Source organism: Microbacterium psychrotolerans (assembly GCF_031085295.1).
Classification (GTDB): Bacteria; Actinomycetota; Actinomycetes; order Actinomycetales; family Microbacteriaceae; genus Microbacterium; species Microbacterium psychrotolerans.
The window spans coordinates 839485-896485 of sequence record NZ_JAVFWO010000002.1; the positions used below are offsets into that span (position 1 = coordinate 839485).

At 69.3% G+C, this 57001-nt stretch carries 53 protein-coding genes and 1 pseudogene (2 of these 54 running past the window's edge); 17 read left to right on the forward strand and 37 right to left on the reverse strand.

Annotated elements, in window-relative coordinates; translation table 11 throughout:
• The 6 genes from Q9R08_RS08715 to Q9R08_RS08740 all read right to left on the reverse strand — a co-directional run.
• Nucleotides 1-923 carry the 5' portion of a UDP-N-acetylmuramoyl-tripeptide--D-alanyl-D-alanine ligase gene (locus tag Q9R08_RS08715; RefSeq protein WP_308867559.1) on the reverse strand. The gene continues 493 nt to the left of window position 1, outside the view, so only the first 923 of its 1416 coding nucleotides appear in the window; its start codon is at nt 921-923; the stop codon falls past the left edge of the window.
• Nucleotides 924-950: 27 nt separating this feature from the next.
• Complete coding sequence (locus Q9R08_RS08720) at nt 951-2738, reverse strand: peptidoglycan D,D-transpeptidase FtsI family protein (protein WP_308867561.1); 1788 nt, start codon at nt 2736-2738, stop codon at nt 951-953.
• A gap of 57 nt (nt 2739-2795) precedes the next feature.
• On the reverse strand, nt 2796-3422 hold the full coding sequence (gene ftsL, locus Q9R08_RS08725) for a cell division protein FtsL (protein ID WP_308867563.1): 627 nt from the start codon (nt 3420-3422) through the stop codon (nt 2796-2798).
• The gene (gene rsmH / locus Q9R08_RS08730; RefSeq protein ID WP_308867565.1) at nt 3419-4387 is read right to left on the reverse strand and encodes a 16S rRNA (cytosine(1402)-N(4))-methyltransferase RsmH; all 969 of its coding nucleotides are present in this window, start codon (nt 4385-4387) and stop codon (nt 3419-3421) included. Before rsmH ends, ftsL begins: the two co-directional genes overlap by 4 nt.
• A gap of 123 nt (nt 4388-4510) precedes the next feature.
• Nucleotides 4511-4942 carry a division/cell wall cluster transcriptional repressor MraZ gene (mraZ, locus tag Q9R08_RS08735; RefSeq protein ID WP_163620259.1) on the reverse strand — a complete coding sequence of 144 codons (432 nt, stop codon included), beginning with the start codon at nt 4940-4942 and terminating at the stop codon, nt 4511-4513.
• A 196-nt stretch (nt 4943-5138) separates the two neighbouring features.
• Nucleotides 5139-5504 carry a DUF3040 domain-containing protein gene (locus Q9R08_RS08740; RefSeq protein WP_308867568.1) on the reverse strand — a complete coding sequence of 122 codons (366 nt, stop codon included), beginning with the start codon at nt 5502-5504 and terminating at the stop codon, nt 5139-5141.
• Between the two features lie 63 nt (nt 5505-5567).
• On the opposite strand from Q9R08_RS08740, the gene Q9R08_RS08745 reads away from it, so the two are divergent.
• Nucleotides 5568-6662, forward strand: coding sequence for a polyprenyl synthetase family protein (locus Q9R08_RS08745; protein ID WP_308867570.1), 1095 nt, complete (start codon nt 5568-5570; stop codon nt 6660-6662).
• Between the two features lie 45 nt (nt 6663-6707).
• Here Q9R08_RS08745 and Q9R08_RS08750 read toward each other — a convergent pair whose 3' ends face one another.
• Nucleotides 6708-7094, reverse strand: coding sequence for an Rv2175c family DNA-binding protein (locus Q9R08_RS08750; protein ID WP_308867571.1), 387 nt, complete (start codon nt 7092-7094; stop codon nt 6708-6710).
• A gap of 243 nt (nt 7095-7337) precedes the next feature.
• On the opposite strand from Q9R08_RS08750, the gene Q9R08_RS08755 reads away from it, so the two are divergent.
• Nucleotides 7338-8498: a LysM peptidoglycan-binding domain-containing protein gene (locus Q9R08_RS08755; RefSeq protein ID WP_308867573.1), complete on the forward strand. Its 1161-nt coding sequence runs from the start codon at nt 7338-7340 to the stop codon at nt 8496-8498.
• A gap of 78 nt (nt 8499-8576) precedes the next feature.
• Nucleotides 8577-10529: a Stk1 family PASTA domain-containing Ser/Thr kinase gene (pknB, locus tag Q9R08_RS08760; protein WP_308867575.1), complete on the forward strand. Its 1953-nt coding sequence runs from the start codon at nt 8577-8579 to the stop codon at nt 10527-10529.
• A 58-nt stretch (nt 10530-10587) separates the two neighbouring features.
• Here the strand turns inward: pknB and Q9R08_RS08765 are convergent, their stop codons facing one another.
• The 3 genes from Q9R08_RS08765 to Q9R08_RS08775 all read right to left on the reverse strand — a co-directional run bounded on the left by Q9R08_RS08765 (nt 10588) and on the right by Q9R08_RS08775 (nt 13629).
• Nucleotides 10588-11937, reverse strand: coding sequence for a class II 3-deoxy-7-phosphoheptulonate synthase (locus Q9R08_RS08765; protein WP_308867577.1), 1350 nt, complete (start codon nt 11935-11937; stop codon nt 10588-10590).
• Between the two features lie 62 nt (nt 11938-11999).
• Complete coding sequence (locus tag Q9R08_RS08770) at nt 12000-12689, reverse strand: lysophospholipid acyltransferase family protein (RefSeq protein WP_308867579.1); 690 nt, start codon at nt 12687-12689, stop codon at nt 12000-12002.
• Nucleotides 12690-12693: 4 nt separating this feature from the next.
• Nucleotides 12694-13629, reverse strand: coding sequence for an ROK family protein (locus Q9R08_RS08775; protein ID WP_308867581.1), 936 nt, complete (start codon nt 13627-13629; stop codon nt 12694-12696).
• A 154-nt stretch (nt 13630-13783) separates the two neighbouring features.
• Here Q9R08_RS08775 and Q9R08_RS08780 point away from each other — a divergent pair, with 154 nt between their 5' ends.
• A complete protein-coding gene (locus tag Q9R08_RS08780) occupies nt 13784-15610 on the forward strand; it encodes an AMP-dependent synthetase/ligase (RefSeq protein WP_308867583.1) in 1827 nt (608 codons plus the stop codon).
• A gap of 65 nt (nt 15611-15675) precedes the next feature.
• Here the strand turns inward: Q9R08_RS08780 and Q9R08_RS08785 are convergent, their stop codons facing one another.
• From Q9R08_RS08785 to Q9R08_RS08795, 3 genes are all read right to left on the reverse strand, one after another.
• Nucleotides 15676-16167: a peptide deformylase gene (locus tag Q9R08_RS08785; protein ID WP_308867585.1), complete on the reverse strand. Its 492-nt coding sequence runs from the start codon at nt 16165-16167 to the stop codon at nt 15676-15678.
• A gap of 8 nt (nt 16168-16175) precedes the next feature.
• Nucleotides 16176-18218, reverse strand: coding sequence for a MinD/ParA family ATP-binding protein (locus tag Q9R08_RS08790; RefSeq protein WP_308867586.1), 2043 nt, complete (start codon nt 18216-18218; stop codon nt 16176-16178).
• A 74-nt stretch (nt 18219-18292) separates the two neighbouring features.
• Entirely contained in the window at nt 18293-21700 is a 3408-nt protein-coding gene (locus Q9R08_RS08795; RefSeq protein ID WP_308867588.1) for a pyruvate carboxylase, read from the reverse strand.
• A gap of 86 nt (nt 21701-21786) precedes the next feature.
• Here Q9R08_RS08795 and Q9R08_RS08800 point away from each other — a divergent pair, with 86 nt between their 5' ends.
• Together Q9R08_RS08800 and Q9R08_RS08805 are read left to right on the forward strand one after the other, a co-directional pair.
• Nucleotides 21787-22596, forward strand: a complete 810-nt coding sequence (locus Q9R08_RS08800) for a ParA family protein (protein WP_308867590.1) — start codon at nt 21787-21789, stop codon at nt 22594-22596.
• Nucleotides 22597-22730: 134 nt separating this feature from the next.
• Nucleotides 22731-23945, forward strand: a complete 1215-nt coding sequence (locus Q9R08_RS08805; protein WP_308867591.1) for a trans-sulfuration enzyme family protein — start codon at nt 22731-22733, stop codon at nt 23943-23945.
• A 1-nt stretch (nt 23946) separates the two neighbouring features.
• Here the strand turns inward: Q9R08_RS08805 and Q9R08_RS08810 are convergent, their stop codons facing one another.
• The 3 genes from Q9R08_RS08810 to Q9R08_RS08820 form a co-directional block, all read right to left on the reverse strand.
• On the reverse strand, nt 23947-24489 hold the full coding sequence (locus tag Q9R08_RS08810) for a MerR family transcriptional regulator (protein ID WP_308867592.1): 543 nt from the start codon (nt 24487-24489) through the stop codon (nt 23947-23949).
• Between the two features lie 166 nt (nt 24490-24655).
• Nucleotides 24656-25348, reverse strand: a complete 693-nt coding sequence (gene ftsR, locus Q9R08_RS08815) for a transcriptional regulator FtsR (protein ID WP_308867593.1) — start codon at nt 25346-25348, stop codon at nt 24656-24658.
• On the reverse strand, nt 25348-25851 hold the full coding sequence (locus Q9R08_RS08820) for an FHA domain-containing protein (protein WP_308867594.1): 504 nt from the start codon (nt 25849-25851) through the stop codon (nt 25348-25350). Before Q9R08_RS08820 ends, ftsR begins: the two co-directional genes overlap by 1 nt.
• Nucleotides 25852-26110: 259 nt before the next feature.
• On the opposite strand from Q9R08_RS08820, the gene Q9R08_RS08825 reads away from it, so the two are divergent.
• A complete protein-coding gene (locus tag Q9R08_RS08825; RefSeq protein WP_308867595.1) occupies nt 26111-26476 on the forward strand; it encodes a hypothetical protein in 366 nt (121 codons plus the stop codon).
• 63 nt (nt 26477-26539) lie between these two features.
• On the opposite strand, the gene Q9R08_RS08830 is transcribed toward Q9R08_RS08825, so the two are convergent.
• The gene (locus Q9R08_RS08830) at nt 26540-26941 is read right to left on the reverse strand and encodes a four-helix bundle copper-binding protein (protein WP_308867596.1); all 402 of its coding nucleotides are present in this window, start codon (nt 26939-26941) and stop codon (nt 26540-26542) included.
• A gap of 106 nt (nt 26942-27047) precedes the next feature.
• On the opposite strand from Q9R08_RS08830, the gene Q9R08_RS08835 reads away from it, so the two are divergent.
• Nucleotides 27048-27734, forward strand: a complete 687-nt coding sequence (locus tag Q9R08_RS08835) for a copper resistance protein CopC (RefSeq protein WP_308867597.1) — start codon at nt 27048-27050, stop codon at nt 27732-27734.
• A gap of 9 nt (nt 27735-27743) precedes the next feature.
• A complete protein-coding gene (lpdA, locus tag Q9R08_RS08840) occupies nt 27744-29141 on the forward strand; it encodes a dihydrolipoyl dehydrogenase (protein ID WP_308867598.1) in 1398 nt (465 codons plus the stop codon).
• An 83-nt stretch (nt 29142-29224) separates the two neighbouring features.
• Here lpdA and Q9R08_RS08845 read toward each other — a convergent pair whose 3' ends face one another.
• Both Q9R08_RS08845 and Q9R08_RS08850 read right to left on the reverse strand, forming a co-directional pair.
• A complete protein-coding gene (locus Q9R08_RS08845; protein ID WP_308867599.1) occupies nt 29225-29878 on the reverse strand; it encodes a CYTH domain-containing protein in 654 nt (217 codons plus the stop codon).
• The gene (locus Q9R08_RS08850; protein ID WP_308867600.1) at nt 29865-30098 is read right to left on the reverse strand and encodes a response regulator; all 234 of its coding nucleotides are present in this window, start codon (nt 30096-30098) and stop codon (nt 29865-29867) included. The genes Q9R08_RS08845 and Q9R08_RS08850 overlap by 14 nt, the downstream gene beginning before the upstream one ends.
• A 162-nt stretch (nt 30099-30260) precedes the next feature.
• Here Q9R08_RS08850 and glgP point away from each other — a divergent pair, with 162 nt between their 5' ends.
• Complete coding sequence (gene glgP, locus Q9R08_RS08855) at nt 30261-32819, forward strand: alpha-glucan family phosphorylase (protein ID WP_308867601.1); 2559 nt, start codon at nt 30261-30263, stop codon at nt 32817-32819.
• 343 nt (nt 32820-33162) lie between these two features.
• The gene (locus tag Q9R08_RS08860; protein WP_308867602.1) at nt 33163-35706 is read left to right on the forward strand and encodes a rhamnogalacturonan lyase; all 2544 of its coding nucleotides are present in this window, start codon (nt 33163-33165) and stop codon (nt 35704-35706) included.
• Nucleotides 35707-35871: 165 nt separating this feature from the next.
• Here Q9R08_RS08860 and Q9R08_RS08865 read toward each other — a convergent pair whose 3' ends face one another.
• Nucleotides 35872-36582: an endonuclease domain-containing protein gene (locus Q9R08_RS08865; protein ID WP_308867603.1), complete on the reverse strand. Its 711-nt coding sequence runs from the start codon at nt 36580-36582 to the stop codon at nt 35872-35874.
• A gap of 470 nt (nt 36583-37052) precedes the next feature.
• Between Q9R08_RS08865 and Q9R08_RS08870 the strand changes: the two genes are divergently transcribed.
• Together Q9R08_RS08870 and Q9R08_RS08875 are read left to right on the forward strand one after the other, a co-directional pair.
• On the forward strand, nt 37053-37784 hold the full coding sequence (locus Q9R08_RS08870; RefSeq protein WP_308867604.1) for a glutamine amidotransferase: 732 nt from the start codon (nt 37053-37055) through the stop codon (nt 37782-37784).
• A gap of 80 nt (nt 37785-37864) precedes the next feature.
• Nucleotides 37865-38317, forward strand: a complete 453-nt coding sequence (locus tag Q9R08_RS08875; protein ID WP_308867605.1) for a hypothetical protein — start codon at nt 37865-37867, stop codon at nt 38315-38317.
• A gap of 36 nt (nt 38318-38353) precedes the next feature.
• On the opposite strand, the gene Q9R08_RS08880 is transcribed toward Q9R08_RS08875, so the two are convergent.
• Both Q9R08_RS08880 and Q9R08_RS08885 read right to left on the reverse strand, forming a co-directional pair.
• Nucleotides 38354-39121 carry an NAD(P)H-hydrate epimerase gene (locus Q9R08_RS08880; RefSeq protein WP_308867606.1) on the reverse strand — a complete coding sequence of 256 codons (768 nt, stop codon included), beginning with the start codon at nt 39119-39121 and terminating at the stop codon, nt 38354-38356.
• Nucleotides 39118-40227, reverse strand: a complete 1110-nt coding sequence (locus tag Q9R08_RS08885) for a YihY/virulence factor BrkB family protein (RefSeq protein WP_308867607.1) — start codon at nt 40225-40227, stop codon at nt 39118-39120. The genes Q9R08_RS08880 and Q9R08_RS08885 overlap by 4 nt, the downstream gene beginning before the upstream one ends.
• A gap of 87 nt (nt 40228-40314) precedes the next feature.
• On the opposite strand from Q9R08_RS08885, the gene Q9R08_RS08890 reads away from it, so the two are divergent.
• Nucleotides 40315-41988, forward strand: a complete 1674-nt coding sequence (locus Q9R08_RS08890; protein ID WP_308867608.1) for a GspE/PulE family protein — start codon at nt 40315-40317, stop codon at nt 41986-41988.
• 90 nt (nt 41989-42078) lie between these two features.
• Here Q9R08_RS08890 and Q9R08_RS08895 read toward each other — a convergent pair whose 3' ends face one another.
• From Q9R08_RS08895 to Q9R08_RS08960, 14 genes and pseudogenes are all read right to left on the reverse strand, one after another.
• Complete coding sequence (locus Q9R08_RS08895; RefSeq protein WP_308867609.1) at nt 42079-43314, reverse strand: type II secretion system F family protein; 1236 nt, start codon at nt 43312-43314, stop codon at nt 42079-42081.
• 1 nt (nt 43315) lies between these two features.
• Entirely contained in the window at nt 43316-44644 is a 1329-nt protein-coding gene (locus Q9R08_RS08900; RefSeq protein WP_308867610.1) for a type IV pilus twitching motility protein PilT, read from the reverse strand.
• Between the two features lie 5 nt (nt 44645-44649).
• Nucleotides 44650-45330 carry a hypothetical protein gene (locus Q9R08_RS08905; protein ID WP_308867611.1) on the reverse strand — a complete coding sequence of 227 codons (681 nt, stop codon included), beginning with the start codon at nt 45328-45330 and terminating at the stop codon, nt 44650-44652.
• Nucleotides 45330-45977 (reverse strand): hypothetical protein, encoded by a 648-nt coding sequence (locus Q9R08_RS08910; RefSeq protein WP_308867612.1) that lies wholly within the window; start codon nt 45975-45977, stop codon nt 45330-45332. The genes Q9R08_RS08905 and Q9R08_RS08910 overlap by 1 nt, the downstream gene beginning before the upstream one ends.
• Nucleotides 45974-46990 (reverse strand): type IV pilus biogenesis protein PilM, encoded by a 1017-nt coding sequence (gene pilM / locus Q9R08_RS08915; protein WP_308867613.1) that lies wholly within the window; start codon nt 46988-46990, stop codon nt 45974-45976. Before pilM ends, Q9R08_RS08910 begins: the two co-directional genes overlap by 4 nt.
• 29 nt (nt 46991-47019) lie before the next feature.
• Nucleotides 47020-47904 (reverse strand): prepilin peptidase, encoded by an 885-nt coding sequence (locus Q9R08_RS08920; protein WP_308867614.1) that lies wholly within the window; start codon nt 47902-47904, stop codon nt 47020-47022.
• A gap of 3 nt (nt 47905-47907) precedes the next feature.
• Nucleotides 47908-49551: a hypothetical protein gene (locus Q9R08_RS08925; RefSeq protein ID WP_308867615.1), complete on the reverse strand. Its 1644-nt coding sequence runs from the start codon at nt 49549-49551 to the stop codon at nt 47908-47910.
• Nucleotides 49542-50072 carry a PilW family protein gene (locus Q9R08_RS08930; RefSeq protein ID WP_308867616.1) on the reverse strand — a complete coding sequence of 177 codons (531 nt, stop codon included), beginning with the start codon at nt 50070-50072 and terminating at the stop codon, nt 49542-49544. The genes Q9R08_RS08925 and Q9R08_RS08930 overlap by 10 nt, the downstream gene beginning before the upstream one ends.
• Nucleotides 50069-50449 carry a type IV pilus modification PilV family protein gene (locus Q9R08_RS08935; protein ID WP_308867617.1) on the reverse strand — a complete coding sequence of 127 codons (381 nt, stop codon included), beginning with the start codon at nt 50447-50449 and terminating at the stop codon, nt 50069-50071. Before Q9R08_RS08935 ends, Q9R08_RS08930 begins: the two co-directional genes overlap by 4 nt.
• Nucleotides 50450-50542: 93 nt before the next feature.
• On the reverse strand, nt 50543-50968 hold the full coding sequence (locus Q9R08_RS08940) for a type IV pilin protein (RefSeq protein WP_308867618.1): 426 nt from the start codon (nt 50966-50968) through the stop codon (nt 50543-50545).
• Between the two features lie 303 nt (nt 50969-51271).
• A complete protein-coding gene (locus Q9R08_RS08945; protein WP_308867702.1) occupies nt 51272-51997 on the reverse strand; it encodes a hypothetical protein in 726 nt (241 codons plus the stop codon).
• A 48-nt stretch (nt 51998-52045) separates the two neighbouring features.
• Nucleotides 52046-52165: pseudogene (locus Q9R08_RS08950) on the reverse strand (DUF2510 domain-containing protein); the annotation flags it as partial.
• 203 nt (nt 52166-52368) lie between these two features.
• Nucleotides 52369-52668, reverse strand: coding sequence for a DUF1905 domain-containing protein (locus Q9R08_RS08955; protein WP_308867619.1), 300 nt, complete (start codon nt 52666-52668; stop codon nt 52369-52371).
• 33 nt (nt 52669-52701) lie between these two features.
• Nucleotides 52702-53130, reverse strand: coding sequence for an SRPBCC family protein (locus Q9R08_RS08960; RefSeq protein WP_308867620.1), 429 nt, complete (start codon nt 53128-53130; stop codon nt 52702-52704).
• A 41-nt stretch (nt 53131-53171) separates the two neighbouring features.
• Between Q9R08_RS08960 and Q9R08_RS08965 the strand changes: the two genes are divergently transcribed.
• Entirely contained in the window at nt 53172-53603 is a 432-nt protein-coding gene (locus Q9R08_RS08965; protein WP_308867621.1) for a DUF1294 domain-containing protein, read from the forward strand.
• A 308-nt stretch (nt 53604-53911) separates the two neighbouring features.
• Here Q9R08_RS08965 and Q9R08_RS08970 read toward each other — a convergent pair whose 3' ends face one another.
• On the reverse strand, nt 53912-54709 hold the full coding sequence (locus tag Q9R08_RS08970) for a glycosyltransferase family 2 protein (protein ID WP_308867622.1): 798 nt from the start codon (nt 54707-54709) through the stop codon (nt 53912-53914).
• 50 nt (nt 54710-54759) lie between these two features.
• Here Q9R08_RS08970 and Q9R08_RS08975 point away from each other — a divergent pair, with 50 nt between their 5' ends.
• Together Q9R08_RS08975 and Q9R08_RS08980 are read left to right on the forward strand one after the other, a co-directional pair.
• Nucleotides 54760-55347, forward strand: a complete 588-nt coding sequence (locus Q9R08_RS08975; RefSeq protein ID WP_308867623.1) for a GNAT family N-acetyltransferase — start codon at nt 54760-54762, stop codon at nt 55345-55347.
• Between the two features lie 115 nt (nt 55348-55462).
• Nucleotides 55463-57001, forward strand: the 5' portion of a protein-coding gene (locus Q9R08_RS08980) for a glycosyl hydrolase family 28-related protein (protein WP_308867624.1). Its footprint extends 366 nt past the window's final position; only the first 1539 of its 1905 coding nucleotides appear in the window; the start codon lies at nt 55463-55465; the stop codon falls past the right edge of the window.

Consider the following 57001-nt stretch of genomic DNA (forward strand, 5'->3'; position numbering starts at 1 on the left):
AGAGTCGTCGCGGCGGCGATGGCGGCGAGGGCGTTCATCACGTGGTGCTCGCCCAGTACGCGCAGGCGCAGGGGCAGCGAAACGCCGTCGGTGGTCACCGTGAAGGAGGTTCCGGATGCCGTCACCACGACGTCGTCGGCCCGCACGTCCGTGGCAGCGGGGCCGCGGCCGAACCACCGCACGGACGCGCCCTGCTCGGCGGCGATCGGCGCCATCGCGGCGACGCGGGCGTCGTCGGCGTTGAGCACCGCCACTCCCCCGGCGCTCAGCGCCCGCACGAGCTCGGACTTGGCGTGGAAGGTGGCCTCGATGCCGCCGAAGCCGCCGGCGTGCGCCATGCCGACCATGAGGACCACGCCGACATCGGGATCCACCAGACCCGCGAGACGCGCGATCTCGCCGGGGGCGCTCGCGCCGAACTCGCTCACGAGGAACTCCGTGGTCTCGGTGACGCGCAGCATCGTGAGCGGCGCGCCCACCTCGTTGTTGAACGATGCCTTCGGCGAAACGGTCTCGCCTTCGCCTTCGAGGATGCGGGCGAGCAGGTTCTTCGTCGTGGTCTTGCCGTTCGAGCCGGTGATGCCCACCACGCGCAGAGCGCCGCCTTCGCGTACCCGCGAGACGACCTCGCGCGCGAGGTCGGCGAGGGCGGCGACGACGTCGGGCACGACGATCTGGCTGACGCCGGCGTCGACCCGGCGCTCGACGAGCGCGAGCGCCGCGCCGTTGCCGACGGCGGCGTCGACGAACAGGTGGCCGTCCGTCTCCTCGCCGGGCTTCGCGACGAAAACGCCTCCGGGAGCGATGAGTCGGGAATCGGTGTCGACAGCGCCTTCGATGAGGGTGTCGGGTGTGTCGCCGTCGGCGAGGTGCGTCTCGCCCGAGACGGCATGGGCGATCTGGGCGATGGTGAGCGCGATCATCAGGGAACTCTCCGTCGGGTGGGGAGACTACCCGAACTTGGGCAGCAGCTCCGGCGACGTCGTCGAGGGCATGACGCGGTAGGTCTTGAGCACCTGGGTCATGGCCTTCTGGAACGCGGTCGCGTTGGCCGCAGACGATGTTACCTTCGTCGGCTCGTCGAGAGTGACGACCACCACGTACTGCGGGTCGTCTGCGGGAGCGAAGCCGACCATCGTCGTGTAGTAGACCCCAGCCTTGTAACCGCCGTTGACCAGGTCGGCCTTCTCGCCGGTGCCCGTCTTGCCCCCGATGCGGTAGCCGGGAATCTCCACGGTCTTGGCGTAAGGAGCCTGCAGGAACACGTTCTCGAGCATCTCGCGCATCTGCGCCGAGGTGCTCTCGCTGATCACGCGCTCGGGCGCGGCGAGCTCCGGCTCCACGACGGTCCCATCCGGCTTGGTGCATGATTCGATGATCTGCAGCGGCATCTTCACGCCGCCGTTCACGATCGCCCCGTACGCGCGGGCGAGCTCGGGCATCGTGGTGGTCACGCCCTGCCCGAACGCGGTGTTGTACGCCGTCTGAGCGCCCCACTCCTCGACCGGATGGATCAGGCCGTTCGCCTCGAGCGGGTAGCCGGTCGCGGTGCCGTCACCGATCCCGAAGCGCTTGAAGTAGTCGTAGCGAGTCTTCTTGTCGACCTTCTCGCTGAACTTCGAGATGCCGGCATTCGACGAGTCGATGAGCACGCCGGTGAGCGTGTAGGTGTACGCCGGGTGCTGGAACGAGTCCCGCACTCGAGCGCCGTTCGGGAAGTTCTCGAGCCCCGACGCCACGACGGTCGAATCGGGCGTCTGCCCGCCGGCGTCGATGACGGTGGCGGCCGTCAGGCCCTTGAACGTCGAACCGGGCTCGAACGTGCCGCGCAGGATCTGGCTGGTGCGATCGTCGGCGGGGGTGGCGTCCACGTTGTTCGGGTCGACGGTCGGGTACTCGGCCGCCGCCCGCACCTTTCCGGTCTTCACCTCGTACACGAGGATCGAGCCGTGCTGCGCGGCCATGTTCTGGGTCTGCTCGGCGATCAGCTGCTGCAGGTACCAGTTCAGGTCGCGGTTGATGGTGAGCTGCAGTGTGCCGCCGTCGGCCGCCGGCACCTCGGTCTCGGTGCCGGGGATGACGACGCCGTCCTTGCCCCGCTCGTACAGCCGCTCGCCATCGGTCGCCGCGAGGCAGTCGTTCTGCGACAGCTCGAGGCCTTCCAGCGCCTCACCGTCCGTGCCCATGAACCCGACGAGGTTTCCTGCCACGGCGCCGTCGGGGTATGCGCGAGCCGGGTGGGAGACGCAGGTGATGTACGGCATCTTCAGGTCGGCCAGCGCGCGGAACTGCTCGGTCGAGACGCCGTTCTTGAGCTCGGCGTACTGGGTGTCCGGGTCATCCCCGAGCGCGGTGCCGACGATGGCGCGCACTTCCTCGGGCGTCTGCCCCGTGATCTCGGCGACGTCGTTCGACACGTCGGCCCACAGCCGCGACTTCGACTTCTTGTCCAACACGTCCGCGTCGGTCTGGGTGATGAGCAGCGGATCGAGCTGGCAGTCGTACCGCAGGATGCTGCCGGCCAGCGTCTGGCCCGTCTCGTCGACGATCGAGCCGCGGGTGCCGTACAGCGTCTGCTTGCCCGCGAACGCAGTGTCGAGTGAGTCCTTGATGTGGTCGTCGGCGTTCACGACCTGGATGTCGACGAGACGCACGATGAAACCGGCGAGGACGGCGAGGACGACGGCGAGGGCCACGACGGTGCGGCGGCGGGGACTTCTCGTGCTTCGTGTCGTCATCTGCGTCTCGTGCTCTGGTCTCGCGTTCTCGTGTCGACCGCCGGCGGTGCCGTCGGTTCAGTGTGTGCTCGGAGTGGGCAGTCCGTCGGTGAGCGGCGGCGGAGTGTTGCCGACTCCGCCGTCCGGCGTATCGGCGACCTCGACGGGCACTCCGTCGATCGTCGCGTCGGGGACGGTGACGAGGGGCGTGTCGGTGATGAGGGCGTTCGCCACCGCGCCGCGACCGATCGCATCCACCGACGACGACCCCATGGCCACCTCGGACGGACCGAGGATCGCGCCATCGCTCAGCCGCAGGTAGCTCGGCGCCTCGTTGATCACCATTCCGAGCGCGGCGGCGTTCGCCGCCAGATACTGCGGCGAGCTCAGCCCGGCGACATCGTCGTAGAGGATCTGCTTCTCGTAGGTCAGGTCTCGCTGCTCCTTCGACAGAGCGGCGAGCTCGTACGTGCTCTGCGTCGTCATGATCGACAGCGACATCTGCGCGGCGGCGATGAGGAACGCGCCCAGCACGGCGACGATCCCGTAGAAGAGCTTGGGGCGGCGCCGGCGAGACGGCGCGTCGACCACCTGCAGACGACGGCGGGGTGCGTCCGATCGATCCGGCGCGGCACTGCCGACCGGTCGGCGCGCGGCGGAGCCCGAGAGCCCGGCTGCTGTCATGGTGTTCGCGATCGTGCTCATGCGGCACCCTCCGCGTGCTCGGGCCTCACGCGCTCTGCGGCGCGGAGGCGCACCGGCGTCGCGCGCGGGTTGACCGCGCGCTCCTCGTCGGTGGCGAGCTCGGCACCTTTGACGAGCAGTCGGAATCTGGCGGCGTGCTCGGGCAGTTCGACGGGAAGACCCGCCGGCGCCGTGGACGCCGATGCCTCGGCGAAGGCGCGCTTGATCAGCCGGTCCTCGAGGGACTGGTACGACAGCACGACCATGCGCCCGCCGACGGGCAGGATGCCGAGGGCCGACGGAATGGCGCGCTCGAGCACCGACAGCTCGCGGTTCACCTCGATGCGCAGGGCCTGAAACACGCGCTTGGCGGGATGCCCCGTGCGCTGCACGGCCGCGGGTGTCGCCGCCTGCAGGATCTCCACCAGCCGGCCGGATCGCTCGATCGGCTCCTGCGCCCGGGCGGCGATGATCGCACGGGCATACCGGCCGGCGAGCTTCTCCTCGCCGTACCGCTCGAAGATGCGGCGGAGGTCCCCCTCGCCGTAGGTGGCGAGGATGTCGGCCGCCGTCGTTCCCGCCGACTGGTCCATGCGCATGTCCAGCGGGGCATCCTGCGCATATGCGAAGCCGCGATCGGCGACATCGAGCTGCAGCGACGAGACGCCGAGATCGAACAGGATGCCGTCGGCCGCGGCGAAGCCGCTCGAGGTGACGGCATCCGCGATCCCGTCGTAGACGGTGTGGACGAGCGTGACGCGATCACCGAAGCGCGCCAGCCGCTCCCCTGCGATGCGCAGTGCGTCGGTGTCGCGGTCGAGACCGACGAGGTGCAGGTTCGGGAAGCGCTCGAGGAATGCCTCGGAGTGGCCGCCCATGCCGAGCGTGGCATCGACGAAGACGGCGCCGTCGCGCTGGAGGGCGGGTGCGAGCAGCTCGATGCAGCGCTCGAGCATGACCGGGGTGTGGATGTCGCGCAGGTTCATGATCGTCGGGGCCTCTGCGGCTCCGCCCCCTGGATCCTGATCCCCATCCGCTCTGACCTGGCACCGGGGAAGTGGCGACAGGGCGGGAGCGGCTGGGAGTCGGGGTCCAGGCGACAGGGCGCGTCAGAACAGGCCCGGAATCACCTCCTGCTCCAGCTCGGCGTATGTCTCTTCGTTGGCCTCGGCATAGGTGTTCCATGCCGTGGCGTCCCAGATCTCGGCATGGGCGCCGACGCCGGTGACGACGAGGTCGCGCTCCAGGCCGGCGTAAGCGCGCAGCGGAGGGGGGATCGTGATGCGGTTCTGACTGTCGGGCTTCTCGGCACTCGCGCCCGAGAGGAACATGCGCAGGAAGTCGCGCGCCTGCTTGTTCGCGAGCGGCGCCTCACGGATGCGATCGTGCACCCGCTCGAACTCCTTCTCGCTGAACACGTACAGGCAGCGATCCTGTCCGCGCGTCACGACGACACCCCCACCAAGGTCGTCGCGGAACTTGGCCGGGAGGATGACGCGTCCTTTGTCATCGAGCTTGGGTGTGTGCGTGCCCAAAAGCATCGGTACATCACACCCCCTTCGTCCGGCCCCCCGGGTTGCTCGCCACTTTACTCCACTCTCCTCCACTTTGCTACCAATGGATTGCCGCGCACTCCCCCGCGCGCCCTCGCGGCACCCCTGGGGCGGCACCCGGGCAACAAAAAAGCACCGACCCGAAGGTCGGTGCTTCTCTTGCGGACTCAGCCGGCGGTGGCGCTCAGCGCTCTCCTTGCCGCTTGTCCCATCGGTCGTTCATGCGGTCCATGAACGAGGAGGCATTCTGTGGTTTGGCGGGCCGGTCGGGCTCGGCCGGTATCTTGGCGGGACCGCGACCCGGCGTGACGGCGAGGAGGACTCCACCCAGCATCACGACGAAGCCGATGACGCCGACGACGATCAATTGCTGCGAGACCCCGACGATCAGACCGCCGAGCCCCAGCAGCACGAGGATCGTGCCGTAGACGATGTTTCGATAGCTCAGAGTGCGTCCGTCGCGGGGCGCGCTGACGACATCCGCGTCGTTGCGCATGAGATGGCGTTCCATCTCGTCCAGCAGGCGCTGCTCCTGTTCGGAGAGTGGCATGCATCCCCCTCTGTACTTCGGTGGCTCGATTGTACGCGTGCCGTTCCTCACTAGGCTAGGCCCGTGTCCGCACCCGCAGAACCGATCGAAGCCATTTCCCAGCGAGTGGACATCTTCATCTCGGCCCAGCGGGAGGGTGTGACGGATGCCGGCACCGAGGCGGCGCGGTTCGTCTCGGCCGCAGCCGATGCGGCGACGGGCGGCAAACGGCTCCGCGGGCGCTTCTGCATCGCCGGGTGGAGGGCTGTGGAGGAGGCGTCGGTCCGCGCCGGCGAGGCTCCGGAGCCGGTGGTGGCAGCCGCGGCTGCACTCGAGGTGTTCCACGCTGCGGCCCTCGTGCACGACGACCTCATCGACAACTCCGACACGCGGCGCGGCCGCCCTGCGGCGCACCGCGCACTCGAGGCGGGGCACCGCGACTCCGGCTGGCGCGGCGATGCCGACGCTTTCGGCCGGTCGGCTGCGATCCTGCTCGGCGACCTCCTCGTCGCCTGGAGCGATGACCTCCTCGAAGAAGGGCTCGCCGAGACGTCGCCCGCCCGCGCGGCGGCCGCCCGCCGCGAGTACGCCTTGATGCGCCGCGAGGTGACGCTCGGCCAGTTCCTCGACATCGCCGAGGAGTCCGCCTTCGTCACGGAGCCCGATGACCGCCATGCCGAGCGGGCGCTGCGCGTGGCCTCTTTCAAGTCCGCCCGATACAGCGTGCAGCAGCCGCTCGCGATCGGCGCGGCGCTCGCGGGAGCGGACGCCGCACAGGCGGCCGCGCTCGCCGCGTTCGGGCATCCGCTCGGAATGGCGTTCCAGCTGCGCGACGACGTGCTGGGCGTGTTCGGCGACGAGGCCGCCACCGGCAAGCCTTCGGGCGACGATCTGCGTGAGGGCAAGCGCACCGTGCTCATCGCTTACGCGCGTGAGGCCCTGGCTCCCGGCGCGCGCCGCATCGTCGATGAGCTGATCGGCGATCCGGACCTGGATGCCGAGCAGATCGCGTCGCTGCAGCAGACGATCGTCGAGACCGGCGCACTCGACCGCATCGAGCGCCTCATCGCGGACTACGCGCACGAGGCCGACCGCGCCCTGTCCGGAGCACGGCTGGGCAACGCCGCCGTCGCCGAGCTGCGGGATCTGGCTCACGCGGCGACCGTCCGCACCACCTGAGCAGGACCGCCGAGGCCGGCCGGGCGGGGCTGCTGATGCCGCGGCTCAGACCACCGTGCGCGCGACCCGTCGGACCTCGCTCTTGCGACCGGCGAGCAGGGCCTCGATCGGCGACATGCCGATCGACTCCTCAGGGCTCAGCAGCCAGTCGATGACCTCGTCGTCCGAGAACCCCACGTCGTGGAGCACGAACACGGTGCCGCGCAGCGACGGCAGCGGGTGCCCGTCGACGATGAAGACGGCCGGGACCTTGAGAACGCCGTCGCGCTTGGATCCGACGAGGTGGAACTCGTCCAGCAGCCGGCGCACGCGGCCGAGAGGTTCGCCGAGCACCTCCACGAGGTCGGGAAGGGTGAGCCAATCGGTCTCGAAGCGGGGCGCGTCAGAGGTCACGAAAGCAACTATCTCAGATCGCAGCGCAGCCGAGTCCATCGCACTTCAGCCACTCCTGTCACATGCGCCCCTCCTTATAACAGGCGTTGACATCAAATGACTTCCGTGACACGGTTTTCGGAGTCGACTGAGGGGGGAAAACTCGTGCGACAGGTGCGGAGTACCAGGAAGAATGTCCATCGGAGCGCCGCCACGTCGCGGGCACTCCTCGCCGGGGTTCCGGCGGCGGTTGCAGGCTCGATCGCGCTGACGCTCTCGGCTGTTCCCGCGCATGCTGCGACGATGCATGCCGCCCCTCCGAGCGCCGACAACGTGTTGCGCGGCATCCGCTCCGCCGGCCCCGCGGTGCCGACCGTCTCCGCGCCCCGTACAGTCGTCGAGCCTGCGACTGTCGCCGGCGCGCCCGCGGCGGCGACGGCCGTTCCCGCCGTCGCCCTCGTGACGACCGAGGCCGCCCCGGCGACGTACACCGTTCAGCGCGGCGACACTGTGAGCCGCATCGCCGCCCGCTTCGGGCTGCGCACCGGCGACGTCCTGGCGCTCAACGGCCTGGGCTGGTCCTCGACCATCTATCCGGGGCAGGTGCTGAAGCTCGCCGCAGGCGCGATCGCGGCGCCCGCGCCGGCGACCCCGGCAGCGGCGCCCGCCGGCGCCTCGTACACCGTGCAGGGGGGCGATACGGTCAGCGCGATCGCGAAGCGCCACGGCGTCACCACCAACGCCATCCTGTCGGCCAACGGTCTCGGCTGGGCGTCGATCATCTACCCCGGCCAGACGCTCACGATTCCGGGCGCCGCGGCGCCCGCCGCATCCGCTCCCGCGCCGGCCCCGGCGCCCGCACCGGCCCCGGCTCCCGCTCCGAGCACGCCGGCCGCCGGCACTCACACGATCTCGGCGGGCGACACGATCACCGCGATCGCGAAGCGGTACGGCGTGACCATCGATGCCGTGCTGTCGGCCAACGGGCTCGACCGGTCCTCGATCATCTATCCCGGCCAGACCCTCAGGATCCCGGCATCCGCCTCGTCTGTTCCGGGCCTGACCTCGGAGCAGGTGGCGAACGCGCAGCTCATCGTCCGCATCGGCCGCGAGCTCGGGGTGTCCGACCACGGCATCGCGATCGCGCTCGGCACGGCGATGCAGGAGTCATCGCTGCGCAACGTCACGTGGGGCGATCGCGACTCGCTCGGCCTGTTCCAGCAGCGCCCGAGCTACGGATGGGGCACCGAGGCGGAGGTGCAGGATGCCGCGCGCGCGACCCGCGCCTTCTTCGGCGGCTCCGGCGACCCGAACGGGTCGCGCACGCGCGGACTCCTCGACATCGCCGGCTGGGAGGGCCTGACGTTCACTCAGGCGGCCCAGGCGGTGCAGATCTCGGCCTATCCCGACGCGTACGCGAAGTGGGAGGCCTCAGCGCACGCGTGGCTGGCGGCGCTGGGCTGATCCGGGAACCGTCACATTACGATCTCGCGGGGTGAGGCGCTCCGCTTCCTCGCAGGCCCGCGTCCGTAGACTCTCAGCGTGAGCACGAGTCAGCAGACGGACCCGCTGATCGGCCGTCTCGTCGACGGCCGGTACCGGGTGCGTGCTCGCATCGCCCGCGGCGGGATGGCGACCGTCTACGTCGCCACCGATCTGCGCCTCGAGCGTCGCGTCGCTCTGAAGGTGATGCACGGCCACCTCAGCGACGACACCGTGTTCCAGAGCCGGTTCATCCAGGAGGCCCGCGCGGCCGCCCGGCTGGCCGACCCGAACGTGGTGAACGTGTTCGACCAGGGCCAGGACGGCGACATGGCGTACCTCGTCATGGAGTATCTGCCGGGCATCACGCTGCGTGAGCTGCTGCGCGAGCAGCGGCGGCTGACCGTGCCGCAGGCGGTGTCGATCCTCGACGCCGTGCTGTCGGGGCTCGCCGCCGCGCACAAGGCCGGCATCGTGCACCGTGACGTCAAGCCCGAGAACGTGCTCCTCGCCGAGGACGGTCGCATCAAAATCGGCGACTTCGGCCTGGCGCGCGCCACGACGGCGAACACCGCCTCGGGCGCGCAGCTGCTCGGCACGATCGCCTACCTCGCTCCCGAACTCGTCACGCGCGGCACCGCCGACGCGCGCAGCGACATCTACGCCATCGGCATCATGCTCTACGAGATGCTCACCGGCGAGCAGCCCTACAAGGGCGAGCAGCCGATGCAGATCGCCTTCCAGCACGCGACCGACTCCGTGCCGCGGCCGAGCGTCAAGAATCCCGGGGTGCCCGAGCCGCTCGACGAACTGGTGCTGTGGGCGACCGAGAAGTCGCCCGACGAGCGCCCGCTCGACGCGCGCGAGATGCTGCAGCGTCTGCGCGACATCGAGCGCGAGCTCGGCATCTCCCCCGTAGTCGCGCGCACCGGTCCGATCGGCATCGTGCGCGACGACGCCACGGCAACGGGCGAGCTCACCGCCGTCCTGCCCGGCACGCCGACCGGGCCGACCACCGCGATGGAAGAGGTCGACAACGCCGGCCGTCTTCGCCGCGCCACGCAGCGGCGCCGCTCGCGGGGCGCCTGGCTCATCGTGCTCGTGCTGCTGCTGGCTGCCCTCGCGGGCGGCCTCGGATGGTGGTTCGGCTCCGGACCCGGATCCCTGGTCGCCGTCGCCGATGTCACCGGCATGACGTACGAAGAGGCATCAGCTCGCCTCGAGCAGGACTCCCTCGTCGCCGTGCAGCAGGGCGAGAACAGCCTGGAGGTCGCTGCGGGGCAGGTCATCCGCACGAATCCCCCGCAGGGCACACGCGTCGACAAGGACTCCGAGGTCAACGTCTTCGTCTCGCTCGGCCCCGCCGAGGCGACCTTCTCATCGTTGGCGGGCCTGTCGGAAGCCGATGCCCGATCCGCCTTCACGGCCCAGTCCGTCTCTGTCGCCGACGACAGCGCCACGTTCTTCACCGATGCCGCCGCCGGCACCGTCATCGGCGCCTTCGTCCGACCCGCCGGCGCACCCGACGACGGTTCGCAGGACGTCCCGTGCATCGACGGCTGCACCGTGCACCAGGGCGACAGCGCCCGGCTCCAGGTTTCCCTCGGTCCCCTGCCCGACGTCTCGGGCGAGAGCGAGGGCAAGGCCCGCAGTACCCTGGAGGGCCTCAACCTGGCCGTCGCGGACAGCCAGACCGAGGCGAGCGACTCCGTCGAGGAGGGTCGCGTCATCCGGGTCATCGGCAAAGAGGACGGCGGCTGGCTCGCCCCGGGCGACACCGTGACCCTGGTCGTGTCGACCGGTCCCCCGCTGTTCGCGGTGCCGGATCTCGTCGGCATGACGCTCGCCGAGGCCCGCAAGGCGGCCACCGATGCCGGCTTCACCATCGACTACGACGACCGTTGGGATGCGTTCCCTGACCCGTTCACGCAGGTCGAGTCGCAGAAGCCCGACGCCGAAGACCTGGAGCCCCGGGGCACCGTGATCTCGCTGCGCATCGCCGCCGCGCTCTGACCGCAGAACAAGAAGATCCCGGATGCCTCGGCCGAGGCATCCGGGATCTTGTTTCGTGTCAGGCGCGCGCGGTCAGCTTCTCGAGCTCTTCGGCGACGAGGAAGGCCAGCTCGAGCGACTGCATGTGGTTCAGACGCGGGTCGCAGAGCGACTCGTAGCGCGTGGCGAGGGTGGCCTCGTCGATGTGCTCGGAGCCGCCCAGGCACTCGGTGACGTCGTCGCCGGTGAGCTCGACGTGGATGCCGCCCGGGAAGGTGCCGACCGAGCGGTGCGCATCGAAGAAGCCGCGCACCTCGTCGACGACGTCGTCGAAGCGACGCGTCTTGTAGCCCGTGGGTGTGGTGATGCCGTTGCCGTGCATCGGGTCGGTGACCCACAGCGGGGTGGCGCCGGAGTCACGCACGGCCTCCAGCAGCGGGGGCAGCGCGTCCCGGATCTTGCCCGCACCCATGCGCGTGATGAACGTGAGGCGGCCGGGCTCGCGGTTCGGGTCGAGCTTGTCGATGAGCGCCAGCGCCGTCTCGGGGGTGGTCGTCGGTCCGAGCTTCACGCCGATGGGGTTGCGGATCTTCGAGAAGTAGTCGACGTGCGCGCCGTCGAGATCGCGGGTGCGCTCACCGATCCACAGGAAGTGCGCCGACGTGTTGTACGGCGTGTTGGTGCGCGAGTCGATCCGCGTCATGGGCCGCTCGTAATCCATGAGCAGTCCCTCGTGACCGGTGTAGAACTCGACGCGCTTGAGCTCGTCGAAGTCCGCACCCGCGGCTTCCATGAACTTGATCGCACGGTCGATCTCGGTCGCGAGACGCTCGTACTGCTGGTTCGCGGGGTTCTGTGCGAAGCCCTTGTTCCAGGAGTGCACCTCGCGGAGGTCGGCGAACCCGCCCTGCGTGAATGCGCGGATCAGATTGATGGTCGACGCGGCCGTGTGGTACCCCTTCAGCAGTCGCTGCGGGTCTGCCTGGCGCGAGCCTTCGGTGAAGTCGTAGCCGTTGACGATGTCGCCGCGGTAGGCCGGCAGCGTGACGTCGCCGCGCGTCTCGGTGTCGCTCGAACGCGGCTTGGCGAACTGACCCGCCATGCGGCCCATCTTCACGATCGGCATCGACGCGCCGTACGTGAGGACGACCGCCATCTGCAGCACCGTCTTGATGCGGTTGCGGATCTGCTCGGCGGTCGCCCCTGCGAAGGTCTCGGCGCAGTCGCCGCCCTGCAGCAGGAACGCCCGGCCGGACGCCGCACGGGCGAGGCGGTCGCGCAGGTTGTCGACCTCACCCGCGAACACCAGCGGGGGCAGTGTGGCGAGCTCTGCGGATGCCGCGACCGCGGCCTCGGCGTCATACCACTGGGGCTGCTGCTTGATGGGCAGGGTCCGCCAGTGGTCGAGTGCGTCGAGCTGCTGAAGCATCCCTCGAGTCTAGCCGTGGCGAGGTCGGCGCCGGCGCCGCGTGACGCCTGTCCGCCGGGCGGTCAGCGAGTCTTCTTCTTGAGCCGATCCTTGACCGTCGACGCGTAGACGTCCTCGTACTCCTGCTCGCCCAGCCGCTGCAGCGCCACCATGATCTCGTCGGTGATCGAGCGCAGGATGTAGCGGTCGCCCTCCATGCCGGCGAAGCGGGAGAAGTCGAGGGGCTCGCCGACCACGATTCCCACCCGCACGATCCGCGGGATCGTGGTGCCGATCGGCATCATCGTGTCGGTGTCGACCATCAGCACGGGCACCACCGGGACGTGCGCCTCGAGAGCCATGCGCGCGATGCCGGTGCGGCCGCGGTACAGCTTGCCGTCGGGGCTGCGCGTGCCCTCGGGGTAGATGCCGAGCAGATCACCGCGTCCCAGCACCTGCAGACCGGTGTTGAGGGACGCCTCCGAGGCCTTGCCTCCGGAGCGGTCGATGGGCAGCTGGCCGGTGCCCTTGAAGAACATGCGCGTCGCCCAGCCTTTGAGGCCCTTGCCCGTGAAGTAGTCGCTCTTGGCGAGGAACGACACCGGACGGTCGAGCATCAGCGGCAGGAAGATCGAGTCGACGAACGACAGGTGGTTGCTGGCGAGGATCGCGGCACCCTCGGCCGGCACGTTACGCCGGCCGACGATCCACGGGCGCCAGATCGCCTTGACGATCGGCCCGATCACCACGTACTTCATCAGCCAGTAGAACATCGCGCTACGCCTCGGTGCCCGCGAGGTCGGCGGCGCCGATCAGGCCGGCGTCGTTGACGAGCCTCGCGATGGCGAAGGTCGCGATCGGCCGGTCGCCGTAGCCGGGGAGCGACCGCTCGTACGCCATGCGCATCGGAGCGAGCAGTGCGTCGCCGAGCTGGGCGACGCCGCCGCCGATGACGAACAGCTCCGGGTCCAGCACCGCCTGGAAGCCGCCGCACGCCTCACCGAGCGCGGTCGCGACGCGGCGCAGGGCCTCCGCGGCGCCAGGGTCGCCGGCGAGCACGAGCCGCGAGACGGCCGGGCCGCTGATCGAGCCGTGCTCGGCGCGGTGGGCAGCCAGGGCGGCGCCGATCCCGCCCGCGTCGGCGATCTCGCCGGCCTCGCGCTGGAGTGCACGGCCGGAGGCGTACTGCTCGAGGCAGCCATGCTGCCCGCATCCGCAGAGCAGGCCGTCGCGGATGAAGCGCGTGTGGCCGAGTTCGGCGGCGATGCCGTGGCCGCCGCGGAAGAGCTTGCCGTCGAGGACGATGGCGCCGCCGACGCCGGTGCCCATCGTGAGCATGACCATGTGGTCGACGTCGCGTCCCGCGCCGAAGCGGAACTCGGCCCAGCCGGCGGCGTTCGCGTCGTTCTCGATCGTGACCGGCAGACCGATGCCGTCCTCGAGCGTCGCCTTCAGCGGCTCGTTGTGCCAGGCGATGTTCGGCGCGTGGATGACGGTGGCACGATCGCGGTCGATGAACCCCGCGGCGGCGACGCCGACGGCGGCGACCTGGTGGGTCGCGCGGAAGTACCGGGCCATGTCGACCACGGCCTGCGCCAGGGCGGCCGTGTCGGTCGGGGTGTCGACGCGGAGCTGTTCGACGATGCCGCCGTCGGAATCGACGACGCCTCCCGCGATCTTGGTTCCGCCGATGTCGATACCGACCTTGAGCACGATCTCCCTCTCCGGCCGCCGCACGTACGACAGCGCCTTGAAGTCTATCCAGGCGGTGTTCCTCCACACCCGCCACTGAACGCGGTGTGACGGCGGATTAGACTCGGATGAGATCCACCCGAGATTTCATTCGTCCGGTACCGAAGGAGCTGCCGTGGTCCAGTTCGAAGTCCCTGCCATCGTCCCCGCCGATCCGCAGGCAAACATCACCGACCTGCTGGTCGAACGCGTCAAGGAGACGCCCGACCGCGCGCTGTTCGCCGTGCCCGACGGCGAGGGCTGGCGCGACATCACCGCGGCCGACTTCCAGAAGCAGGTCGTCGCGCTCGCCAAGGGCTTCGTCGCCGGCGGCATCGAGCCCGGCGACAAGGTGGGCTTCATCGCCCGCACCACGTACGACTGGACTCTCGTCGACTTCGCGCTGTTCTATGCCGGTGCCGTGATGGTGCCGATCTACGAGACCAGCTCGACGGCGCAGATCGCCTGGAACCTGACCGACTCCGGCGCGGTCGCGCTCATCACGGAATCGCCGGAGCACACCGCCCGCTTCGCGGAGGCGCGCGACGAGCTGCCGCTGATCCGTTCGGCCTGGGAGATGCACAGCGGCGACCTCGACCGGCTCACCGCCGAAGGCGCATCGGTCACCGACGACGAGATAGAACGGCGGCGCAACCTCGCCAATGGCGCCGACATCGCGACGCTCATCTACACGTCGGGATCGACCGGCCGGCCGAAGGGCTGCGTCCTCACGCACAGCAACTTCGTCGAGCTCACCCGCAACGCGACGCTGTCGAACCAGGAGGTCTTCGCCACCCCGGGCTCGTCCACGCTGCTGTTCATCACGACGGCCCACGTGTTCGCGCGGTTCATCTCCATCCTCAACATCCACGCGGGGGTGAAGACCGGGCACCAGCCCGACACGAAGCAGCTGCTGCCAGCTCTCGGCTCCTTCAAGCCGACCTTCCTCCTCGCCGTGCCGCGCGTGTTCGAGAAGGTGTACAACTCCGCAGAGCAGAAGGCCGAGGCCGGCGGCAAGGGCAAGATCTTCCGCGCCGCCGCGCACACCGCCGTCGAGCACTCGCGCCTGAAGCAGGAGGGCAAGAAGGTCCCGCTGGGCACGAAGATCAAGTTCGCGCTGTTCGACCGACTCGTCTACAGCAAGCTCCGTACCGCCATGGGCGGGAACATCGCGTACGCGGTGTCCGGCTCGGCGCCCCTCGGGCCCCGCCTCGGACACTTCTTCCACAGCCTCGGCGTCACCATCCTCGAGGGCTACGGACTGACCGAGACCACCGCGCCCGCGACGGTGAACCAGGCTCGCAAGTCGAAGATCGGCACGGTCGGCCCCGTGATCCCCGGCGTCGCCATCCGCCTCGGCGACGACGGCGAGATCCAGGTCCGCGGCGTCAACGTCTTCAAGGAGTACTGGCGCAACCCCGAGGCGACCGCCGACGCGTTCGACGGCGACTGGTTCAAGACCGGCGACATCGGGGCGTTCGACGACGAGGGCTTCCTCACGATCACCGGTCGCAAGAAGGAGATCATCGTCACCGCGGGCGGCAAGAACGTCGCGCCCGCCGCTCTGGAAGACCCGATCCGGGCCAATCCGATCGTCGGCCAGGTCGTCGTCGTCGGCGACCAGAAGCCGTTCATCGCGGCGCTGGTGACGCTCGACCCCGAGATGCTGCCCACGTGGCTGGCGAACAACGGCCTGGCCGCCGACATGTCGCTCGCCGATGCCGCGAAGAACGATGCCGTGCGCGCCGAGGTGCAGCGTGCGATCGACCGGGCGAACACGTCGGTTTCGCGCGCGGAGTCGATCCGCAAGTTCACGATCCTCCCGAGCGAGTGGACCGAGGCGAGCGGTCACCTGACGCCCAAGATGAGCATCAAGCGCAACGTGATCCTCGCCGACTTCGCCGGCGACATCGAGGAGATCTACGCCGTGCCGGTGAACACCACGAACGTCTCGCTCTCGTAGCTCGGACGACGGATGCCGAAGCCCCGGGCCCTTGAGGGCCCGGGGCTTCTGTCATCCGGCGTGGGTCAGAACCAGTCGGACTCGCGGATCTCGCGCATCGCGATGCGGCGCTCCTCGGGCGTGAGACGCTTCAGGTAGAGCATGCCGTCGAGGTGGTCGGTCTCGTGCTGCAGGGCCTGGGCGAGCAGCCCCTCCCCCTCGAGCACGAGCTCGTTGCCGTCGAGGTCCATGCCGACGACCTTCGCCCACGGGTAGCGGACTGCATCGTGCCAGAGTCCCGGCACCGACAGGCAGCCCTCGCCGATGGCCTCGGGCTCCCCCGACACCTCCGCCAGCACGGGGTTCAGGATGTAGCCGATGTCGCCGTCGATGTTGTAGCTGAAGGCACGGAGGCCCACGCCGATCTGCGGGGCGGCCACGCCGGCGCGCCCGGGCAGCTCGACGGTGTCGAGCAGGTCGCGGACGAGGGCGCGCACGCCGTCGTCGATCTTCTCGATGGGCGCGCTGACGGCCGTGAGAACGGGGTCGCCGAAGACACGGATGGGACGAACAGCCATCGGATGCCTCAGGCCGCCGGAGCGAGCGAACGGAGGCCCTCGACCACGGTCGCCGCGAGGGCGCGTGCCGCATCCCGTGTCGCCGGCTGCAGCTCGCGGAACACGATCGCGCTGCCGGCGGCGATGTGGGCGTCGTAGGGCACGCGGACCACGGCGCGCACGCGGCTGCGGAAGTGCGACTCCAGCTCGTCGAGCTGCACGAGAGGCTGACCGGGGCGCGCGTTGTTGAGCACCACGACGGCGCTGCGCACCTTGTCCGCGTATCCGTTCGTCTCGAGCCAGGTGAGCGTCTCCGACGCGAGGCGCGCCTCGTCGACACTGAGACCGGCGACGATCACGAGCTGGTCGGCGAGATCGAGCGTGGCACCCATCACGGAGTGCACGATGCCGGTGCCGGTGTCGGTGAGCACGACCGAGTAGTAGTGGGCCGCAAGTGCCGCGACGTTCCGGTAGTCGGCGTCGTTGAACGCCTCCGATACGCGAGGGTCGGTGTCGGAGGCGACGACGTCGAGCCGCGTCTCGTCGCGCGCGACGATGTTCGACAGGTCGTTGAAGCCGACGACCTCGGGGCTGATGCGCACCAGGTCGCGGACGGTCTTGCCGCTGTCCCTCGAGATCCGCTCGGCGAGCGTCCCCCGGTCCGGGTTGGCGTCCACCGCGATCACGCGGTCGTCGCGGGCATCGGCCAGCGCCTGGCCCAGAAGGGCGGTGACGGTCGTCTTGCCGACGCCGCCCTTGCGGGACAGCACCGGCACGAAGCGCGCACCGCCGGTGAGCGGCGCCGCGATGCGGCGGTCGAGATCCTTGCGGGCCTTCGCACGCTTGCTGTCGCCGAGGTTGATGCGGCGACCCGAGATCGAGTAGACGAAATGCTGCCAGGCGCCTTCGGGCTCGGGCCGGACGACCTGGTGAGGGTCGAGCAGCCGGTCGGCGGTGAGCAGGTCGGCGGTCTCGCGGTCGGCTTCGAACTCGCCGAGGCGCTTCGACGACAGGGCGACGTCGGCGCGCGGGAACGCGGCGCGCTCGACGGCCGAGCGCTCGACGACGGGCTGCGCTCCGGTGTGGTTCGCCGCACGACGCGTCGCGGGCGTCGAGCCCGTGGCGGTCTTCGCGGCTGCGGCGGCGGCCGAGACCGACGGCGGTGCGGGCGACGTCTGGGGCGCGGATGCCGCGGCCGCGGCATCCGTCGTGCCGGCGTCCTCGCCGTTGTCGGCCGGGGTCTTCGCGCTCATGGGCTCCTCCGCGGTGTCGTCGGTCGCGATGACATCGTCTCCCGTCGCGGCGTTCTCCGCCAGAGCCGCTTCGACCTCTTCCTGGGCGAGGACGATGTCGAACTCGGCGGCATCGAACTCCTCGTCGAAGTCCGCGTCCTCGAACTCGACGGCGTCGAAGTCGACGACCGTGAACTCATCGCCTGCGGGTTCGCCGGCACCGGGCTCCGGGGTGACGTCGGCGAAGACGGCGTCGGCTGCGGCCGGCTGGTCGCCGGCGGGGTCGGACTCGTCGGACTCGGTGGCGGCGGCTCCGAAAGCGGGCTCGACGTTATCCGCTGCAACGCTCGGCTCGAGGCCGGCCGCGCCCTCGGCGGTCTCGTCGGCGATGACAGCTGCATCCGCCTGCTCGGCCGCCGGGTACTCCGCGGCGTGGGACGTCTCGTCGCCTTCGAGCACCTCGAGCACCTCGTCGGCGTCGGCGATGTCCTCCGCCGGGGGCGCGGCCGCGAAGCCCTCGCCTTCGATCGTCCACTCCTCGAGGTCGGCGTTCGTCTCGATGATCTCCGCCTCGGTCGTGTCGGCCGGGTACTCCGCGGCCGGCGCGGACGCGATGACGGGAAGGTCCGCGTCGGCGGGGATCTCGATGATGAACGGCACCTCGTCGTCGATGACGTCGTCATCGGCGAGGTCGTCATCGGACTCCGACGGCAGCTCGACGTTCACCTGCGCCGTTGCACCGCCCAGGATGCCGAGACCGGTCGTGTCGATGCTGCCGGTCTCGGAGAGCACCCCGTTCTCGGGCTCGTCGGGCATGTGTTCGGTGCGATCGGGCGTCACTGCGAAGTTCTCCTGGAAAGACGGCGGCTGTGATGGAGCCGCGGGGGCATATCGGGCGTATGCCGCCCTCCAGGCTACTGCGCGGGACGGATCACGACCAAAAGGTCGCCCGCATCGACCTGCGCGGTCGCGGCGATCGCGAGGCGTTCGACGACGCCGTCGACGGGTGCGGTGATCGCCGCCTCCATCTTCATGGCCTCGATCGACGCCACCGGCTGACCCGCTGTCACGGCATCGCCGACGGCCGCCTTGAGCGTCACGACGCCCGAGAACGGTGCCGCGACCTGCCCGGGCTTCGTCGTGTCGGCGCGCTCGACCTGGCGCGCTTCGACGGCGATGCTGCGATCGCGCACGAACACCGGGCGGAGCTGGCCGTTGAGGGTCGTCATGACCGTCCGGAACCCCTTGGCGTCGGCCTCGCCGATGGCCTCCAGCCCGACGTACAGCTGCACGCCCGGGTCGATCTCGGCGACGTGCTCCTCCCCCGGCTTGAGGCCGTAGAGGTAGTCGGGCGTGCCGAGTGCCGTCAGGTCGCCGTACGCCTCGCGGTTCTTCTCGAACTCGCGTGCCGGTCCGGGGAAGAGCAGCCGGTTCAGCGTGCGGCGGCGCAGCGCGGTGTCGCCGGCGAGACCCTCGTGCTCGTCGGCGGTCAGCTCCGGCACGTCGATCGAGACCGTGCGGCCCGCCAGCACCTTGGTGCGGAAGGGCTCGGGCCACCCGCCGGGCAGATCGCCCAGCTCGCCGGCCATGAAGCCCACCACCGAGTCGGGGATGTCGTAGTTCTGCGGGTTCGCCTCGAAGTCGGCGGGATCCGCGCGTACCGCGACCAGGGCCAGCGCGAGATCGCCGACGACCTTGGACGACGGCGTCACCTTCGGAATGCGGCCCAGGATCCGGTCGGCTGCGGCGTACATGTCCTCGATGAGCTCGAAGTCGTCGGCGAGGCCGAGCGCGATCGCCTGCTGACGGAGGTTCGAGAGCTGTCCGCCGGGGATCTCGTGGTGGTACACGCGACCCGTCGGCGAGGCGAGCCCCGACTCGAACGGGCGATACAGGTGGCGCACGGCCTCCCAGTACGGCTCCAGGTCGCTCACCGCCTGCAGGCTCAGGCCGGTGTCGCGGTCGGTGTGCGCGAGGGCGGCCACGAGTGCCGAGAGCGACGGCTGGCTCGTGGTTCCCGACATCGGCGCGGCTGCGGCGTCCACGGCATCCACCCCTGCGGCGCTGGCTGCGAGGAGCGTCGCCAGCTGGCCGCCCGCGGTGTCGTGGGTGTGCAGGTGCACCGGCAGGTCGAAGTTCTCGCGGAGCGCGGTGACGAGTTTCGCGGCAGCAGCGGGGCGCACCAGCCCCGCCATGTCTTTGATCGCCAGGATGTGCGCGCCCGACTCGACGATCTGCTCGGCGAGGCGCAGGTAGTAGTCGAGCGTGTAGAGCTGCTCCGCCGGATCGAGCAGATCGGAGGTGTAGCAGAGGGCCACTTCGGCGATCGCGGTGCCCGTCGAGCGCACCGCGTCGATCGCCGGACGCATCTGCGACACGTCGTTGAGCGCGTCGAAGATGCGGAAGATGTCGACGCCGGTGGCCGCGGCCTCGCGCACGAACGCGTCCGTCACCGCTACCGGACGCGGGGTGTAGCCGACGGTGTTGCGGCCGCGCAGGAGCATCTGGATCGGGATGTTCGGCATGGCCTCGCGGAGTGCCTCGAGACGCTCCCAGGGGTCCTCGGCGAGGAAGCGCAGCGCGACGTCGTACGTCGCACCGCCCCACGCCTCGACCGACAGCAGCTCGGGAGTCATCCGCGAGACGTGCGGGCCGACCCGCACCAGGTCGCGCGTGCGCACCCGGGTGGCGAGCAGGGACTGGTGGGCGTCGCGGAACGTCGTCTCGGTGACGGCGAGGGCGCTCTGTTCCCGCAGCGCGCGGGCGAAGCCCTCGGGGCCGAGCTCGCGCAGCCGGGCGAGGGCGCCGGCGGGCGGCGCGGCCGCGAGGTCGATGTCGGGCAGCTTGCTGCCCGGCGAGACCGAGAGCGGCTTGTCGCCGTACGGGCGGTTGACGGTGATGTCGCCGAGCCAGTTCAGCAGCTTGGTCGCGCGGTCGCGGGACGGGTTGCTGGTGAGCAGCTGGGGACGCTCGTCGATGAACGACGTGCTCACGTCGCCCGCGACGAACGCGGGATCGTCGAGCACCGCCCGCAGGAACGGGATGTTGGTGGAGACGCCGCGGATGCGGAACTCCGCGAGGGCGCGGCGGGCACGGGCCACCGCGGCCGGGAAGTCACGGCCGCGGCAGGTGAGCTTGGCCAGCATCGAGTCGAAGTGCGGGCTGATCTGCGACCCGGCGGCGGTGGTGCCACCGTCGAGCCGGATGCCGGCGCCGCCCGGGGAACGGTAGGTGGTGATGCGGCCGGTGTCGGGCCGGAATCCCTGCGACGGGTCCTCGGTCGTGATCCGGCACTGCAGCGCGGCGCCGCGCAGCTGGATGCGGTCCTGCGTCAGGCCGAGCTCGGCGATGGTCTGCCCGGCGGCGATGCGCATCTGGGACTGCACGAGGTCGACATCCGTCACCTCTTCGGTGACGGTGTGCTCGACCTGGATGCGGGGGTTCATCTCGATGAAGACGACCTCGCCGGTGCGAGGACCGGCTGTCTCGAGGAGGAACTCGACCGTCCCCGCGTTCTCATACCCGATCGACCGTGCGAACGCCACGGCGTAGCCGTGCAGCGCATCCCGGACGGCCGGGTCGAGGTTGGGCGCCGGGGCGATCTCGATCACCTTCTGGTGACGACGCTGCACCGAGCAGTCGCGCTCGAAGAGGTGCACGGTCTCGCCCGTCGCGTCGGCGAGGATCTGCACCTCCACGTGGCGCGGGCGCTGCACGGCCTGCTCGAGGAAGACGCGGGCGTCGCCGAAGGCGCTCCCCGCCTCACGCATCGCCTCGGCGAGGGCAGGGGCGAGCTCCTCGCGACGCTCGACGCGCCGCATGCCGCGGCCGCCGCCACCGGCGACGGCCTTGACGAAGATCGGGAAGCCGATCTCGTCGGCCTGGCCGAGCAGGGCGTCGACGTCGTCCGAAGCCTCGGTCGAGCGCAGAACGGGCACGCCTGCGGCGACTGCGTGGTGCTTGGCGGTGACCTTGTTGCCGGCCATCTCGAGCACCTTCGCCGGCGGACCGATGAAGGCGATGCCGTTCGCGGCGGCCTTCTCGGCGAGCTCCGGGTTCTCCGAGAGGAAGCCGTAGCCGGGGTAGATCGCGTCCGCGCCGGCCTCCTTCGCGACGCGCACGATCTCGTCCACATCGAGATAGGCGCGGACCGGATGGCCCTTCTCACCGATCTCATATGACTCGTCCGCCTTCTGCCGATGCAGCGAGCCGCGGTCCTCGTACGGGAACACCGCGACGGTGCGGGCCCCCAGCTCATACGCGGCGCGGAAAGCCCGGATGGCGATCTCGCCTCGGTTCGCGACCAGGATCTTGCGGAACATTCGACCTCCGTGAGCGGCGGCGCGGGTGGGCCTCTGGAAACAGGCTGAGTGTGCTCACAGCCTAGGGGACGGTAACGTGGTGCCTTGTGCACGTCCTATCCGTCAGCTCGCTCAAGGGTGGCGTCGGCAAGACGACCGTGACTCTCGGACTCGCGTCGGCGGCCTTCGCCCGCGGTGTCCGCACGCTCGTCGTCGACCTCGACCCGCAGTCCGACGTATCGACGGGCATGGACATCCAAGTCGCCGGTCGACTGAATGTCGCCGATGTCCTGGCGAACCCGAAGGAGAAGACGGTCCGTCAGGCCATCACCTCCAGCGGGTGGGCCAAGGTGCATCCGGGCACCATCGACGTCATGATCGGCAGCCCCTCGGCGATCAACTTCGACGGTCCGCACCCGAGCGTGCGCGACGTCTGGAAGATGGAAGAGGCGCTCGCGACCATCGAGGCCGACTACGACCTCGTGCTCATCGACTGCGCGCCGTCGCTGAACGCGCTCACGCGCACCGCCTGGGCGGCATCCGACCGGGTCATCGTCGTCACCGAGCCCGGCCTGTTCTCGGTCGCGGCCGCCGACCGCGCGCTGCGCGCCATCGAGGAGATCCGCCGCGGCCTCTCCCCTCGCCTGCAGCCGCTCGGCATCGTCGTCAACCGCGTGCGCCCTCAGTCCATCGAGCACCAGTTCCGCATCAAGGAGCTGCGCGACATGTTCGGACCGCTCGTGCTGAGCCCGCAGCTTCCCGAGCGCACCTCGCTGCAGCAAGCCCAGGGCGCCGCGAAGCCGCTGCACATCTGGCCCGGTGACTCGGCCCAGGAGCTCGCAGCCGACTTCGACTCGCTGCTCGACCGCGTGATGCGCACCGGCCGCATCCCGGTTCCCGAAGACACGCGCTCCTGACCGCGCCGGATGCCGGCATCCCCGCATTCGTGGAGGGTGACCGCGCTGCTCACCCGTCTAACAATTTGCGCACGTTGTTCGTGGATGAGTGATCACGACTTGCGATTCGCCTCGCGATCACTGACCATATCGCCATGGCATCGATGACGCTGCACCCTGACAGCCTTGCCGTGCACGCCGGCCGCGACGATCTCGCAGCGCTGGGCGTCCACGCACTCCCCCTCGACCTCTCCTCGACCAATCCGCTGCCCGGCATCGAGCTCGGCGGCATGTCGTACGAGGTGCTGGCGACCGGAGGCCACCCGTTCGAGGGTGGCTCGAACGTCTACGCCCGGCTGTGGAACCCGACGGTCGCCCGGTTCGAAGAGGCCCTCGCCCGCCTCGAGCATGCCGAGGAGGCGGTGGCGTTCTCGTCGGGCATGGCCGCGGTCACCGCGGTGCTGCTCGCGCTGACGCACGAGTCCCAACGCCGCCACGTCGTCGCGGTGCGTCCGCTGTACGGCGGCACCGATCATCTGCTGGCGTCGGGGCTGCTCGGCGTCGAGACCACGTTCTGCGCCCCCGACGCCGTGGCCGAGGCGATGCGCGACGACACGGCGCTCGTCGTGCTCGAGACCCCGGCGAACCCGACGCTCGAGCTCGTCGACATCCGTGCCGTCGTCGCTGCGGCCGGCGATGTGCCCGTGCTCGTCGACAACACGTTCGCCACACCGGTGCTGCAGCATCCGCTCGATCTCGGTGCCGCGCTGTCGCTGCACAGCGCCACGAAGTACCTCGGCGGTCACGGCGACGTCGTCGGCGGCGTGGTCGCCTGCGACGCACGGCTCGCCGCGTCGCTGCGCCGCACGCGCGCCATCACGGGTGCGATCATGCACCCGCTCTCGGCGTACCTGCTGCACCGCGGTCTCGCGACACTGCCGGTGCGCATGCGAGCACAGCAGGAAGGCGCCCGCGTGGTCGCGGAGTGGCTCACGACGCGGCCCGAGGTCGCGCGCGTCCACTTCCCCGGCTTCGCGGCGAGCGATCCGCACGGCCTCGTGGGCACTCAGCAGTCGGGTCCGGGCGCGATGATCGCGATCGACCTCACCGGCGGCTTCGACGCCGCATCGTCGCTGACGGCGGCTGTCGAGCTGTTCACGCACGCGGTGTCACTGGGCAGCGTGGATTCGCTCATCCAGCATCCGGCCGCTCTCACGCATCGCCCGGTCGCGTCGGACGCGAAGCCTTCGGACGCGCTGGTGCGCCTGTCGATCGGGCTCGAAGACCCGGCCGATCTGATCGCGGACCTGGCGCAGGCCTTCAGCGCCACCACGGGGGCGCGGGGACGGGTCGAGCCGGCGCTCGCGTGAGTCAGGCGGAGCGCGCGGCGCGACGGACGGCGAGCTCGTCCATGGGGTCGGGCCGCTCGAACTCGAACTCGACGAGCTCGGACTCGACCTCGCGCAGCACCTTGCCGACGGCGATGCCGAAGACGCCCTGGCCGCGGCTGACGAGGTCGATGACCTCGTCGTTCGACGTGCAGAGGTAGACCGACGCGCCATCGCTCATGAGGGTCGTTCCGGCGAGATCGCGGATGCCGGCGGCACGGAGCTGATCGACGGCGGTGCGGATCTGCTGCAGGGAGATGCCGGTGTCGAGGAGTCGCTTGACGAGCTTCAGCACCAGGATGTCGCGGAAGCCGTACAACCGCTGGGAGCCCGACCCGCTGGCACCCCGCACGGTCGGCTCGACGAGCTCGGTGCGAGCCCAGTAGTCGAGCTGACGATAGGTGATGCCGGCGGCCTTCGCCGCCACGGCACCGCGATAGCCGACCTCGTCGTCCATCGCAGGAAGTCCGTCGGTGAAGAGGAGTTCGGCACCGAATGGCTCACCTGCAGCCACGTCTCCGGTCATGCTCGTTCCCCCCTCCGGAATCGAATAACTCAACGCTAGATCAGCCTCCCCCTCGCGGCAATGACATCCGCTGTTCGCAGGTCGGCGTGTCGCACGCCTGGCCGCGCTCCGCGACCGGTCCTGGACTCGGCGGCCGTTGTTCGCCTGGCCTGGTTTGTCGCTCTGATCAGGCGAGCATGCGGTCGAGTGCGGCGCGCACGAAGATCGCCCGCACGTCGTCGAGACGCCGGGCCAATTCCGGGGCGAGCTCGCCGGCACGACCGCGGGACGAGGCATCCGTCCGCCGCAGGAGGGGAGCCAATGCCGACTCGACGAGGGCGACATCGCGCTCGGCGCTCTGCCGCAGCGCACGCACGTGACGCGGCTCGATGCCGTGCCGGTCGAGCGCGACGAGCGCACGTAGCAGGGTGACCGACTGCTCCGTGTACGACTCGGCGCCGGCGATGATGCCCGTGCTGATCGCGTCGTTGAGCAGCTGAGGGGCGGCCCCGGCGGCGGCGAGCATCTCGTCGCGGCGGTAGCGGCGGGGTGCAGGCACGATCGAGGGCGGCGGCACCGCGGTCGGCGTGGCCGGGTCGCGGCCGGCGTCGACGTCCTCGAGGTAGTCGCGGATGACCGACAGCGGCAGGTAGTGGTCGCGCTGCAGCGTCAGCGCGAGGCGCAGCCGCTCCAGGTCGTCCTGAGAGAACTTGCGGTACCCCGACTCGGTACGCAGCGGTGTGACGATCCCCTGCACCTCGAGGAAGCGCAGCTTGCTCGACGTCAGGGACGGGAATTCCGGCGACAGGCGCGCCAGAACCTGCCCGATGCTGAGAAGACCCGCGGACGACGCCCTTTCACGGGCGGATGCCGCGGGCATCAGGCGTCCGCCGCCCGGACGAGGTCGGCCGGCGAGACGAAGAAGTTGAGGCGGAACTTTCCGACGCGCACCTCGGCGCCGTTGGTGAGCGTGGCCCTGTCTACCCGCTCGCCGTTCACGTAGGTGCCGTTGAGAGAGCGCTGGTCGACCAGCTCGAAGGTCGTTCCCGAACGTGTGATCTCGGCATGGCGGCGCGAGACGGTGACGTCGTCGAAGAAGATGTCGGCTTCGGGGTGCCGCCCCACGGTCGTCACGTCGGAGTCCAGCAGGTAGCGCGCGCCTGCTGTGGGTCCGGAACGGACGAGCAGCAGTGCAGCACCGGAAGGAAGGGCGTCGATCGCGTCGAGCTCCGCATCGCCGAGCTCGCTGCCGAACGGCACGAACGACAGATCGGAATCGTGGCCGAACGTCTGAGTGGTGTCGGCGGCACGGTCGGACTCGTGTGCGTCGGCCCCTGCTGCGCGGCGGATGTCGCCCTGATCGGGTCGGCGGTCGTGCTCCACGGTTTCCTCCTCTATCCGTTCAGCCTATCCGATCGACCTCGGCTGCGACGAGGTCGTTTGCGGTCGACTTCACCCGGTCGCCGACGCCGGCGCTGTCGAGAGCCCCGGCACGTCCGCGAGCCGAAGCGAAGCCCCGACGCTCTCGGAAAAGCGCTCGTACTGCAATGTTTCGCCGCGTTTCGCGTGAGATGCCCCGGAACACGTGCCCGCCTAGCCTGGCAGGACCGTAGACGATTCGTCGAATGAGAAGGAGACCACCGTGTCCAGCCCGCACAGCCACATCCCGCCCCTCCAGGTGCGTGAGCGTGCGGCGTGCATGTGCGACCACGGCGGCAGCTGCTCCTCGTTCGCTCCCGGCCACGCGCTGCATCTGATCCAGGCGCGCCTGGCTTCGGCGACGCCGTCGGAGTGGGCGGACGCCATCGTCGAGGAGTCCGACGAGCGGTCCGGTTTCGTGATCGTCCGGACGCTGACCGACGCGACGTCGATCGTGCTGTGGAACGGCGTGGGCGCCGCGGCGACCGCAACCCCGGGCACGCCCGTCGCATTGCACGAGCGCTACCACGTGCTCGCCGTCGGCGGCGCACGGTTCAACGTCCTCCGCGCGGAGCTCGCCGAAGCCTGAGCGGCCCCGCCGCGGTCCTGCCTGCGTGAGGGATCGCGCAGGGATGAGAAAGGCGACGGGCCCTCAGCCCATCGCCATCATCGAGTTCTTCATCGCCATGCAGGCGTCCATGCACGCCTGGCAGGCCTGAGCGCACATCTTGCAGACCTCGCTGTGGTCGGCGTGCTCCATGCACTCGTCCATGCAGAGCTGGCACATCGCGATGCACGCGTCCAGCATCGACATCATCGTGGCCGGGTTCATACCCTGCATGCGCATCATGGCGCGCATCATCGTGTTGCACATGTCCGCGCAGTTCATGCACGCGGGGGCACACGACATCATCTGCGTGGAGCACACCGTGCACGCCTGCTCGCAGGCCGAGCAGGCGTCCATACAGGCCTGCATCACCGACATGTCCATGGTGTCCATGCCGGGCATCGACATCATGTCCTTCGACATGGCGTCCATCATCATGGAGTCCATCGCCGCCATCCTTCCGTCACCAGGCGGGCGGGCAGATCCCCCGCCTTGCGGCCATGCTAGACCTCGGGACGCCCGGATCGAAGGGGCGGATAGGCTCGATCAGGTGATGTCACACAGAGTTCACAAACGGCTCTCAGCCCCCGTCGCGGCGCTGGTCGCCGCCTTGCTCGCCGCCTTCGCACTCGTGCTGGTCACGGCATCCCCTGCCGACGCGCATGATGAGCTGCTGGGCAGCGATCCCGCCGCCGACAGCAGCCTCGACGCTCTTCCCGCGCAGCTCACGCTCACGTTCAGCGCCGAGATCGCCGACGACGAGGGCGCGTCGGTCGTGGAGGTGACGGATGCCGCGGGCGCCACGCTCACCGCCGGCGCGCCGGTCGTGAACGACAACGTGCTGACGCAGCCCCTCGCGGGTGAGGCGTCCGGTGCGGTCACAGTGCTGTGGAAGGTCGTATCGAGCGACGGGCATCCCATCTCGGGCGAGTTCTCGTTCGCAGTCGCAGGAGCGCCGTCGCCCACCCCGACGGCATCGCCGACGCCGTCGGAGACGGCGACCGCTGCGCCGACGGAGACCGTCGAACCCACCCCGACCGCCACGAGCCTGCCGACCTCCGACGACGCACCGAGCGCGTGGCCGTGGGTCGTCGCAGGACTGCTGGCGCTCGCGCTGATCGCCGCCGTCGTGTACCTGCTGGTGTCGCGTTCGCGGCGCGAGAAGGCCCTCACCGGCCCGTCTGCGAGCGCTCCGGGCGGCCCCTCGCCGCCCGGATCCCCGCCCTCGGCCGACCACTAGGCTGGAAGCATGCCTCACTACGACGTCGCCATCCTCGGCGCGGGGCCCGGCGGGTACGTCGCGGCCGTCCGTGCTTCTCAGCTCGGCCTCAAGGTCGCGATCATCGAAGAGAAGTACTGGGGCGGTGTCTGCCTCAACGTCGGCTGCATCCCCTCGAAGGCTCTGCTCAAGAACGCCGACCTCGCGCACCAGTTCCACCACAAGGCCGATCTGTTCGGCATCTCGGGTGACGTGCACTTCGACTTCGGCGTCGCGTGGGATCGCAGCCGCAAGGTGGCCGATACCCATGTCAAGGGCATCCACTACCTGATGAAGAAGAACAAGGTCGACGAGTACGAGGGACGCGGATCGTTCACCGGTCCGAACACGATCCGCGTGACCAAGGCCGACGGCTCCACCGAGGACGTCACCTTCGACAACGCGATCATCTCAACCGGCTCGAAGGTCCGCCTGCTCCCGGGCGTGCAGATCGGCGGCAACATCGTCACGTACGAGGAGCAGATCCTCGCCCGCGACCTGCCGCAGTCGATCGTCATCGTCGGCGCCGGCGCCATCGGCATGGAGTTCGCCTTCGTCATGGTGAACTACGGCGTCAAGGTCACGATCATCGAGTTCCTCGACCGTGCGCTGCCCAACGAGGACGCCGATGTCTCCAAGGAGATCGCGCGCCAGTACAAGAATTACGGCGTCGACATCCTCACCTCGACCAAGGTCGAGACCGTCGTCGACCAGGGCGACAAGGTCACCGTGACCTACACCGCCAAGGACGGCTCCACCGGCTCGATCGACGCCGACAAGGTCATGATGTCGATCGGCTTCGCCGCCAACGTCGAGGGCTTCGGGCTCGAGAACACCGGCGTGAAGCTCACCGACCGCGGCGCCATCGACATCGACGACCACATGCGCACCAACGTGCCGCACATCTACGCGATCGGAGACGTCACGGCCAAGCTGCAGCTGGCCCACGTGGCCGAGGCGCAGGGCGTCGTGGCCGCCGAGACGATCGGCAAGGCCGAGACGATGACCCTCGGCGACTACCGCATGATGCCGCGCGCGACGTTCTGCTCGCCGCAGGTGGCTTCGTTCGGCCTCACCGAGCAGCAGGCGCGCGACGCCGGCTACGACGTCAAGGTCGCGAAGTTCCCGTTCTCGGCGAACGGCAAGGCGAACGGCCTGGGCGAGCCCATCGGCTTCGTCAAGCTCATCGCGGACGGCGAGCACCTCGAGCTGCTCGGCGGTCACCTCATCGGCCCCGACGTCTCGGAGCTGCTGCCCGAGCTGACGCTGGCGCAGAAGTGGGACCTCACCGCTCTCGAGGCCGCGCGCAACGTCCACACGCACCCGACGCTGTCGGAGGCCGTGCAGGAGGCCTTCCACGGCCTCGCCGGCCACATGATCAACCTCTGATCACAGCCTGACGCCGAAACGCCCCGGATCCTCTCGAAGGGTCCGGGGCGTTTCCTCGTCGAGCGAGCCTGCGAGGCGAAGTGTCAGGCGCCGAGCGCGCGGGCCAGTTTCGAGGCGGATGCCGCGGGCCGGCCTCCTGCGCGTCGCACCGCGGCGTCGGCGGCGCCGAAGAGCGCCGCACGGTCGTCCGCGGCACCGGGTGCGGCGGGGCCGAGCTCGAACTCCCACTCCCGCCAGGTGCGTTCCACGCCGTCGCGCTCGTCGGTGGCGACCACCCGGTCGTCGACGAACTCGGCGACGACGCCGCCCTCGGCATCGCACAGGGCGTACGCCGTGCGCTGGTTGCGGATGCGCGCGATCGGCGCGAGGTGCGATGTCACCGAGACCGCCGCGAGGGCGTCGGCGACGGCATCCGGAACCGTGTCGTCGGTGCCGAGCGGCCAGTGCAGCTCGACCCGGCCGCCCTCCGCGTCGCGGGGACCCTTGATGTGCCAGCCCTCGTCGGGACCGCCGGTGCGGCGGCGCACCGCGTAGCCGGCGTGCGCAAGGGCGAGGTCGTCACTGTCGAGGTACACGGCGTCGAGCGCGCGAGGCTCGGCCGCGCCGACAGACGACACCCCGGGCAGACCCGACCAGTCGGGCAGCGGGGTGTCGTCCTCGACGTCGAACTTCAGCTCGACCTCGACCGAATGGCTCGGTTCGGTCGGCTCCGCAGGGTGCTTGTCAGCGGCGCTCACGAGCGGTGTCGCTGTACGGATCGATGTCGTCTTCGGCCTCGATGAACCAGAACTCGGCTTCGGTCGGTCCATCGCCGTCGCCCGTGTTCTCGGGCGCTCCCTTGCGCTCGTAGACGACCTGCGTCTCGCTGTAGGGGACGATCAAGCGGTCGAGCTCGGGGTCTTCGAGGGGCAGGAGCTGCCCGTCGAGCGGGCCTCCGTGAAGTCGTGCGATGGCCATGACCCCAGCGTAGACCCGGCGCCCGACGCCATCCGCACCCTTGCACTCCGCAGGTGGCCGTGTCAGCGTACCGGCGATGTTCCCCGCGGCGACTCGCGTTGTTCGGCCGCCGCGGCGACAGCGGTGCAAGCGCTTCCAGCTTCTGCCCCTAGAATCGCGAGCGTGAAGGCCATCCGAACGTTCACGGTCCGCCCTGTGCTGGCCGAAACCCTCGCCCCGCTCGATCGCCTCGCCTCGAACTGGCGCTGGTCGTGGAGTCGCGCGACGCACGCGCTGTTCGCCTCGATGGATCCCGCACTGTGGGACGACATCGGCGCCAACCCCGCACGCATGCTCGGCGCACTCGGTCAGTCTCGCCTCGACGAGCTCTCACGCGACGAGGAGTTCCTCGCGCGGGTCCGCGAAGAGGACGAGCGACTCACCGCGTACCTCGAGGGCGACCGCTGGTTCCAGCGCCTCGAGGGAGACAAGCCGGTCCACATCGCCTACTTCTCCCCCGAGTTCGGCGTCGACGGCTCGCTGCCGCAGTACTCCGGCGGACTCGGCATCCTCGCCGGCGACCACCTCAAGAGCGCGTCCGATCTGGGCGTGCCGCTGACCGGCGTCGGGCTCTTCTATCGCGCGGGATACTTCCGCCAGTCGATCGGCGATGACGGGTGGCAGCGCGAGGCCTATCCCCTGCTGGACCCGTACGGCCTCGGGCTGACGCTGCTGCGCGACCGCGCCGGCACACCGGTCGAGATCGCGCTCGACCTGCCTGGCGACCGCCGCCTGCACGCGCGCGTGTGGATCGCCGACATCGGGCGGATCCCTTTGCTGCTCCTCGACTCCGAGACGCCGTCGAACACCGACGAGATGCGCCGGGTCACCGATCGCCTCTACGGTGGCGGCGGCGAGCACCGCCTGCTGCAGGAGCTGCTGCTCGGCGTCGGCGGCGTGCGCGCAGTGCGCGCGTGGTCCGAGTTGACCGGCCGCCCCGCGCCCGACGTCTACCACACGAACGAGGGCCACGCGGGGTTCCAGGGGCTCGAGCGGATGTCGGAGCTCATCACGCACGACGGACTCAGCTTCGACGAGGCCCTGGCCCAGGTGCGCGCGGGCACGGTGTTCACGACGCACACTCCGGTGCCGGCGGGCATCGACCGCTTCTCGCGAGAGCTCATCGCGAACGTGCTCACGAGCGGCCTCTTCCAGGGCCTCGACGCGGGGCGCGCGATCGCGCTCGGCCTCGAGACGTGGAACGGCGGCGATCAGGGCGTCTTCAACATGGCCGTGCTCGGCCTGCACCTCGGCCAGCACGCCAACGGCGTCTCGGTGCTGCACGGCGAGGTGAGCCGCGGCATGTTCGGCATGCTGTGGCCGGGCGTCGACACCGACGAGGTGCCGATCACGTCGATCACGAACGGCGTGCACGCCCCGACGTGGGTGCATCCGGCACTCAAGGCGGTGAGCGAGCGCGCGTGGGGCGATGCGCACACCGACACCCACGACTGGACCGACCGCGCAGCCGTGACGGATGCCGAGCTCTGGGGTGTTCGTCAGCAGATGAAGGGCGGGCTCGTCGCCGAGGCACGGCGGCGCGTCGCGGCATCCCTGTCCACCGGAGGCAACCACACACCCGCTTGGGTGGACGATCTGCTCGACCCCGAGGTGCTGACGATCGGCTTCGCGCGACGCGTGCCCACATACAAGCGACTCACGCTGATGCTGCGCGATCCCGAGCGGCTCACGAAGCTGCTGACCGACCCCGAGCGGCCGGTGCAGATCGTGATCGGCGGCAAGTCGCACCCGGCCGACGACTCCGGCAAGATCCTCATCCAGCAGCTCGTGCGCTTCAGCCGCGACCCGAAGGTGCGCGGGCGGATCGTCTTCCTGCCCGACTACGACATCACGCTCGCCAAGGACCTGTACCCCGGCTGCGACGTGTGGCTCAACAACCCGCTGCGCCCGCTCGAGGCCTGCGGCACGAGCGGCATGAAGGCCGCGCTCAACGGCGCGCTGAACCTCTCGATCCTCGACGGCTGGTGGGACGAGTGGTTCGACGGCGAGAACGGCTGGGCGATCCCGACGGCCGACACCGCGTCGAACGACGAGGAGCGCGACGACGCGGAGGCCGCGGCGCTGTACGACCTCATCGAGCACCAGCTCGTGCCGAAGTTCTACGAGCGCGAGGGCGGCATCCCGACCGCGTGGCTGGGCATGGTGCGACACACCATGACCGATCTCGGCAAGAAGGCGACGAGCGACCGCATGGTGCGCGACTACGTCCAGCGGCTGTACGTGCCTGCTGCCGCGCACGACGTGGCGCTGCGCGCGAACGGGTTCGCCCTGGCCCGCGAGGTCGCCGCGTTCGTCGGGCGAATCAAGGGCGCCTGGAACCGGATCTCGATCGCGAGCGTCGACAGCTCCGGCATCCCGGCGCAGGCGCAAGCCGGCGACGCGCTCGAGGTGCGCGCCGACGTGAGGCTCGACGGCCTCTCACCCGACGATGTCGCGGTGGAGCTCCTCTACGGCCGCACCGACGAGGACGACGCGCTCGCGCGCGACCATTCGGTGTACCGCCTCTCCCCCACCGGCGAGGGCGTCGACGGGATCCGCACTTTCACCGGCACCCTGCCGCTCAGCGTCACGGGCACGTTCGGGTACACGGTCCGCGTCCGGCCCGCGCACCCGCAGCTCGTGTCGCCGGTGGAGCTCGGCTACGTCACGTACGCCTCGTAAGGCACCGATCACGGATGCCTCGACCCGGCGTGCTGCGCCGGGTCGAGGCATCCGTTTCGTTCATGGTGGGCCGCTGCGCGCGGGCGTTCCCTCATCTGGGGACTTGCGCCGAGATGAGGGGCGAGACGCCGTGCGACCGCCCTCAGCCCGGCTCCGCTCCTCATCTGTGGATCCGGTCACCACAGACCAGACGCGTTAAATCGTTCCAATGTTGACGCCGGAAGCCTTGACCTCCTCGAGACACCGGGACTAGGGTCGCTCGGGAAAACGTATTCCCTACGTTTGAAACGATGCAACGGTCCGTACCCCACGCGGCCCACAACCTCGGGAGAGCGATTCGACGATGAATCTCCACAGAACCTCCGTACGCGCGATGGTGGCCGGCACGGCCGCCTGCGCCCTGACCCTCGGCCTGGCGTCCCCCGCGCTGGCGCAGCAGGCGCCGCCGCCCTCCGGCGACGCGTCCGCGGGCGCGCAGCTCGAAGCCCTCGATCGCGGCCTCGTCGCGGTCGCGACCGGCGAAGGCGTCTTCCTCAGCTGGCGCCTGCTGGCGACCGAGGCCGGACCGGCGACCGAGACCGGCGTCAGCGGCCCGTCGTTCGCCGTGTTCCGCGACGGCGAGCGGATCGCCACGGTCGACGACAGCACGAACTATGCCGACCCGGACGGGTCGGCGGCATCCGTCTACACGGTCGCCGCCGCCTGGCACGACGTCACCGGCGAGCAGTCCGCACCGGTGTCGGTGTGGGGCGACGGGTTCTACGACCTGCCGCTGCAGAAGCCCGCCGACGGCGTCACACCCGCCGGTGAGGCGTTCACCTACTCGGCGAACGACGCGTCGGTGGCCGACGTCGATGGCGACGGCGCCTACGAGTTCGTCGTGAAGTGGGATCCGTCCAACTCCAAGGACGTGTCGCAGAAGGGCTACACAGGCACGGTGTACGTCGACACGTACGAGCTCGACGGCACGCTGCTGAACCGCATCGATCTCGGCGTCAACATCCGCGCCGGAGCGCACTACACGCAGTTCATGGTCTACGACTTCGACGGCGACGGCCGCTCCGAGACCATGCTCAAGACGGCGCCCGGCACGAAGTCCACGCGCTACAACGCCGATGGCACCGTCGCGGCATCCGCGAACATCACGATGCTCGCCGACGACCTCGCTGCCGGGTACAAGGCCACCGACGACTACCGCATGAGCGCCGCCGACTACCGCCGGCACCTCATCGAAGTGTTCGAGGGCTGGTCGGATCACCCCGAGGTCGTCGCGGGCCACTGGCCGGCGACGCTGGAAGAGGCGTTCGGCATCCCCGTGCCGCACGAGTATCCGCTGTCAGAGGCGTCGGCGACCGAGCTCGTGGACTACTTCATCACCACCTACGCGCCGTCGCGCAGCGCCCGCAACGACCTCACGACATTCGAGGGCTTCATCGTGGACGGGCCTGAGTACCTGACCGTCTTCGACTCGGCGACCGGCGAAGAGCTCGAGACCGTGCGCTACGAGCCGGGCCGCGACGACGACGGCCTGCTGTGGGGCGACTACGCGATGGCGCGCATCGAGCCGGGCAACCGCGTGGATCGCTTCCTCGCCGGCGTCGCGTACTTCGACGGCACGCACCCCTCGGCGGTCTTCGCCCGCGGCTACTACACGCGCACGACGATCCACGCCTATGACTGGGACGGCGAGCACCTCACGACCCGCTGGGCGGTCGACAGCGGCCACGTGCCGATGACGAACCCGTTCAACGACGGCCCCCACGGCCGCGACGGCACCGACCCCGTGTTCGGCACGATCACGACGCAGGGCTTCCACTCGCTGAGCGCGGCCGACGTGGACGGCGACGGCAAGCACGAGATCGTCTACGGCGCGGCCACGATCGACGACGACGGCGGACTGCTCTACAGCTCGTTCGACACGCTGCCGGAGGGCAGCGCCGCTCCTGGCGACGTCGTCCGTCTCGGCCACGGCGATGCGATGCACGTCACGGACATCGACCCGACCCGCCCCGGTCTCGAGATCTGGACGGCGCACGAGGGTGCGACGTACGCGCCGTACGGGTCGGCGATGCGGGATGCCGCGACCGGCGAGGTGCTCTTCGGGGCGTACTCGGGGCGTGACACCGGCCGGAGCATGATCGGCGATGTGCGGGCGGACGTGCCCGGCATCGAGGTGTGGGCGAGCATGCCGAACGGTACCGAAGGATCCGGCCTGCTGAGCGCGTCCGGGTCTCCCCTCGAGGCGGGCACGCCGGGCACCAACCAGTCGATCCGCTGGGCGGGCGACCTGACCACCCAGATCGTCGACGGCGCGCAGGAAGTGACGCCGACGATCAAGGACTGGACGCGCGGGACGCTGCTCACCGCAGACGGCACTCGCACCAACAACGGGACGAAGGGCAACCCCTCGCTCGTCGCCGACGTGTTCGGCGACTGGCGGGAGGAGCTGCTGGTGCGCACCGTCGACTCGAGCGCCCTGCGTGTCTACACGAGCACCGAGGCGACGACGCACAAGCTGCCGACCCTGATGCACGACGTGCAGTACCGCGCCGAGGTGGCCCGCCAGAACACCACCTACAACCAGCCGTCGTACACGAGCTACCACCTCGCGAGCGGCATGGACTTCGCGAACGTGCCCACGCGCACGACGGCGGCGACCCCCCGCGAGCCGAAGTTCGTCGACCCGCGCGGTTCGCGCTCCGACCACGTGATCGTCGCGCCCGACCCGGCGTTCGATTACTACGTGAACGGCGTGAAGGCCGAGAAGCCGCTGGTCAAGGTTCCCGCCGGATCCGAGGTCCGCGTGACGGCGGTGCCGAAGGCCGGCTTCGCGGTCGACGCCGGTGCGGTGTCGAGCTGGACCCACCGGTTCGAGCCGAACGACTGACGCCAGTCAGACGGATGCCTCGGCCCGGCGCAGATGCGCGGGGCCGAGGCATCCGTCCGTGGGGAAGGTGTCGGACCCACAGTCGGATGTTCTGCACGACACGCCGGGGCGGGATGTTGCCACCCGGCGCGTCGCCGAAAGGCTCCGATCCTGTGCGCGCACTTCTTACGCGAGGTGCAGCCCGCGGTCGACGAGGCCGAGAATCGCGAGTTCGACCGTCTCCCAGTCGTGGACGACCATGGCGTAGTCGAAGCGAAGACTGACGAGCCCCCACGCCGCGGCGTTCGCGTCGCGAACGAGGTCCTTATGCCGGTGTGACGCGCCGTCATGGTTCGGCGCCCCGTCGACTTCAACGATCAACCGCTCGCCGATCACGAAGTCGACCCGGCCGACCGAGACGATCTCCTGCTGAGTCCGCACATCGAGCCGATGCCGTCGGAGCCGCCAGCGGAACAGAGACTCGAGGCCACTGTCCGCATCACGATGCGCGAAAGCGATCGCGTCGCGCGCCTGCCGGTTCGTGTTGTTCCGCAACCACGCGAGGTCGGCGCTCGTGAGCTTGCGCTGCCGCAGTGCCGACTCGAGTGACACAAAGAACGACTCGAGCCCCTGGCACCGAAGAATCTGCCGCAACACCACGCGAACCGAGGGCACACCGAAAGCGCTGCCCTTCGTTTCCTCGTCGTTCCAGTGGACGACGCAGGAGCAGTCTTGATGCTCGTAGACGCGCCCGTGGGGCCGGAGTCCGACATGGAGTTCGGCGCCGTGTTCCGCAACCCAGAGACCCAGATGCTCTGCCGCGCTGACGCAGGCGATCGATCCACCATGGGCTGCCGCGATCTTGAGGTCCTCGCACGCTCCGACGCGTTCGTACACTCCTCGCCGAAGCGACGAGAGCGCGCCCGTCTGCAGCGCCTCTGCGATCTTCGACCTGGGGATTCCCGACGCGCGCAGCTCCCCGAACGTCGTGACGCCAGGAGATGGGCAAGTGCACACGCGCTCAATGCTCAGCGGCGATGCCCTCGACCTCGACCGTGTTCCTGGAATCTGTGCACAAGGCGTGGGCCGTGCCGTCTGGGAAGGAACCCCGGCGCTCGCACAAAACATCGGAGACCCCGCACGACACGCCGACCCCGGACGCCTCACCCCGGCGCGTCGCCGAGAACCTCCGAATCTGTGCACCCCGCCCACGCAAGGCCGCGACGCACAACATCGGAAACCCCGCACGACACGCCGACCCCGGATGCCGCACACCGGCGCGTCGCCGAGAACCCTCCGATTCTGTGCACCCGGCCCACGCGAAGCCGCACGCGAAACGCCGGCGCCCGCCCACGTAGGCTGGTGCGGTGAAGCCGTTCGTCCTCCTCGCCACCCGTGCCGAGGACGTGCCCGCCGACGAGGAGTACGCGCTGTTCCTGCGCTACACCGGGCTCACGCCCGATGAGCTCGTGCGGGTGCGGCTGGAGGCGGAGCCGATGCCGCGGTTCGATCTCGACGCGCTGTCGGGCATCTTCGTGGGCGGTGGCCCGTTCAACGCGTCCGACCCGCTCGAGAAGAAGTCGAAGGTGCAGCGGCGCGTGGAGGCGGAGTTCGCAACGCTGCTCGACGAGGTCGTGGACCGCGACTTCCCGTTCCTCGGCGCCTGCTACGGGATCGGCACGCTCGGCGCGCACCAGAACGCGGTGATCGACCGCACCTACCCCGAGCCGATCAGCGTCGTTCCGGTGACGATCACGGAGGCCGGGGCATCCGATCCGCTGCTCGAGGGCATGCCGACGACGTTCGATGCATTCGTCGGACACAAGGAGGCGATCTCGCAGCTGCCCGCTTCGGCGACGCTGCTGGCGTCGTCGCCCGGCTGCCCGGTGCAGATGTTCCAGGTCGGAGAGAACGTGTACGCGACGCAGTTCCACCCCGAGCTCGACGTCGAGGGCATCACCACGCGCATCCACGCGTACGCGGATTACGGGTACTTCGCCGCCGACGAGCTCGAGCTCACCCTCGCCGCGGTGCGGCGCGCGGCGGTCTCGCATCCGAGTCGGATGCTGCGCACTTTCGTCACGCGCTACGCGCGCTAGCCGAGGCCCTTCGCACTGCGCCTCGGCGGTGGTACGCTCCCCGCACCGGCTGCCTCCGCCGCCCGAAACCGAGGTGCGTCATGGGTTCGAAGAAGCTGCTCCTCACGGGCGCCGCGATCGCCGTCGTCGTGGCGGCCGCGATCCTGGTGCCGAGCGTCGCGACCGGCGCTCCGCTCCCCCAGCTGATCCCTGCGACGTTCGCCGCCACGTCGGATGACGGCCCCGGCGGGAACGGCCGCGGCAACGCGTTCGGGCACGACAAGGGCGACCCCGACTTCCCTGGTGATAGCGGAAGCCGCGGGGATGGGAACAAGGGCGGCAACGGCAACGGCGGGAACGGGAACGCGTTCGGTCATGACAAGGACTCCCCTGACTTCCCGGGGAACAACGGTCGCGGCACCGGCGGCAGCGACGCCTCGGGCGATGATGGGCCCGGCGAAAACGGCCGCGGCAACGCGTTCGGGCACGACAAGGACTCCCCCGACTTCCCCGGCAACAACGGTCGCGGGCAGGACGACTCCGACGACGAGTGAGGCACTGACGGGTCCCCGGGCGCCGCGCGGGGTTGGTCAGTCGCCCTGCGCTGCGACCACGCGCGAGACGGTTGCCTCGCCCGCGGGTTCAACCGACTCCAGCGCCGCGCCGAGTCCGATGTCGACGAGCACGAGCTCGCCGGTGAGCTCAGGGCCGCGCCCGGCGACGAGTCCCTGCTTGACGGCGCCGAATGTGACGGTGACGGATGCCGGGAGCACGGCGTCATCCGCGACGCCGGTGTCGGGGTGCAGGCCGCTCGGGATGTCGACGGCCACGATCCGCGGCCTGCTGCCGTCGCTCGAGATGGCCGAGAGGAGCGCAGGGACCGCCTCTCTCGCGGTGCCACGCAGCGCCGGGTCGCGCGAAGCGCCGATGCCGAGGATGCCATCGATGATGAGACCGTAGCGGTGGGCCGTGTCGCCGACCTCAGCGAGGTCGACCCTCCTCACTCCGGCGCCGACGGCTGTGACAAGGGCCCCCTCGTGGAAGCGGTCGGCGACGAGCAGCGCGTCGACATCGGCGCCAGCGGCGACCTGTGCGGCGGCGTACAGCGCGTCGCCTCCGTTGTCGCCGCTTCCCGCGAGCACGAGCACGCGCGGGCGGGGCGTGTCGAGATGATCGAGCGTCATGGGTTCCAGCGCGCCGGTGACGGTCGTGGCGGTCTGCGACGATGTCAGCTCCGCGCGGACGATGTCGGCCAGAGCCGCCGCGGCGCGGCGCATGAGAGGCGCGCCGGCGTCGAGGAGGGGGCGCTCGGCTGCGCGGACCTGCTCGGCCGTGTACGTCGACACGCGGTGGCTCACGACTGCTCTTTCCCGGCCCCGACCTGTTCCTGTTCCGCCGGCGCGGCTGCCGTCTCGTCGGCCTGCTTCTTCTCGTCCGCCTGCTTCTTCTCGTCCAACTGCTTCTTCTGCGCGGCGAGGCGCTCGCGGTCGGCGTCGGCGCGCGCGTGCGCGAGCTCCTCGGTGGCGACGCGCACGGCATCCTCCGCCTGCCGCACCCGTCGCAGCGCGAACGTCGGCGAGCCGAACCGCTCGCGGACTCGGTCGACGTGCTCGCGCTCGCTGACGATGATCCAGGTCGAGGCGAGCAGGATCACCTGGGCGGACAGGTTCAGCCACAGCAGCAGCGCGATGAGGCTGGCGAAGGTGGTGAGGAGAGGGTTGGAGCCGGCGCCTGCGACGAAGAGTCCCGACAGCTGCTGGAGGACCGTGAGCCCGACCGCGCCGAGGAAGGCCCCCGACCACAGCGCGCGTTGACGCGCGCGCACACCGCTCAAGCTGACGAACGCGAGGGCGACGACGGCCATGTCGAGCAGGAACACGACGCCGATCGAGACACTGCGCGTGGCGATCGTCGCAAAGTCGTCTTGGGCGATCCCCGCCCAGTCGAGCACGGCGCCGATGAACGAGGTGCCGACGAACGTCGCGCCAGCGGAGAGGACGAAGCCGCCGCCGATGGCGATGGCGAGCAGCAGGTTGCGCAGCAGCACCCAGACGAAGAAGACGTCGTCGTGCACCCGGTCGGCCAGGGTGCGTATGGCCACGCGCAGCGATCCGATCGCGCCGATCGCCGCTCCGACGAGCGCGACGAGCGCGATGATCCCTGCCACGGTCAGTCCCGCAGGCGCCTGGATGTCGGAGACGTCGACGAGCCCGTCCTCGCCGACGAGCCCCGGGATCGCGGCATCCACCGCGTCCACCAGCGATTTCCACGCCGCGGGGTTGTCGCTCAGCCAGATGGCCGCGAACGAGAATCCCAGCAGCACGCCCGCGAACACGGAGAAGAGGGAACGGTAGGTGATGCTGTCCGAGAGCATCGGGCCGCGCCGCTCGGCGTAGTGCAGCCACACCCGCACGAGCCGCAGCGACAGCGCCCAGGCCGTCAGCTTCGCGATCAGGTCCGCCATGGCGTCACCCTATCGAGTGCGTGCAGGTCCCCTGCCCAGGCTTGACGCGCGGCACATAGTATGTCCCATGGGGATAGGGGAATCACCATGAGAGGTCTCGCTCAGACGCTCGTGCTCACCGGAGCCGTACGAGCCGCCGACATGTCAGCCGCGATCGCGCAAGCCGGTGGCGCCGACGGGCCGGAGCTGCAGCGCTTGCTGGTGAGCTCGAAGCTCGTGACCGAGGGGCAGGTCGCCGAGGCGATCGCCCTGCATACAGGCCACCGCTACGTCGACCTCGCGAGCATGCCGCTCGACCCGAACGTGGTCGCCCTCGTCCCGGGCAACCTCTGCCGCAAGTATGGCCTCATCCCGGTCGACCTCCGCGGCGAACGCCTCACCGTGGGCGTGCTCGACCCGACCGACATCGTCGCGCTCGACGACGTCGCGAGCATCACCGACCTTTTCGTCGAGCCCGTCGTCGTCGCCGAGGACGCGCTGACACAGATGTTCGAGCGGTTCCTGCGTTCCGACGAAGAGCTCAGCGAGCTGTCGATGTCGATGGAGGAATCGAGCGAGGCGAACCAGACCGCGTTCACCGAGAACCTCGAGGAGCAGGACAACGACGCGCCGATCGTCCGTTTCGTGAACCTGCTCATCGCGCAGGCCATCAACGACCGTGCCAGCGACATCCACGTCGAGCCCGGCGAGAAGCAGCTGACGGTGCGGTTCCGCATCGACGGGGTGCTGCACGAGATGCAGAAGGCCGACCGCGCCATCCAGGACGGCATCATCTCGCGCCTGAAGATCATGTCGTCGATCGACATCGCTGAGAAGCGCAAGCCGCAGGACGGCCGTCTGTCGGTCACGCACGAGAACCGCACCGTCGACCTCCGCGTGGCGACGCTCCCTACCGTGTGGGGCGAGAAGATCGTGATGCGCATCCTCGACAACACCGGCCAGGTCATGACGATGCGCGACCTGCTGTTCTCGAGCACCAACGAGAAGCGGTTCCGCGAGGCGATCACAAAGCCCCACGGCATGATCCTCGCGACCGGCCCGACGGGTTCGGGCAAGTCGACGAGCCTCTACACGGCGCTGCGTTCGATCGCGAACCCGAAGATCAACGTCATCACCGTCGAAGACCCGGTCGAGTATCGCATCGGCGGCATCAACCAGGTGCAGGTGAACAACCGCGCCGGCCTCACCTTCGCTACGGCACTGCGGTCGATCCTCCGCTCCGATCCCGACGTCGTGCTCGTCGGTGAGATCCGCGACTTCGAGACCGCGAACATCTCCATCGAGGCCGCCCTCACCGGTCACCTCGTGCTGTCGACGCTGCATACGAACGACGCGCCGTCCGCGCTGACGCGCCTGACCGAAATCGGCTGCGAGCCGTTCCTCGTCGCCACGGCACTGTCGGCAGTGATCGCGCAGCGCCTCTCACGCCGCCTGTGTATGCGGTGCCGCGAGCCGCTCGTCGAGACCAGCGACGTGCTGACCTCCCTCGGCTTCCCGCACGACCCGGCCGATCCGCCGCAGCTGTACAGGGCAGCCGGGTGTCAGGCCTGCTCGAACACCGGATATCGCGGTCGCGTCGCGCTCCACGAGATCATGACGCTGAGCGACGAGATCGAGACGCTCGTGGTGACGCGGGCGACCGGCAGTGAGATCCGCCAGGTCGCCCTGGAGCAGGGCATGATCTCGCTGCGCGAGGACGGCTGGTCGAAGGTCGCTCAAGGGTTGACGACGATCGAAGAGGTGCTTCGGGTCACTGTGTGAGGCGCCTGTCGCGATCCCGGTCGCTGAGCCTGTCGAAGCGCGCCACTGCCCCAGCACCCGGTCGCTAAACGAGCGAGACCCAGCCTCCTCCTACTGCTTGGCGAGCTCCCCGTACAGCGTGAAGATCGGCAGGTAGAGCGAGACAACCATGCCGCCGATCACGATGCCGAGACCGACGATGAGGATCGGCTCGATCGTCGACGAGAGCTGGGCTGTCGCCGTCTCGACCTCGTCTTCGTAGAAGTCCGCGATCGACGAGAGCATGTCGACGAGCGTGCCCGACTCCTCGCCGACCGACACCATCTGCGGCACCATGGTCGGGAAGACCTCGGCCTTGGCGAGCGGCCCCGCGAATGAGCGGCCCTGGCGGATCGACTCCTGCACGTCGCGCACGGCCTCCTCGATCTTCCAGTTGTTCGACGCCTGGCCGACGATCGAGAGCGCCTGGATGATGGGCACACCCGCGTTGAGCATCATGGAGAGGTTGCGTGCGAACCGCGCGACCGCGATCTTCGTGGTCAGCTTGCCGAAGACGGGCATCTTCAGCTTGATGGGATCGAAGACCTTCCGGTACTGCAAGGTGTGGCGGTTCGCGCGCCACCATATGACCGCGACGGTCACGAGGATCACAATGGCGGGGATGATCCACCACATGTTGTTCGAGATTGACACGAGGATCTGCGTCGGCAGCGGCAGCGAGCTGCCGAGTCCCTTGAACATGCCCTCGAAGATCGGCACAACGAAAGTCACCATCACGAGCACACCGATGATCGCGATGACGAGAACGATCGCGGGGTAGGTGACGGCCGCGCGGATCTTGTTCTGCAACTCGGCCTCGCGCTGATAGTTGTCGGCGATCGAGCTGAGCGCGCTGCCGAGGAAGCCGCCGGCCTCACCCACCTTCACGATGCTGAGCATCAGCGGCGGGAAGGTCTGGGGGTGCCGCGCGAGCGCCGCCGAGAACGACGAGCCCGACTCGACGTCTGCTTGAACCTGCACGAGCGCGGGCTGCAGGCGCTTGTCGTCTGTCTGCTCGATGAGGATCGCGAGCGTCCGCATGAGCGGAAGACCGGCGTTGATCAGGCCGGCCATCTGCCGCGAAAACACTGCGAGCGTGCGCGCAGAGACGGTCTTGGTGCCTCCCGGCAGCTTGATGTCGCGGTTCAGGCCGGTGTTCGACTTCAGAGTGACCTCGAGAGGCGTGAGGCCCTGAGCCTTGAGCTTTCCCGTGACGGCAGACTCGCTCGCCGCTTCGATCGTCCCTTTCACGACCGATCCGCCGCGCGGGTCCACGGCTCGATAGACGAACTCCTGTACGACAGCCATGTCAGGCCCCCTTCTCGGGCGCGGGCAGGCCGAGCTCGGCCCACGATTCGGCATCGTTCAGATACGTGTCGTCGTCGACACCGGACCAGTCGACGTCGCGCGCGGTCGGGTCCACGCGCCCGCCCACGGTCGGCGTGCCGAAGCGCGAGCCCATGCCTACGCCGGTTCCCGCTGCGGCATTGGCAGGGACGGATGCCGCGGCATCCGCCTGCCGCCATTCGCCGGCGTGGTGCGCCCACTCCTCGGCGTCGAGGTCGCGCGGCTTGATGTAGACGCCGTCGAGGCTCTTCGGGTCGACCGCGAAGTCCATCGCGACGTTGCGCGCGATGGTGCCGTCGGCGACGAGGCGGCGCAGATCCTGGTCGAGCGTGTGCATGCCGACCTCCGACCCGGCTTGCATGGCCGAGTAGATCTGTGCGACCTGACCCTCGCGGATCATGTTCGCGACCGCGGGGGTGTTGATGAGCACCTCGGTCGCGATGGTGCGCCCGTTCACCTGCGCGAGCGGCAGCAGCGTCTGGCTGATGATGCCCTGCAGCGTGTCGCCCAGCTGCGTCCGGATCTGGTGCTGCTGGTCGGCGGGGAATACGTCGATGATGCGGTTAATGCTCTTCGCCGCGCCCTGCGTATGCAGCGTCGACAGCACGAGGTGTCCGGTCTCGGCAGCCGACAGCGCCGTCGAGATGGACTCTGGGTCGCGCAGCTCGCCGATGAGGATCACGTCGGGGTCCTGTCGCAGCACCCGGCGCAGCGCTTCGGCGAACGAGTTGGTGTCGCGGCCGACCTCGCGCTGGTGGATGAGCGCGCGCTTGGACTGGTGATGGAACTCGATCGGGTCCTCGATCGTGATGATGTGCGCGGCCACCAGCTGGTTGACGATGTCGACCATCGCCGTGAGGGTGGTCGACTTGCCCGACCCGGTCGGCCCCGTCAGCAGCACGAGCCCGCGCGGCCGCAGCGCGAGGTCGCGCGCGATCGGCGGAGCGCCGAGCTCTTCGAGCGTGTACACGCGGTCGGGGATGTACCGCAGCGCGATCGCGATCGACCCGAGCTGGCGGTACACGTTCGTGCGGAAGCGACCGATGCCCGCCGTCGCGTGGGCGAGGTCGACCTCGCCCTGCTCGAGGAACTCCCGCTTCTGCCCCTCGCTCATCATGCCGAACGCGGTGCGCTCGACCCACTCGTCCGATAGCACCTCGGGGTACCCGGGCACCGGCACGAGATCGCCGTCGACGCGGAGCAGCGGCGATGCGCCGGCGGTGATGTGCACGTCCGATGCGCGGTAGCGCGCGCCCCGCGCCAGGAGCGTCTCGAAGTCCAGTTCGTCCATCGCCGTCACCCTTCCGCGTCCATGAAGGTCAGCGCGGTGATCTGCATGTCGAACGTGCCTTCACTGCCCTGACTCGTCGTCGCCGTCACGCTGTTGAGCAAGCGCGGCCCGGCCCGCAGCGCGTCGAGGAACGCGGTGGCCTGCGCCATGTCGGTCGCGCTGGCGGTGATCACGAAGTCGACCTGCTGGCGGCCTGCGGCGTCGGCGATTCCTGCACCGGCCGCGGCTTCCGTCGTGGTTCCCGTGATGGTGTCGGTTGCACCCTCCGTCGCCGCCGGCGTCGGCTCGGGAGTCGGCGCGGGAGCGACCGCCGCGGTGTCTCCGTCGATGACGCCGATGCGGGTCGTGAACAGCACCTGTTCTCCGGCGGTGACGGAGGTGAGGGAGACTCCGGAGGCCTCCGCCGCCCGTCCGACAACCTCGAAGACGTCGTCGAGCTGCGCGGTGGCGGGAATCTGCGAACGAAGCTCAGCGACCTCGGCATTGATCCGCTCGAGGTTCTCCTCTTCCTCGGTGAGGTGGTCGACCTGGGCCTGGTAGATCGCATTGGTGTTCGTGACGGTAGCTGTCTGCCCGTCGACGCCGACCGCCTGGAAGTACAGCGGCATGGCGACGAGGAACACGCCGAGGGCGATGACACCGAGCGAGACGATCAGTCCGATGGCTGTGACGAGCTGCTTGGGCATCACTCGCCCCCTTCTTCGGCCGCGAACTGATTCGAGTACACGGTCTGGTCGAACTCGACGTCGAGCAGATACGCGTACCGTGCCTCCGACGCCTCACTCGAAGTGAGCGACTGGCCGTCCGCGTACAACACGCCATCGACGCCGCGCAGCGAGCGGATGATCGCGACGATGTCGAGCGGTGTCGGGCTGTCGATCGTGACCGTGCCGACGACGCCCTGCTCTGCGGTCGGGTCATCGCCTTGCGCCACGCCGCCGACGTTGAAATCGAAGGCGGTGAGGGTGGTCTCGGCGGGGAGGATGCCGGTGATCTTGGCGATCACCGGCGTCCAGGCGAGGTCCGCAGCCGTCGCCTCGGTGCGATAGTCGGTGAGCTCCGACTCGGTCGCGAGCGCCCGGCTCACCTCCGACAGCGACGAGATCTCGACGAGGAGTGCGTTCGTCTCTGCCTGTTCGGCGGCCAGGCGCTGATCGGCGAGGAACTTGAACGCAAAGGCGCCCACGATGATGAGGAGCGCGACGACGATGGCGCCGAGCACGATCCAGACCCATTGACGCACGAGCTTGTCGCGTTCGCGGCGCACGACCTCGCTGCGCGGCATCAGGTTGACGCGGGGGACCCCCGAGAACGGGGCGGGGATGGCGGTCATCGGCCGACCTCCCCGAGTGCGATGCCGATGGTGCCCACGAGGTTGAGCGAGACGTCGCCCGCGGGTGGCGGCGTCGACATCGAGACGACGTCTCCCGCCGACACGATGGTCATCGGCGTGTCGATGGCCGCCGCGAGCGCCGCCATGACGCCCTCGACTGCAGCGCCGGCGCCGGTGACGAACAGCCGTGTCAGCGGCGCCGCGCCCGCTCGGCTGCCGAAGAACGCCAGCGTGCTCCGGACGCGTGCCGCGAGATCTGAGGCTCCGGGCGGCGTTGCCGCGCGGATCGCGCCGCGCGTGCGACCCGTGACCGCAGCGCCGTTGCCGGCCGCAGCGAGCTCGAGTTCGGGTTCGGCGATCTCCGCGTTGTGCCGGCGAACCGCTGCGGTGGCCACGTCGATGGGCAGGAGGCGCACGAAGAGCGGCACCCCGCCTCGCGAGATCACGACCTGCGTGGTGTGGTCGCCGATGCTGACGGTCGCCACAGTCTCATCGGGTGCCGCGAGCGATGCCGTCGCGCGGGCGAGTCCGAAGGCGCCGAGGTCGACGGCCTGGGCGCGCACCTTGACCTTCGCAAGGGTCGAGATGATCTGCTCGATGCTGTCCGATACGGCGGCCACCAGCAGGCCCGACACCTGGTCGCCGTTCTGCGCGAGCGGGAAGAAGTCGAGCACTGCCTGGCTCGCGGGCACGGGGAGCAGGTCCTGCACCTGGTAGGGCAGGGCCTCCCGCAGCAGGTCGGGCCGCATCGCCTGGGTCGTGTATTCGCGCACCAGGATGCGGCGGCTGGCGACGCCGAGCACGGCATCCTTGCTCTTGAATTTTGCGCCGGTCCACAGCTGCCGGAGCGCGACGGCGACGGCGCCCGGGTCGAGGACCTCCGAGTCCTTCGCAGCGTCAGGCGGCAGCGGCACCTCGCCGTATGCGATGAGCTGTGGCTTGCGACCTAGTGAGAGCTCCGCAGCGCGCACGCTCTCTTCGGTCACCTCCAGCCCCACGATCGTCTTCGCCATGTTCTTCCCTTCCCCAAGATCCGCCGGGCCTACGCGCCGACGAAGAGATTCACGTACCATCGGCCGACGGCTTCGCCGGCGAACACTCCCGTCCAGGCGCCGAGGATCATCCACGGGCCGAACGGGATGGCGGTCTTTCGCCCTGCTCGCCGGAGCAGCAGCAGTGCGATGCCGAACAGTCCCCCGTAGAGGAATGCGGCGAACGCGCCCACGGCGAGGGCTCCCCAGCCCACCCAGCCGAGGTACACACCGATGACTCCGGCGAGCTTGACGTCTCCCCCGCCCATCCCGCCGCGTCGCACCGAACGCAGCAGGAAGTAGAACACGTACATGACGACCATGCCGATCGCGGCCCGCAGCAGCAGCTCCCAGTCGCCGATCAGCCAGGCCGATACGGTGAACAGGATGCCGGCGACCAGGTAACTCGGCAGCACGATGCTGTTCGGCAGCCGGTGCGTGTCGAGGTCGATGAGCGTCAGCACGATCGAGATCGCCGCGAAGTACAGAAACGCGACGATGACGAGCACGGCAGCCCACACGTCGGAGGGCACGACCACGCCGTCCCACGCCGTCGAGGCGAGGTACGTCAGCAGCGTGGAACCGAGGAGCCCCTCGTAGACCGCCAGCCCCCACCAGGTGACGACGGCGAACGCGACGCCCGTCACGGCTTCGACGATCGGATACCGCGCCGAGATCGGCGCCTTGCAGTTCGCGCACTTCCCACGCAGGGCGATCCATGACACGACCGGCACGTTCTGCCACGGCTTGATCGGCGAGTCGCAGTGCGGGCACCGGCTCTCGCGCGTCAGCGAGATGTGCGCCGGCACGCGATAGGCGACGACGTTGAGGAACGACCCGATGAGGAGGCCGAAGATTCCTGCGACGACGACGAGGAATATGGTGAACTCGGCCATGGGCTAGCGCTCTGACTGGTAGGCGAGGTTGTCCAGTCGCGTGACAGTGTTCGAGGGATCGAAGATTCCGCCCGTGCCCTTGATTCCGCAGCTGATAGTAGGGAGTGTCGGCGCCCACGACATGGGCATGCAGGTGAACGTGCCACCGTTGAGGTGTAGGCCGTCGCTGCCCATGTAGAGCTGACCCGACATGGTGAGCGACATCGTGCTGTTGATTCCACACGCGCTGTAGATCAAGGTCCGTACGTTGATCGTGGTTCCGGCGGTGAACTTGTCCAGCGCCGAGGACGAGCATGTCGGCGGCCTTCCGTCGCTGCCGTTCGGGTCGAGATGCACGATGAGCAGTTGCGGCCCCGTCGCCAGAGTTGTTCCCACGGGCCTAGAGATCGTATCGGTGAGCTCCAGGTCCATCTTCTCGCTGGCTGGGACGAGAAGGACGACATCGCGCGCCAGCGTGACATTGCCTGGCGCCACCTTGATGCCGCTACCCCCCGCGGGGCACCCCGTCATATCTATGACGGCACGAGTTCCGGTGGCGCTCAAAACCGCCTGGAGCTGCGTCGTCGTGCAAACTGTCCCCGCGGCAGGCGCAACGACCGGCAGCGCTGCGGAACTCCACGACGTGCTCGCGGTGAGTTCGATCCAGGCCGTCGCACTGAATACCTGGGCGAGCGTTGGCGAAATCACCGGTGTCGGTTCTCCTGTGACGACGGGCACAGGGCTGACGCCATCTGCCTTCTTCCAGTCCGCCGAAACGTGGTCGACCATCGCAAGATGGGTGCGGAAGGAACCGTCAACCGTGCCCTTGCCGTTTTTCGTGTCGATGTTGCCGGCCGCGTAGACATCCCCACCGATCGTCACCCCGTTTACGTTGAGTTTGATCTGACCCGCGACCGAGATCACATCGCCACCGACCGTGAACCTCTTATTCTTGATCTCGATCGTGTCGCGCGTGTAGACACTGCCGGTAACAGTGCAATCGTCGGTGATCGTCAATCCGCCGCGCAGCACCCAGAGATCACCGTCGATGGCCCCGGTCGCACCGTTGTTGCACTCGTAGTCGCCCTCACGGATCACCAGATCACCGGTGTAGGTGGACTTGGTTGCTTTGAACTCGCCTTCGAAGAATGCGACCGTGCCGGACGGAGTCGTCGCAGGCCCGTGATACCAAGGATAGATCGCGTCGATCGTCGCTTGCGCGTCGTCGGTACCCGTGCCAGTGGACCTGATCACGACCCATTTCGTCGTTGCGCTGGGGCACGTGGCGGTGACTCCGCCCGCGTCCCAGGCGGACGGCCGAACTGGCACGTCCGTGGAACGGATGGAGTAGGAGTATTTCGGGTAGGCGCCAGCCGCGGAGTTGGCGGACATCACCACCGCACCGCAGTTCAGCCCTGTGGAGGTGATGGCGCTCTTCAACGAGGCAACGGCGACGTCGCGACCCGATTCGGCGGCGATGAATGCCTGTGTCTGGTCTTTGTTGTCGACGTTCGCGCCGATCGTGAAGATCACAGACGCCGCGATGGTTGCGGCGATGATGAAGCCGACGAACATGACCACGACGACAGTCACTAGTACTGCGCCGTCCTCGTCGAGACCGGGGTTCTTGCGTTGCTGCGGGTTGCGCAGTCGATCGATCACCAGCATCCGTCGCTCCCTGATTCCTGCAGCGACCGAGGCGCTACGTCAGCGGAAAACCTCACCGGCGATGCTTCGGTCGTGATCTTGAACGTGTAGGTCAGCGAGTTGGCCGCCGTACGAACGAAGTACGGCGTCGTTCCTTGCTTCGTGATGCCCGTCTGCCAGCTCGGCCAAGTGGTGTTTGGCGACGGCAGCATGGCGGCGTCGGCAGCGAACTGTGCCCCAGGGTCGGTGAGGCGGAACCCCTGGCACTTCTGATTGCCCGCGAGCGAGGTGCTCACCCGCAGCACCGTACCGCTTTCGGTTACTTCGAAGTAGAGCGCGTTCCGCATTGCACGTTCGATTGTCGAAGAGACGAGTTGGCCGCGGTTGGTCGCCTGGGTAACGCTGGTCACCTGTTCTTGCGTCCGCCAGGAGTTGACGAGGATGGTCGCAATCGCCGCGATCACCAGACCGCTCACAACCATGGCGACGACCAGTTCAATCAAGCCGAGGCCGTCGTCGTTCGTGCTGGAGCGAGGAGTCATGGGATGTAGACCAGCGCTCTGCTAGAGGCAAGGGCGCGACCCTCGCCCACGATGGTCACCGTGAGGGTAGCGGTCGCGCCGATGGCGCAGCCCGTTACAGAGCTCGTTGACGCGGAGAGTGAGACGCCACGACCGTCGGACACCGTGGGAAGTGATGAGATCGAGTTGAGGTACGCACAGGTCGGCGTTGCTCGCGCATCGTCGATGATGGAGTTCATATAGCGCGTTGCGGTCGCTGTGGAAGCCTGTTGCGACGACAGAACGATCCCCTGCCAAAGAGCGGGCAGGATGGCCACCGCGACAATGCCCAGCAAGAACATCGCGATGATCACCTCGACGAGGCTGAACCCCGCAGCATCGATGCCACGATCCCTCATCCGCGCACCTCCCCAAGTGGCAGAATCCCCAAGCCAATCATGCCACGAGGGCCGAGGAGTACATCCCTCGGCCCTCGTGATGCCGATGGTCGATCACCAACTGTCGCTGTTGCAGGCGGTCAGAGTGCCCGCCTGCGCCCACTCAGGCGTCGTCTCGTTGTTTGTGGCGCGCACGCAGATTGCCGACGCATCTGATGTCGAACCCGCGGGAGTGGTAGCAATCGTTACCGTGATGGCGGGCGGCGTGCCGGCCGACGCGGCGGCGGCGGTTACGTCCGCCGCCGCCTTGTTGTTTGCGATCGCGGCTGCAACTGCGGTAGCGCCGTTGGCAGCCGCCGCCGACAGCGCGTTATGCCGGGCGGTGGTCTGAATGTTTGCGAAGATCGGAATCGCAACCGCGACGAGGATGCCGAGAATCACGACGACGATGATTAGCTCGATGAGCGAGAAGCCCTTCTCGCCCTCTTCCTCGCGGCGAGCCTTCTCGGCCCCGAGATAGTTCTTGATGAATGCACGCATGGCGTGGTGTCTCCCCAGTGTGTGAATTGATTGGTCAGCTCTGACCCGCCGGCACAGCAAGTACCGGTTCACATGTAACCCCAGTAACGAACTCCCAGACTCTGTCAGAGCTGGGTTCGAGACACGCGCCCAAACGCGAATCCCCTCCCACGGACGACGGTGTCAGCCCGGGCGGTTCTTGTCAACGCGAACGCACACAGTGTTGCCTCAGGACTTCCTCAAGACGAATAGCGCTGGCACCGGCCGCGGGTGGCCGGCGCCGCATCCACCTATGTGCCGGACCGCCCCGTCGTGCGGAACGCATCAAGCCAGAATCGCGAGCGCCAGGTCGGTCGCGACGAAGACCAGCCACGCCACGAGCACGACCGACACGGCTAGTGCCACCAGCGACATCACCCGGCCCGTTCCGCGCTGCCGGGAGACGATAAGTCCGCCGATCGCGAGGAAGAATGCACCGGCCGCGAGAGCCACGCTGACCAAGCTCACCATGCCCGCAATCGTCTGATCACGGCTCCCCAGCCACACAACCACCGCCACGCCCCCGATTGCCGCAAGCGCGATCAGGACGACTGCCGCTCGGGCCGGAATGTTCGCGGGCGCGGCTTCGGGAATCGGCGGCCGCATCCCGCCGATGTACGCGCTCGAGACCGGCTCGTACACGATCGGCGTAGGCATGCGATCGTCGGGCGGCGCGGTCCGACGCGGCACGATCTGGTCAGGAAAGCCGCCGGCTCGCGGTGCGCGCGCCCCAGCCGTCATCGGCCCGCCGGGCGACGCGGCGTCTGGCTCAGCAGGCGGCACGACGGATTCCGAATCGGATGCCACATGGCCGGCTTCCGCAGCGGCGGGAGTCGTACCCCGCGCCGGTGCCGGCACCGCGAGTGACGACGGCGCAGGCCACGCCGGCGCCGCACCCTGCGCCCGGCCGCGCATCTCGTCACTCACGTCCGCGACGCCTGGCGCTTCATCCGCCTCCGTCTCCTCGTGAGCCGGCAACGAATGCGAAGCGCGGAACTGCGCGCGACTCATCGGCGCCGCAGGGTTGCCGGGCTGGTCAGCCGCGGCTGCGGCATCCGCTTCCTGCAGACGGAACTGGTCCGTCCAGGCAGCACCGTCCCACCACCGCAGGCGGTCGGGGCGCGATGTGTCCGCGTACCACCCGGGCGGCGGTCCCCCCTGAGACCCTTCCGACATCATGCTCCCCAGCAGAATGATTCTCGCTGCGGCCCAACCTACCGGACCGATGAGACTGCGAGTGCCATAGCTCGGCTCGTTACCTCACGTCCAGTGTGAACGTGGAACAGCGAGCGCGCCATCGCCTTCCCTACAACCACCCCCGCCGGCGGGCGTCGGCTACCGAGTGACGACCGCCGCTCGGATGGGGCGCTCCGACGACGGGCTCAGCCGTCCAGCACCTCGAGCCGCACGGTCACCGGGCCGCCGTCGACGAGCTGCTCGGCATCCCGCACCGCCTTCTTGAGCGGAAGCACGTACGAACCCGAGTCCGACGACGGGAAGATCGACGTCGTCCACTCGCTGCCACCGACCCGCGCGCGCACGCGCACCGAACCGAATCCGCGGTACGGCCGCGGGATCTCGCGGATCTCCTCGCTCAGCTCGGGCGGGACGGCGGTGAAGAACCACGCCGAGTCTTCGCGCGCCGCCCAGCGGAACACATCGCTGTCGAACTCGATGATCACGCCACCGACGCTACCGCCGGCCGGCGACACGCATCACAGGTGCTCGCCGGGAGCCCCACCGTGCCGGTCGACCAGGCGCTGCAGGCAGCTCGACCAACCGTCGATGTGCTGGTCGCGCTCCTCGCCGCTCGCGAATCCGGATTGGCGCACGATGACGCGCGTCGCGGCATCCGCTGCCGACTCCAGCGCGATCTCGACGTCGGTGGCGTGCTCCTCCCCCGCCCACCGCCACCCGAGTCGCAGCACGCGCGGCGCCTCGAACGTCAGCACGGTGGCCTCCACGGCGATGTCGGCCGGCTCCGACCGCACCTCCCAGCGACCCAGCTCGCGCACCTCGACGACCGCGGTCGTCTCGAACCGGGGCGGCCAGAACCACTCGGCGAGCAGGTCGGCGATCGTGAACTCGCGCCACACAACATCCACGGATGCCGCCACCAGCGCCTCTTCGGTGAGCTCATGCATGCTGACACCGTACGCCGGGCGTCCCCCATAGGATCAAGCGCATGTCGAACGCGCGCCCCCGGCCCTCCCTCGCCACGCCGGACCGCCCGGGCCGCGACCTCTCGAAGCCGCTTCCGCCGGCGCTCAGCTGGATCACGCTCGTCGTCTTCGCCGCGGCGTTCGCGGTCACCTGCTTCGTGTTCGGACTCGCGTGGTGGGTGCCGGCGCTCTATGGCGCCGCGAGCCTCGTGACCTTCGCCGCGTACGGGATCGACAAGTCCGCCGCCCGCCGCGGTGCGGGGCGCATCCCGGAGCAGACCCTGCTGCTGCTCGGACTCATCGGCGGCTGGCCCGGAGCGCTCGTCGCGCAGCAGCTGTTCCGACACAAGACGTGCAAGCGCTCGTTCCGCCGGGCGTTCTGGGGCACGGTCGGAGTGAACGTCCTCGTGCTCGCCGCGGGCGTGTACGTCGTCGCCGGCGCGCCCCTGTTCTGACACCTCGCGCCAGCGATTTCTCCGCGCCGTCGCGAGAAGCGACCCGGGGGCGGGTATTCGGGTTACTCCACCCTCGGGTCGCCGTCCTTCTCGCGTCCGGGATGGATTCGTCAACGACGAAAACCCCTCCCACGCCGGAGGTTAAGTCCGCACCGAGCGGCGACGACTGGGGGTTGACAAACGTGCGACGACCCCCATTCGGTGCAGCGCGGGCGCAGACCGGTGCGACGGCATCAACGCCCGTGCTCTGCCGCCATGTCAGCGCCGGCCCGCACCCGCTGCGTCAGCGCCCGCACTCCGCCGCCACGTCAGCGCCCGTACTCGGCCGCCCAGTCGTCTCCGTCGGGAACCCACTCGGCGGAGGATGCCGTACCGGCCGACGGCTGCGCACGGCGCCACCTGGCACCCTCGGGCCAGCTCACCGCGAAGGTCGACGCGACCTTGAACACCCGGCGCGACAGGCCCGACAGGGTCTGCACCGGACGCGCCGACACGGGCATGCGCAGCTGCGGGTCGTACCGGACCCCGTCGGACGGCCTCAGGCGGATGGTCAGGTCGAGGTCGTCGTGGATGCGGGCGTTGTCGCGGTCGACGTGTTCGCGCACCCGCTGCCACACCTGCGCGCGCATCGCGAAGTTCGACCCGAAGACAAGCGGGATACCGAGCCACTTCTTGATCCAGTAGTGGCCGCCGCCGATGTACCAGCGCTCGCCGAGGTAGTTCTGCAGCGGCGTGCCGCCGTAGAACTCGGCACCTCCGGTGAGAACGCCGAGAGTGGGGTCCGAGACGAAGGCACGGACCAGCTTCGCGATCCAGTCGGGATGCGGGCGCGAGTCGGCGTCGAGCCGCGCGATGATGTCCGCCCGCTCCAGCGCCTCGTCGTAGCCGCGCGCGGCAGCCGGCCAGATACCGATCGACGACTCGGGCACGACGACCGCGTCGTAGACGCGTGCGACGGCGGCCGAGGCATCCGTGCTGGCGTTGTCGACGACGATCACGACGTCGGCGGGGTGCGTCTGCACCGCGAGCGCGGCGAGGCACGCATCGAGATATTCCGCGTCGTTCCGGCACGGAATGACCACGGCGACGCGAGGGGCGAGGGGCACAAGCGCCACCCTACTCCCGCCGTGTCGGCGGGCGGCGCTACCCTGCCGACATGGACGGACTGCGCGTCGTGCCCGCCAATGAGGCGTCGTGGGACGACCTGCAAGCCATCCTCACGGGCGTCGCCGGGCGCTGCCAGTGCCAGCGCCAGCGCCTCGGCGATCGCGACTGGTGGTACATGCCCGAATCGGAACGCGCCGCCATTCTGCGCGCCGAGACCCACTGCGACGACCCGCGCGCGACCGAGACGATCGGCATCGTCGCCTACCAGGACGACGAGCCCGTCGCATGGTGCGCGGTGGACCGCCGCGGAGTCTACGGACGCGTCCGAGGATCGCCCGTGCCGTGGCAGGGACGACACGAAGACCCCGACGACGAGACCGTCTGGGCGATCGCCTGCATGATCGTGCGCAAGGGCTACCGCCGTCAGGGCCTCACGTACGCGCTCGTCGCCGCGGCCGCCGAACACGCCCGTTCGCGCGGCGCGGCGGCCGTCGAGGGCTACCCGATGCTGACCGGGGGCGGCAACGTGATCTGGGACGAACTCAACGTCGGGCCCGTCGGGTCGTTCCTCGCGGCCGGCTTCCGCGAGGTGTCGCATCCCACGAAGCGGCGGCTCGTGATGCGCCTCGACTTCTGACGACACGAGCAAACGCTCTCCGAAACTGGTGCTTGAGACCGCTCCCACGTTTGGTTACATTCCAGTAAGTAATCGGCATCCCCGCCGTGCACTCCCTCAACGGAGAGGACTCCCCATGCCCGCCCCCGTTCCCCGCCTCGTGGCGCCGACAACGCGTGCCGCTCGCACCGCACGCATCGCGGCGCTCGCGACCGGCACCGCACTGATCGCGAGCGCACTGCTGGCGACGCCCGCCACCGCGGCTCCGCCGCGCACGGTCGACCCGTTCCACCCCGACTTCGGACCGAACGTGACGATCTACTCCCCCGACACGCCCGTCGCCGACATCCGCGCCGATCTCGACGCCCTGCACGCTCGGCAGGTCGACGCCGAGATGAGCACCGAGCGCCAGGCGGTCTACTTCCTGCCCGGCGAGTACGGGTCGGCCGCGGATCCGCTGCAGGTGAAGGTCGGCTACTACACCGAGATCGCGGGCCTCGGCGCGTCACCCGAGGACGTCACCGTTCACGGCGCCGTCGAGGTCTACAACCGCTGCCTCGCCGATGGCGGCACCGGCAACTGCCTCGCTCTCGTCAACTTCTGGCGGACCATCGCCAACCTGTCGATCGACATCCAGGCCGCGGACCGCGGCTGCCGGACGGGCACCGACTTCTGGGCGGTGTCGCAGGCGGTCTCGATGCGACGTCTCGACGTCGCCGGCGGCAACCTGTCGCTGATGGACTACTGCACGGCCGGGCCGCAGTACGCCAGCGGTGGCTTCATCGCGGACTCGCGCCTGCCGAACGTGATCAACGGCTCGCAGCAGCAGTGGCTGATCCGCAACAGCGAGGTTGCGAACTGGTCGAACGCCGTCTGGAACCAGGTGTTCTCGGGCGTCGTCGGTGCACCGGACGACGCCGGCTTCCCGAACCCGCCGTACACGACGCTCGATACGACGCCGGTCAGCCGCGAGAAGCCGTACCTGTACGTCGACGCCGACGGCCGCTACAGCGTCCGCGTGCCGGCTGCACAGCACGAGTCGAGCGGCGTCACCTGGGCCGACGGCGAGACCGCGGGGCGCAGCATCCCGATCACCGATTTCTACATCGCCACCCCGGCGGACTCGGTGAAGGACATCAACAACGCGCTCGCACGCGGCCAGCACCTGATCCTGACGCCCGGCGTGTACGACGTCGCTCAGACGATCAAGGTCAAGCGCGCCGACACCGTGGTGCTCGGACTCGGGCACGCGACCCTCACCGCGGTGGGCGGTGCGGTGCCGCTGGAGGTGAAGGATGCCGAAGGCATCGTCATCGCGGGCGTAACGATCGATGCGGGCACCCAGCTCTCGCCCGTGCTGCTGCGCGTGGGCGCGGCCGACAGCGACAAGGTGCTCGACCCGGCGAACCCGATCACGCTCAGCGACGTGTACTTCCGCGTCGGCGGGCCGCACATCGGCAAGGCGACCACGGCGCTCGAGGTGAACGCCGATGACGTGCTCATCGACCACACCTGGGTGTGGCGCGGCGACCACGGCGTCGAGGGTTTCACGAACGGCGTCAACGGCGACACGGACCGGTGGCAGACCAACACCGGCACCACCGGCGTCATCGTCAACGGCGACGACGTGACCGCGACGGGCTTGTTCGTCGAGCACTTCCAGACGTACAACACG

Coding starts and splice junctions, on each gene's coding strand:
- Q9R08_RS08875 (WP_308867605.1), top strand. CDS start 37,865: ATGGGTTCGAAGAAGCTGCTCCTCACGGGCGCCGCGATCGCCGTCGTC.
- rsmH (WP_308867565.1), bottom strand. CDS start 4,387: ATGAACCTGCGCGACATCCACACCCCGGTCATGCTCGAGCGCTGCATC.
- lpdA (WP_308867598.1), top strand. CDS start 27,744: ATGCCTCACTACGACGTCGCCATCCTCGGCGCGGGGCCCGGCGGGTAC.
- Q9R08_RS08755 (WP_308867573.1), top strand. CDS start 7,338: ATGCATGCCGCCCCTCCGAGCGCCGACAACGTGTTGCGCGGCATCCGC.
- Q9R08_RS08940 (WP_308867618.1), bottom strand. CDS start 50,968: ATGCGTGCATTCATCAAGAACTATCTCGGGGCCGAGAAGGCTCGCCGC.
- Q9R08_RS08720 (WP_308867561.1), bottom strand. CDS start 2,738: ATGACGACACGAAGCACGAGAAGTCCCCGCCGCCGCACCGTCGTGGCC.
- Q9R08_RS08810 (WP_308867592.1), bottom strand. CDS start 24,489: ATGACCGGAGACGTGGCTGCAGGTGAGCCATTCGGTGCCGAACTCCTC.
- Q9R08_RS08925 (WP_308867615.1), bottom strand. CDS start 49,551: ATGCTGGTGATCGATCGACTGCGCAACCCGCAGCAACGCAAGAACCCC.
- Q9R08_RS08975 (WP_308867623.1), top strand. CDS start 54,760: ATGGACGGACTGCGCGTCGTGCCCGCCAATGAGGCGTCGTGGGACGAC.
- Q9R08_RS08835 (WP_308867597.1), top strand. CDS start 27,048: ATGTCACACAGAGTTCACAAACGGCTCTCAGCCCCCGTCGCGGCGCTG.
- Q9R08_RS08885 (WP_308867607.1), bottom strand. CDS start 40,227: ATGGCGGACCTGATCGCGAAGCTGACGGCCTGGGCGCTGTCGCTGCGG.
- Q9R08_RS08860 (WP_308867602.1), top strand. CDS start 33,163: ATGAATCTCCACAGAACCTCCGTACGCGCGATGGTGGCCGGCACGGCC.
- Q9R08_RS08930 (WP_308867616.1), bottom strand. CDS start 50,072: ATGACTCCTCGCTCCAGCACGAACGACGACGGCCTCGGCTTGATTGAA.
- ftsR (WP_308867593.1), bottom strand. CDS start 25,348: ATGCCCGCGGCATCCGCCCGTGAAAGGGCGTCGTCCGCGGGTCTTCTC.
- Q9R08_RS08910 (WP_308867612.1), bottom strand. CDS start 45,977: ATGACCGCCATCCCCGCCCCGTTCTCGGGGGTCCCCCGCGTCAACCTG.
- Q9R08_RS08920 (WP_308867614.1), bottom strand. CDS start 47,904: ATGGCCGAGTTCACCATATTCCTCGTCGTCGTCGCAGGAATCTTCGGC.
- Q9R08_RS08960 (WP_308867620.1), bottom strand. CDS start 53,130: ATGCATGAGCTCACCGAAGAGGCGCTGGTGGCGGCATCCGTGGATGTT.
- Q9R08_RS08905 (WP_308867611.1), bottom strand. CDS start 45,330: ATGCCCAAGCAGCTCGTCACAGCCATCGGACTGATCGTCTCGCTCGGT.
- Q9R08_RS08965 (WP_308867621.1), top strand. CDS start 53,172: ATGTCGAACGCGCGCCCCCGGCCCTCCCTCGCCACGCCGGACCGCCCG.
- Q9R08_RS08765 (WP_308867577.1), bottom strand. CDS start 11,937: ATGCTTCAGCAGCTCGACGCACTCGACCACTGGCGGACCCTGCCCATC.
- Q9R08_RS08750 (WP_308867571.1), bottom strand. CDS start 7,094: ATGGACTCGGCTGCGCTGCGATCTGAGATAGTTGCTTTCGTGACCTCT.
- Q9R08_RS08935 (WP_308867617.1), bottom strand. CDS start 50,449: ATGAGGGATCGTGGCATCGATGCTGCGGGGTTCAGCCTCGTCGAGGTG.
- pilM (WP_308867613.1), bottom strand. CDS start 46,990: ATGGCGAAGACGATCGTGGGGCTGGAGGTGACCGAAGAGAGCGTGCGC.
- Q9R08_RS08890 (WP_308867608.1), top strand. CDS start 40,315: ATGAGAGGTCTCGCTCAGACGCTCGTGCTCACCGGAGCCGTACGAGCC.
- Q9R08_RS08900 (WP_308867610.1), bottom strand. CDS start 44,644: ATGGACGAACTGGACTTCGAGACGCTCCTGGCGCGGGGCGCGCGCTAC.
- Q9R08_RS08785 (WP_308867585.1), bottom strand. CDS start 16,167: ATGGCTGTTCGTCCCATCCGTGTCTTCGGCGACCCCGTTCTCACGGCC.
- Q9R08_RS08770 (WP_308867579.1), bottom strand. CDS start 12,689: ATGTTCTACTGGCTGATGAAGTACGTGGTGATCGGGCCGATCGTCAAG.
- Q9R08_RS08895 (WP_308867609.1), bottom strand. CDS start 43,314: ATGGCTGTCGTACAGGAGTTCGTCTATCGAGCCGTGGACCCGCGCGGC.
- Q9R08_RS08805 (WP_308867591.1), top strand. CDS start 22,731: ATGGCATCGATGACGCTGCACCCTGACAGCCTTGCCGTGCACGCCGGC.
- Q9R08_RS08795 (WP_308867588.1), bottom strand. CDS start 21,700: ATGTTCCGCAAGATCCTGGTCGCGAACCGAGGCGAGATCGCCATCCGG.
- Q9R08_RS08830 (WP_308867596.1), bottom strand. CDS start 26,941: ATGGACTCCATGATGATGGACGCCATGTCGAAGGACATGATGTCGATG.
- Q9R08_RS08850 (WP_308867600.1), bottom strand. CDS start 30,098: ATGGCCATCGCACGACTTCACGGAGGCCCGCTCGACGGGCAGCTCCTG.
- Q9R08_RS08740 (WP_308867568.1), bottom strand. CDS start 5,504: ATGCCACTCTCCGAACAGGAGCAGCGCCTGCTGGACGAGATGGAACGC.
- mraZ (WP_163620259.1), bottom strand. CDS start 4,942: ATGCTTTTGGGCACGCACACACCCAAGCTCGATGACAAAGGACGCGTC.
- ftsL (WP_308867563.1), bottom strand. CDS start 3,422: ATGAGCACGATCGCGAACACCATGACAGCAGCCGGGCTCTCGGGCTCC.
- Q9R08_RS08945 (WP_308867702.1), bottom strand. CDS start 51,997: ATGAGTCGCGCGCAGTTCCGCGCTTCGCATTCGTTGCCGGCTCACGAG.